General features: G+C 31.9%; 45 protein-coding genes. 18 read left to right on the top strand and 27 right to left on the bottom strand.

What is annotated here, in order from left to right:
* Positions 1–92 precede the first annotated feature (92 nt).
* On the bottom strand, positions 93–431 hold the full coding sequence (locus METFODRAFT_RS01660; RefSeq protein ID WP_007043790.1) for a P-II family nitrogen regulator: 339 nt from the start codon (positions 429–431) through the stop codon (positions 93–95).
* Between the two features lie 152 nt (positions 432–583).
* On the opposite strand from METFODRAFT_RS01660, the gene prf1 reads away from it, so the two are divergent.
* Positions 584–1,849, top strand: a complete 1,266-nt coding sequence (gene prf1 / locus METFODRAFT_RS01655; protein WP_007043789.1) for a peptide chain release factor aRF-1 — start codon at positions 584–586, stop codon at positions 1,847–1,849.
* An 82-nt stretch (positions 1,850–1,931) separates the two neighbouring features.
* The gene (locus METFODRAFT_RS01650; RefSeq protein ID WP_007043788.1) at positions 1,932–2,252 is read left to right on the top strand and encodes an MjaI family restriction endonuclease; all 321 of its coding nucleotides are present in this window, start codon (positions 1,932–1,934) and stop codon (positions 2,250–2,252) included.
* A 16-nt stretch (positions 2,253–2,268) separates the two neighbouring features.
* Here METFODRAFT_RS01650 and larE read toward each other — a convergent pair whose 3' ends face one another.
* From larE to METFODRAFT_RS01605, 9 genes are all read right to left on the bottom strand, one after another.
* Positions 2,269–3,090, bottom strand: coding sequence for an ATP-dependent sacrificial sulfur transferase LarE (gene larE, locus METFODRAFT_RS01645; protein ID WP_007043787.1), 822 nt, complete (start codon positions 3,088–3,090; stop codon positions 2,269–2,271).
* Between the two features lie 17 nt (positions 3,091–3,107).
* Positions 3,108–4,073 (bottom strand): biotin synthase BioB, encoded by a 966-nt coding sequence (gene bioB, locus METFODRAFT_RS01640; RefSeq protein WP_007043786.1) that lies wholly within the window; start codon positions 4,071–4,073, stop codon positions 3,108–3,110.
* A gap of 68 nt (positions 4,074–4,141) precedes the next feature.
* Positions 4,142–4,885 (bottom strand): UPF0280 family protein, encoded by a 744-nt coding sequence (locus METFODRAFT_RS01635; protein WP_007043785.1) that lies wholly within the window; start codon positions 4,883–4,885, stop codon positions 4,142–4,144.
* Between the two features lie 150 nt (positions 4,886–5,035).
* Positions 5,036–5,455, bottom strand: coding sequence for a molybdenum cofactor biosynthesis protein MoaE (locus METFODRAFT_RS01630; RefSeq protein WP_007043784.1), 420 nt, complete (start codon positions 5,453–5,455; stop codon positions 5,036–5,038).
* A gap of 1 nt (position 5,456) precedes the next feature.
* Entirely contained in the window at positions 5,457–6,161 is a 705-nt protein-coding gene (locus METFODRAFT_RS01625; protein WP_007043783.1) for a HesA/MoeB/ThiF family protein, read from the bottom strand.
* 60 nt (positions 6,162–6,221) lie between these two features.
* On the bottom strand, positions 6,222–7,742 hold the full coding sequence (locus METFODRAFT_RS01620) for a carbamoyltransferase C-terminal domain-containing protein (protein WP_007043782.1): 1,521 nt from the start codon (positions 7,740–7,742) through the stop codon (positions 6,222–6,224).
* Positions 7,743–7,756: 14 nt separating this feature from the next.
* On the bottom strand, positions 7,757–8,041 hold the full coding sequence (locus tag METFODRAFT_RS01615; RefSeq protein WP_007043781.1) for a hypothetical protein: 285 nt from the start codon (positions 8,039–8,041) through the stop codon (positions 7,757–7,759).
* Positions 8,042–8,099: 58 nt separating this feature from the next.
* Positions 8,100–8,492, bottom strand: coding sequence for a hypothetical protein (locus METFODRAFT_RS01610; protein ID WP_007043780.1), 393 nt, complete (start codon positions 8,490–8,492; stop codon positions 8,100–8,102).
* A 68-nt stretch (positions 8,493–8,560) separates the two neighbouring features.
* A complete protein-coding gene (locus tag METFODRAFT_RS01605) occupies positions 8,561–8,848 on the bottom strand; it encodes an MTH1187 family thiamine-binding protein (protein ID WP_007043779.1) in 288 nt (95 codons plus the stop codon).
* A gap of 394 nt (positions 8,849–9,242) precedes the next feature.
* Here METFODRAFT_RS01605 and METFODRAFT_RS01600 point away from each other — a divergent pair, with 394 nt between their 5' ends.
* From METFODRAFT_RS01600 to cas2, 6 genes are all read left to right on the top strand, one after another.
* Positions 9,243–11,015, top strand: coding sequence for an acetolactate synthase large subunit (locus METFODRAFT_RS01600; protein WP_048115285.1), 1,773 nt, complete (start codon positions 9,243–9,245; stop codon positions 11,013–11,015).
* A gap of 145 nt (positions 11,016–11,160) precedes the next feature.
* A complete protein-coding gene (gene ilvN, locus METFODRAFT_RS01595) occupies positions 11,161–11,667 on the top strand; it encodes an acetolactate synthase small subunit (RefSeq protein WP_007043777.1) in 507 nt (168 codons plus the stop codon).
* Positions 11,668–11,753: 86 nt separating this feature from the next.
* Positions 11,754–12,746, top strand: a complete 993-nt coding sequence (ilvC, locus tag METFODRAFT_RS01590; RefSeq protein ID WP_007043776.1) for a ketol-acid reductoisomerase — start codon at positions 11,754–11,756, stop codon at positions 12,744–12,746.
* A 109-nt stretch (positions 12,747–12,855) separates the two neighbouring features.
* Positions 12,856–12,981, top strand: coding sequence for a hypothetical protein (locus METFODRAFT_RS11695; protein WP_281034030.1), 126 nt, complete (start codon positions 12,856–12,858; stop codon positions 12,979–12,981).
* Between the two features lie 97 nt (positions 12,982–13,078).
* A complete protein-coding gene (locus METFODRAFT_RS11125) occupies positions 13,079–13,420 on the top strand; it encodes a hypothetical protein (protein ID WP_007043775.1) in 342 nt (113 codons plus the stop codon).
* A gap of 131 nt (positions 13,421–13,551) precedes the next feature.
* The gene (gene cas2, locus METFODRAFT_RS01580) at positions 13,552–13,809 is read left to right on the top strand and encodes a CRISPR-associated endonuclease Cas2 (RefSeq protein ID WP_007043774.1); all 258 of its coding nucleotides are present in this window, start codon (positions 13,552–13,554) and stop codon (positions 13,807–13,809) included.
* Here cas2 and cas1b read toward each other — a convergent pair.
* The 11 genes from cas1b to taw3 all read right to left on the bottom strand — a co-directional run bounded on the left by cas1b (position 13,806) and on the right by taw3 (position 24,097).
* Entirely contained in the window at positions 13,806–14,774 is a 969-nt protein-coding gene (gene cas1b, locus METFODRAFT_RS01575; protein WP_007043773.1) for a type I-B CRISPR-associated endonuclease Cas1b, read from the bottom strand. The genes cas2 and cas1b overlap by 4 nt on opposite strands.
* A 12-nt stretch (positions 14,775–14,786) precedes the next feature.
* Entirely contained in the window at positions 14,787–15,302 is a 516-nt protein-coding gene (gene cas4 / locus METFODRAFT_RS01570; protein WP_141564036.1) for a CRISPR-associated protein Cas4, read from the bottom strand.
* A gap of 10 nt (positions 15,303–15,312) precedes the next feature.
* Positions 15,313–17,673: a CRISPR-associated helicase/endonuclease Cas3 gene (locus METFODRAFT_RS01565; protein ID WP_007043771.1), complete on the bottom strand. Its 2,361-nt coding sequence runs from the start codon at positions 17,671–17,673 to the stop codon at positions 15,313–15,315.
* Positions 17,673–18,449: a CRISPR-associated protein Cas5 gene (gene cas5, locus METFODRAFT_RS01560; RefSeq protein WP_007043770.1), complete on the bottom strand. Its 777-nt coding sequence runs from the start codon at positions 18,447–18,449 to the stop codon at positions 17,673–17,675. Before cas5 ends, METFODRAFT_RS01565 begins: the two co-directional genes overlap by 1 nt.
* 12 nt (positions 18,450–18,461) lie before the next feature.
* Positions 18,462–19,367: a type I-B CRISPR-associated protein Cas7/Cst2/DevR gene (gene cas7i / locus METFODRAFT_RS01555; protein ID WP_007043769.1), complete on the bottom strand. Its 906-nt coding sequence runs from the start codon at positions 19,365–19,367 to the stop codon at positions 18,462–18,464.
* On the bottom strand, positions 19,368–20,945 hold the full coding sequence (locus METFODRAFT_RS01550) for a hypothetical protein (protein WP_007043768.1): 1,578 nt from the start codon (positions 20,943–20,945) through the stop codon (positions 19,368–19,370).
* Between the two features lie 187 nt (positions 20,946–21,132).
* Positions 21,133–22,167 carry a DUF123 domain-containing protein gene (locus METFODRAFT_RS01545; protein WP_007043767.1) on the bottom strand — a complete coding sequence of 345 codons (1,035 nt, stop codon included), beginning with the start codon at positions 22,165–22,167 and terminating at the stop codon, positions 21,133–21,135.
* A 48-nt stretch (positions 22,168–22,215) separates the two neighbouring features.
* Positions 22,216–22,422, bottom strand: a complete 207-nt coding sequence (locus METFODRAFT_RS01540) for a DUF6485 family protein (RefSeq protein WP_007043766.1) — start codon at positions 22,420–22,422, stop codon at positions 22,216–22,218.
* On the bottom strand, positions 22,406–22,864 hold the full coding sequence (locus METFODRAFT_RS01535) for a methanogenesis marker 5 protein (protein WP_007043765.1): 459 nt from the start codon (positions 22,862–22,864) through the stop codon (positions 22,406–22,408). The genes METFODRAFT_RS01540 and METFODRAFT_RS01535 overlap by 17 nt, the downstream gene beginning before the upstream one ends.
* Positions 22,865–22,947: 83 nt before the next feature.
* Positions 22,948–23,337: a DUF2111 domain-containing protein gene (locus tag METFODRAFT_RS01530; RefSeq protein WP_007043764.1), complete on the bottom strand. Its 390-nt coding sequence runs from the start codon at positions 23,335–23,337 to the stop codon at positions 22,948–22,950.
* A 172-nt stretch (positions 23,338–23,509) separates the two neighbouring features.
* Positions 23,510–24,097, bottom strand: coding sequence for a tRNA(Phe) 7-((3-amino-3-carboxypropyl)-4-demethylwyosine(37)-N(4))-methyltransferase Taw3 (taw3, locus tag METFODRAFT_RS01525; RefSeq protein ID WP_007043763.1), 588 nt, complete (start codon positions 24,095–24,097; stop codon positions 23,510–23,512).
* A 257-nt stretch (positions 24,098–24,354) separates the two neighbouring features.
* Between taw3 and rgy the strand changes: the two genes are divergently transcribed.
* The 5 genes from rgy (at position 24,355) to METFODRAFT_RS01500 (ending at position 33,987) form a co-directional block, all read left to right on the top strand.
* A complete protein-coding gene (gene rgy, locus METFODRAFT_RS01520; protein WP_007043762.1) occupies positions 24,355–29,196 on the top strand; it encodes a reverse gyrase in 4,842 nt (1,613 codons plus the stop codon).
* A 295-nt stretch (positions 29,197–29,491) separates the two neighbouring features.
* The gene (locus tag METFODRAFT_RS01515; RefSeq protein ID WP_007043761.1) at positions 29,492–30,328 is read left to right on the top strand and encodes a CBS domain-containing protein; all 837 of its coding nucleotides are present in this window, start codon (positions 29,492–29,494) and stop codon (positions 30,326–30,328) included.
* Positions 30,329–30,385: 57 nt separating this feature from the next.
* The gene (locus tag METFODRAFT_RS01510) at positions 30,386–32,443 is read left to right on the top strand and encodes a hypothetical protein (RefSeq protein WP_007043760.1); all 2,058 of its coding nucleotides are present in this window, start codon (positions 30,386–30,388) and stop codon (positions 32,441–32,443) included.
* A gap of 26 nt (positions 32,444–32,469) precedes the next feature.
* On the top strand, positions 32,470–32,874 hold the full coding sequence (locus tag METFODRAFT_RS01505) for a toprim domain-containing protein (protein ID WP_007043759.1): 405 nt from the start codon (positions 32,470–32,472) through the stop codon (positions 32,872–32,874).
* Between the two features lie 114 nt (positions 32,875–32,988).
* A complete protein-coding gene (locus METFODRAFT_RS01500; RefSeq protein ID WP_141564035.1) occupies positions 32,989–33,987 on the top strand; it encodes an IS701 family transposase in 999 nt (332 codons plus the stop codon).
* A gap of 147 nt (positions 33,988–34,134) precedes the next feature.
* Here the strand turns inward: METFODRAFT_RS01500 and METFODRAFT_RS01495 are convergent, their stop codons facing one another.
* Both METFODRAFT_RS01495 and METFODRAFT_RS01490 read right to left on the bottom strand, forming a co-directional pair.
* Positions 34,135–34,698: a methanogenesis marker 17 protein gene (locus METFODRAFT_RS01495; protein WP_007043757.1), complete on the bottom strand. Its 564-nt coding sequence runs from the start codon at positions 34,696–34,698 to the stop codon at positions 34,135–34,137.
* A 239-nt stretch (positions 34,699–34,937) separates the two neighbouring features.
* The gene (locus tag METFODRAFT_RS01490; RefSeq protein ID WP_007043756.1) at positions 34,938–36,173 is read right to left on the bottom strand and encodes a methanogenesis marker 15 protein; all 1,236 of its coding nucleotides are present in this window, start codon (positions 36,171–36,173) and stop codon (positions 34,938–34,940) included.
* A gap of 552 nt (positions 36,174–36,725) precedes the next feature.
* Between METFODRAFT_RS01490 and purC the strand changes: the two genes are divergently transcribed.
* The 3 genes from purC (at position 36,726) to serB (ending at position 38,520) form a co-directional block, all read left to right on the top strand.
* A complete protein-coding gene (gene purC, locus METFODRAFT_RS01485; RefSeq protein WP_007043754.1) occupies positions 36,726–37,448 on the top strand; it encodes a phosphoribosylaminoimidazolesuccinocarboxamide synthase in 723 nt (240 codons plus the stop codon).
* Between the two features lie 16 nt (positions 37,449–37,464).
* Positions 37,465–37,716 carry a phosphoribosylformylglycinamidine synthase subunit PurS gene (gene purS, locus METFODRAFT_RS01480; RefSeq protein ID WP_007043753.1) on the top strand — a complete coding sequence of 84 codons (252 nt, stop codon included), beginning with the start codon at positions 37,465–37,467 and terminating at the stop codon, positions 37,714–37,716.
* 168 nt (positions 37,717–37,884) lie between these two features.
* The gene (gene serB, locus METFODRAFT_RS01475; RefSeq protein ID WP_007043752.1) at positions 37,885–38,520 is read left to right on the top strand and encodes a phosphoserine phosphatase SerB; all 636 of its coding nucleotides are present in this window, start codon (positions 37,885–37,887) and stop codon (positions 38,518–38,520) included.
* A gap of 2 nt (positions 38,521–38,522) precedes the next feature.
* Here serB and serS read toward each other — a convergent pair whose 3' ends face one another.
* From serS to METFODRAFT_RS01455, 4 genes are all read right to left on the bottom strand, one after another.
* Complete coding sequence (serS, locus tag METFODRAFT_RS01470) at positions 38,523–40,064, bottom strand: serine--tRNA ligase (RefSeq protein ID WP_007043751.1); 1,542 nt, start codon at positions 40,062–40,064, stop codon at positions 38,523–38,525.
* 175 nt (positions 40,065–40,239) lie between these two features.
* Positions 40,240–40,587: a transposase gene (locus METFODRAFT_RS10850; RefSeq protein ID WP_342626856.1), complete on the bottom strand. Its 348-nt coding sequence runs from the start codon at positions 40,585–40,587 to the stop codon at positions 40,240–40,242.
* Between the two features lie 289 nt (positions 40,588–40,876).
* A complete protein-coding gene (locus tag METFODRAFT_RS01460) occupies positions 40,877–42,082 on the bottom strand; it encodes an ABC transporter permease (RefSeq protein ID WP_007043750.1) in 1,206 nt (401 codons plus the stop codon).
* Positions 42,083–42,209: 127 nt separating this feature from the next.
* Complete coding sequence (locus METFODRAFT_RS01455; RefSeq protein WP_048115276.1) at positions 42,210–43,013, bottom strand: ABC transporter ATP-binding protein; 804 nt, start codon at positions 43,011–43,013, stop codon at positions 42,210–42,212.
* 327 nt (positions 43,014–43,340) lie between these two features.
* Here METFODRAFT_RS01455 and METFODRAFT_RS01450 point away from each other — a divergent pair, with 327 nt between their 5' ends.
* Together METFODRAFT_RS01450 and feoB are read left to right on the top strand one after the other, a co-directional pair.
* Entirely contained in the window at positions 43,341–43,556 is a 216-nt protein-coding gene (locus METFODRAFT_RS01450; protein WP_007043748.1) for a FeoA family protein, read from the top strand.
* 50 nt (positions 43,557–43,606) lie between these two features.
* The gene (gene feoB / locus METFODRAFT_RS01445; protein ID WP_007043747.1) at positions 43,607–45,541 is read left to right on the top strand and encodes a ferrous iron transport protein B; all 1,935 of its coding nucleotides are present in this window, start codon (positions 43,607–43,609) and stop codon (positions 45,539–45,541) included.
* The last annotated feature ends 932 nt before the right edge of the window (positions 45,542–46,473 follow it).

The raw sequence follows: 46,473 nt of genomic DNA, 5'->3' as shown, positions 1-46,473 counted from the left end.
AAAGAGTGCAGTAAAGAACTAATAAAGAAAGGATTCTCGTAATCACACTGTCAGTAAAAAAAACAAACGTAAATAAAAATAAAATAACAAAATTAAATTGCATTTTCATTTCTTTCTCCTGTTCTTACCCTTACAACTTCCTCTACTGGAATGACGAATATTTTTCCATCTCCAAACTCCCCTGTTTTGGCATTCTCGCAAATAATGTTAATGATCTTTTCCACATCATCATCTTTAACAACAATCTCAATTTTTACCTTTGGGAGTAAATCAACAATGTACTCCCTTCCTCTATACCTCTCAACAACTCCTCCTTGGACACCTCTTCCTTTAACTTCAGATATGGTTATACCCAAAAATCCTGCATCTTTGAGAGAATTCTTAACATCTTCCAACTTTGACGGTCTTATTATTGCCTCTATTTTCTTCATAAATATCACCAAAAATAATATATATAACCATAATATTTATATATTTTGTCGATTTTTATGCAATTATTTTATTGAAGTTAGTTATTTTCATTTTTCATCGTTATTAGAATCGATTTTATTTAATTGTATCATATCATGTATGGGTGATTTTAATGGAAGAGGATAAATCAAAGGAATTGTATACGTTTAAAAAGACACTTCAGGAACTTAAAAATAAAAAAGGAAAGGGAACTGAACTTATTAGTTTGTATATCCCAGCAGGAAGGAGGATATCTGACGTTGCTCAATATTTGAGAGAGGAATTATCTCAGTCATCAAACATCAAAAGTAAGAGCACAAGAAAAAACGTTCAATCAGCAATTGAGGTCATCTTGCAGAGATTAAAACTTTTAAAAGACCCACTTGAAAAAGGGGTTATCATATTTGCTGGAATGGTTCCAAGAGGAGGTCCAGGAACTGAAAAAATGGAAACCTACGTTTTAGTCCCTCCAGAACCAATAAAAACTTTCATTTACAGATGTGATTCCCAATTTTACACTGAACCAATTGAGGACTTCTTAGAAGAAAAAGATACCTTTGGGATTATCTTAATTGATAGGAGTGAGGCAACAATAGCAACAGTAAAGGGAAAAAACATTCAAATCCAGAAAAGATTAACAAGTGGAGTTCCAGGTAAATTTAAAGCAGGAGGTCAGTCCGCAAGAAGATTGGAGAGACTTATTGACGATGCTGCCCACCAGTTTATGGTTAGGGTTGGAGAGCATGCAACAGAGGTTTTCCTCCCAATATTGGAAAAGAAACAGTTAAAGGGAATCTTGGTTGGAGGTCCGGGGAATACAAAGAACGAGTTTGTGGAGGGAGATTATCTACACCATGAATTAAAAAAGATTGTTTTAGATACCTTTGACTTATGCTATACTGAGGAATTTGGAATTAGAGAATTGTTAAGTAAGGCAGAGCACTTACTGAAGGACTTAGAACTGATGAAAGAGAGGGAAGTAGTCCAGAGGTTCTTTAAGGAATTAATTAAAGATGATGGTGGATTGGCAGTATATGGTGAAAAAGAGGTTCTTGATGCATTGATAATGGGGGCAGTAGATACCCTTATTGTCTCAGAGGACATAAACATGGTTAGAGTTAGGATAAAGTGTAACAACTGCGAATACACTGAGGAGTTAAACATCAAAAAGGACGAACTACCTAAACTTGAAGAGGCACTGAAGGAAAAAACATGTCCACAATGTGAAGGAACATTGGTAATAGAAGAAGTAAAGGACTTCATTGAGTATCTGTCAGAACTCTGTGAAATGAGTGGAACAAAATTGTGCATAATTTCAAAAGACACAGAAGAAGGATCTCAAATATCAAAGGCATTTAAAGGTTTGGCAGCAATATTGAGATTCAAATTGCATCAATAAATATTTTACCTATTTTTTACCCATATTTTTATTTTTTTGAAAATTTTGGTGATAATTATGAATAAAAAAACAAAATTATCTTATGACGAAATTAGAAAATCTACTATCACTATCCAGTCCAAAATTTCCAAAATATTCATCCCAATTAATAAACCTTGCTAATATGTATTCTCATGCAACAAGATCAAAAAATGTTGGGCAAATGTCTGGATTAATGAAAGAATTTAAAGAAAATGGGGGTAGAACTTTTGAAGATAGGAAAAAATGGTATCTATCAAAATATCCAAATGCTATTGATGAAGCAACAAAAAAGATAATGAAAAAAATAAATGAATTTAAAAAAGTTTTAAATGAAATTGATGAAGAAATTATAAGAAATTGGGTATTTAGAGAATCTTATTAAAAGGAAAAAAGATAAATTATAAAATATTTTTGTGAATATTATTTTTTAATGGTCTTTTATATCCTTCCAAATCCAAACTAACTCTTTCAAACCCCAATTTTTTCAATTCATCTACGACTATTTTAATAAACTCTTCACTGAAAAATTTTTCTATCTCGTCCTTATCCACCTCAATCCTTGCAATTCCATCATCATCCCTAACCCTTAGGGTCCCTTTTATGTATTTTGATAAAAATTTCTCTGCCATCTCCACCCTTTTCAATTTCTCCCCAGTAATTTCTTGGTTAAATCTTATTCTCGTGGCAAGGCATGTTTCTTTTTTTGGAATTTCTATGTCCAAATAATTTGAAAGTTCATAAACATCCTTTTTTGAAATTTTAAATTCTGCCAGTGGAGATTTTATCCCATGTTCTCTAAACGCCTTTATTCCTGGTCTATCCTCAAATAAATCATCATATATAGTGCCATCGACAATTAAATCATAACCTAATTTTTCTTTCTCATTAACCAAGATAATTGCCATTATTTTTTTGCATAGGTAGCATCTGTTTGTTGGATTCTTTTTTAGTTGGGCGATGAGGTCATCTAATTCATGCATTTTAGCATCAAGTTTTATGACTTCATGCTTAATCCCATATTTTTTTGCCCTAATCTCTGCTTTTTTTATAGCATCATCTGAAAAGAATCCGTTGTCAATGGTTATAGCCAAAGTTTCTGTAGTATCTGAGGCAATTTTTGCAATTAATGAACTATCCACACCTCCCGAATATGCAACAATAACCTTTTTCCCTTTAAAGAATTTTTTTAGATTTTCTAATTTTTTCCTTAATTCTTCCATGAAAACACCTTTTTAACTTAATAAATAAAACCCATATCCTTTATCATCTTCAAATCATCCTCTAAAACCCTACCTTTTGTTGTTAAATAGTTCCCAACCATCAACCCATCTAATGCAAGTAAAGACAAGCATTGCAAATCATGCAAATTAAACTCTCTCCCACCACAGAGCCTTATTTCCTTATCTGGCATTATTACTCTGCAAATAGCGATGCTTTTAATAGCCTCCATTGGAGATATTGGTTTTATCTCATTTTTTTCAATCAAATTATACATCTTTGTCCCTTTAATTGGATGGAGTATGTTTAAAGCAACACTATCCACATCCAATTTTTTCAAATCCATCATCATATCTATTCTTTCTTTAAAATCCTCTCCTAATCCAAATATTCCACCGCTGCAAACCTCTAAACCCAATTTTTTTGCCTTTTTTATGGTTTTAACTCTATCTTCATAGGTGTGGGTTGTACAGATGTTTTTGAAGTGATTCCTTGATGATTCTAAGTTGTGGTGATATCTAACATCCAACTCCTTCAAAGCCTTTAATTTATCCTTATCTATAATTCCAAGAGAAGCACAAACCTTTAATTTCGTTTGCTTTTTTATCTCTTCAATAACTTCAACAACCTTCTCAAACTCATCCTCATTTATAGATTTTCCACTAACGACTATGGAGAATCTGCTGCAGAATTTTTCCATTTTTTTGGCTTTGTTTATTATCTCTTCCTTAGATTTTAATGGATAAACTTGAATGTCTGTTTTATGGTACATTGATTGGGAGCAAAATGCACAATTTTCAGAACACTTTCCACTTTTTGCATTGATTATAGAACATAGGTCAATTTTATTCTTCTTAAATGCCTTTTTTATCCTATATGCAAGGTATAAAAGGTCAAAAGCATCAAAATTCTCATATAATTTTAAAGCATCTTCAAAATCAATTTTTCCATTTATGGATTTTTCATAAAATTCAAAAAGTTCCATAATATCCCTGCTAAATTTTTTACTTATGTATTTTTAAGGTTCAAAAAATTCATAATTATAACCAACGTTTATATCATCTCAAAAAACTCGCTTAATACTGCCTTTTTATCAGTTTTAACCAATTGCGGAATCTTTCCTATTTTTCCAGTATATTTTCCAACAACCACAAGAACACCATCAATATTCTCAATTTCCTCCGCCTTCTCTAAGCATCTATTTATTGCCTCATCTTCCTTTCCTATTGCATAGTTTCCAATACTTGTTGCTGCTGCATCTGCTATACTACTTTCTTTTGCAAATACAACCACTGCATCGGCATTTCCAAAACTTACTGAATGCCCTACAGTCCCAGAGGATGTGCAGATGCCATATCCATTTTTAATTTTTTCCTTCTTCAATTTAAATCCAACTTCGCCAGATAATGGGGATGCTCCAGCAAATAACCCAACAACAATATCTTTCTCACACCTCAATGCTATATCCCCACCATTTTCAGCAATGATATTCTTTGAGTTGTATTTTAATAAGTTCTCCATTACTAATTGACTCATTGTTCCTGCAACTGCAGCCATTGGTCCAACATTTGCATTTTTACCGGATTTTGCCATGAGTTTTACAATTTTTGGGGCATCTTCCTCCACATCTATTGGCTCGTAAGTTGTCAAAAATATGGGATTTTTTAATATGTAGTTTTCAAGTTGCATCCTCTCTTTTAAGATTGTGTTTCTTGCCAATTTTATGTATTTTTTATCATCTACCTTCAAAAGCATGTTTGTTTCCTTTATTATTATTCTCTCCTCAATTAAATTCATCATATCCACCAAATAGTCGGTTTGCAAAATATATATGTTATTTATTTTACATAAAATTTCTGAAAGAATGGTAAATTGAAGATAATTTGGATAATATACAATTTATTCTTTAATTTTGATGATTGTAGCCATTTATAACGCAAACGACTATTATTCCACCCAATAAGAACCATCTTTAGCAAATTCCTTCTTCCATATTGGAACAACTTTTTTTAACTCATCAATCAAATACTCGCAAGCAAGGAATGCATCTTTTCTATGCTTTGCTCCAACAGATATTAAGACGATTTTTTCCCCGACCTCTAAAGTTCCAATTCTATGGATTATTATTGCATCAATTATATTATATCTTTTCATTGCTTCTTCCCTAATTTCTTCCAACTTCTTTATCGCCATTTTTTCATAACATTCAAACTCCAACTTCTCAACTTCCTTCTCTTCCCCATCTTTAATGCCCACATTCCTAACAATCCCAACAAATGTCACAACTCCACCTATGCTTTTATGCTTTTCAACCAATTTTTTTACTTCTTCCTCAACGTTGAAGTCCTCTTTTGTTATTTTAATCATTTTATCCCTCCAAGTTTGAACAAATAGAACATTTTGGATTCTTTTTCAAATTTAATATATTAAATTCATTGTTTGCAAGGTTTATGATGAGTAGTTTATTTTTTAGTGTCTCTCCAACTCCTGAAAGTAATTTAATAACCTCTCCCGCCTGAATAGTCCCAACAGTTCCAGCAGCAAAGCCCAATATAGGTAAAGTTTCATTTCTATCCTTTAAGTTGAATATACACCTTAAACATGGGGTTTCGTGTGGAATAATTGTTGTTATTTGCCCGTGCATATTTTCTACCGCACCATGGACAAATGGAATCCTATTTCTAACGCAAATCTCATTCAGCAAATATCTCCCCTCAAAATTATCTAAGCAATCTACAACAACATCAACATCTTTAATAAATTCCTCTTTCAACTTTTTGGGATGGATTTTTATCTCAACCTCTGGGTTTAGGCATTTTAATTTTTCTTTTGCCACCTCAACCTTTAATCTTCCAATATCCTCCTCGCAATACAGTATCTGCCTATTTAGGTTTGTTATCTCAACTGTTTGGTAATCTATTAAAATCAACTCTCCAATCCCAGCGACTGCTAAATATTGAGAAACCGCACATCCCAAACCTCCAACACCAACAATGGCAACCTTTGCATTTTTAAGTTTTTCCTGCCCTTTCTCTCCAAAATTTTTTATAAGAATCTGCCTACTGTATCTCATTTTTTCACTTTTTTATGTTGTTTTTGTGAATAATAATCATTAATTTTTAACAGTGTTAATTTATATATAAATCTTCTCCATTAAATAGTTTCCCAACAACAGAGCATCCCCAACATACCTAAATGTCCTCAAAGCATCATCTACTGTTCCAACAATTGGCTCTCCATGCATATTAAAACTTGTATTCAATACAACTGGAACTCCTTTTGACTCAAAAACATGGTTTATAATATCATAATATGTAGGATTAACCTCTCTTTTTAACGTTTGTGGCCTTGTTGTATTGTCAACATGAACAACTCCATTAATTTTTTCCCTACTTTCTTCTTTAACTTTAAACAACATCGTCATAAATGGGCTATATGTAGGGTTTTCTAAGTATTCATCAACATGTTCATACAAAATCGTTGGGGCAAATGGCATAAATTCACTTCTTTTAAGTATTTTGTTGATTTTTTCAGCATTTTCTTTTGTTGGAAGTGCAATTATACTCCTATTCCCCAACGCCCTTGGTCCAAACTCCATTTTTCCCCTACAGATGCAGACAATTTTATTATTTGCAATTAAATCTCCAACAACCTCTGGAATTTCTTCCTCTTCCAAATATCTTATTTTGTATTTGTCTTTAACACTTTCCAATTTATTGGCAATTTCATCGTTATCTATTTCAATTCCCAAATAGGTATTTTTTAAATCAATCCTGCATTTTTTCATTAAGAGGGGAGCCCCAACAGATAAACCTTCATCCCCCATAAAAGGGGGGATATAGAGGTTTGCAATCTCATTAACTTTCATATTCAACTTGACATTTTGAGCAACCCCGCCACTAAAAACAACATTCTCAATACCAGTTTCATCAACAAAACTCCTAATTAACTTCAAAACAACATCTTCCAAAGTCCTTTGAGCATATTTTGAAACCCTAACTTTAAATTCAAACGAATCATCATAACCAATGAGTTTCTTTAATGCCTTTGTTGCCTCATACCCAATAACGCCTAAATAATTTTTGAAAGATTTAGTTTTTGGGTTGTAATCGATAACCTTCAAATCAATATCGTCACTTCCGTCATAGGAGGAAAGACACATAACTTTACCTTCATCCTCCATTGGTTTAAAACCAAGAAGTTCAGTTATTGAGGCGTAGAAATCACCAACAGAATCTATCAAATCACTCTGCGCAATAATTTCTAAGCCATTTTTATTTGCAATAGAAACGGTTGCTGATAATCCATCCCCTCCTCCATCGATAGTGAGGACTATACATTCCTTAAAATTAGACAGTTGGTAGAGGGATGCATGACAAAGATGGTGGTGGAAGTAAAGCGTAGGAATTTGCATCTTTTCTTGGAATTTTTTTAATGCTCTCAATCTATTTCCCTTTCTAAAAATCCCGCCAATTGCAATAGCTTCAATATCCCCAATATTGGCATTTTTTAAAATATGCTCTATGCTGTTTTTTGGGAATCCACGTTGGTTCTTTTTTCTTGTGAATCTCTCTTCACTTATTGCATAGATGATTTTATCGTTATCTATTAATGAGGCACTTGCATTGTGTCCATCATGTATGCCAAGAATCATTTATGAACACCAATTTAATCAATTAGTGATTTTCCGTATTTTTTATACAAATTATTTAATAATAAAATTTCAGGATGATTTTCTAAATTTTTATTGTATTTATCTAAAATCTCAAAATAATATTTTAAAAACTCAATGTATTGAATTAAGTCATCAGATTTAACCATGACATCTAAATAGTCGCACAATCCAATAATTCCAACTTTCCAAGGAAAAACAGCCCCTTTGTTATTTTTACTTATTCCCCTTCTAACTTTAAATTTTTCCAATATATGTAATCCAGTATATCCATTTTTCACCTTATCGACTTAAATATCCAATTTCTCTTTAATTTTTTTAATATCTTCATCAATACACTCAAATTTTTATAGTATGAGATTTCAAAGAAACTCCGTCTTTTTCTTTTAATGTAGTGATAATTTCAATATTGTCAAATACAGGATTTATTTGAGTTAGTAACAATAAATACTTCTTCCTCAATTCATTGGAATATAATTTTTCAATCACGTATTTTTCAATATTTTCTTCGGGTTCTTTATCTTCAGTAATTTTTTTACCAAGAATATCTACTATCCTTCTAATAGCAAGTTCTATTTCACTTTTTGGAATTTCATGTTTTTCTAACTCTTCTTCCACACTTTTATGTATGCCAATACCAACTCCATTTTTACCAACCTTTATTTTAAATTTGTCAGTATCTTTATATTTTGCCAAAATATCAACAACTTTTTTAAAATTTTCATTTTCCATAATGCCCTCCATTAATAACCCTTACATAACAATATATAAATAATTAAATATATATCCTTTATTCTCTTTTATAACTCCCCAATTGCTCTCAATTTCCTTTCCATGGTATTTTCTTTATCTTTCCTTTCATCTATTTTTAAAGTGCTTAAAACTCTTTTCGAATCATTTAAAACTGTCCTATGTGCTTCTTTAAATGCCTCTAAAACCTCATCTAAATCTCCTTCTAAAACTGTTCCCATAGCATGCGTCTCTACTTTTAAGTTGTATTTTTTAAAAACCCCTATTGCTTTTTTAACATACTTTGAGACACTTGGGCCTTCTCCTATTGGAACTATTGAAACTTCTGCAACCACCATAATTCCACCAATTAAACTTTTGATTCTAAGATATAAATATATCATTAATTAATATTTAAATATAGTCGTTTGCAAAATATATATGTTGTTTATTGATAAAATTTCTAAAAAACAATAAATTGATTATTATCTTTTTTAATTTCATTGATAATTAAATTCACAATGCAAAGATTTTACCTTTCACCAACATTCATAAATATTATATATCATAAACAATAAGCAAAACACTACAAATTATTGGTTATGAAATGATTTTTAAAATTAATTTCATTCATGAATTTTAAAATAATAAAGATTAATTCCAATCCAAATAAAAATAAATTAGCAATAAATTTATATTATGCTATTATCAACCTTTAACGCACATGATATAGTTTTTATTTTTGGTGATGTCATGAAAGGAGCAGAAGGTATCATAAAAGCATTGGAGGCAGAAGGGGTTAAGATACTCTTCGGATATCCAGGAGGAGCAATGTTGCCTTTTTATGATGCATTATATGAGAGTGATTTAATCCACATCTTAACAAGGCACGAACAGGCAGCAGCACATGCAGCAGATGGTTTTGCAAGGGCGAGTGGAGAACCAGGAGTTTGCGTATCAACCTCAGGACCAGGAGCAACTAATTTGGTTACTGGAGTTGCAACAGCCTATGCAGACAGTTCTCCAGTTATAGCATTGACAGGGCAGGTTCCCACTCATTTGATTGGTAATGATGCATTTCAGGAGATAGATGCCCTTGGTTTATTTATGCCAATTACGAAACACAACTTCCAAATCCAAAGACCAGAGGATATTCCTTCAACATTTAGGGCAGCATTTGAGATAGCAACAACAGGAAGGCCGGGACCAGTCCATATTGACTTACCAAAGGACGTTCAGGAGAGAGAATTTGACATTAACAAATATCCAATCCCAACAATTGTTGATTTACCAGGATACAAACCAACAACAGTAGGACATCCACTCCAAATAAAAAGAGCGGCAAAATTAATCGCTGAGGCAGAGAGACCTGTAATTATTGCAGGTGGGGGAGTAAATATTGCAAATGCAAGTGAGGAACTTATTAAACTCTCAGAACTTGCAAGGATTCCTGTATGCACAACATTAATGGGTAAGGGAAGTTTTCCAGAGGATCATCCACTTTCCCTTGGAATGGTAGGAATGCATGGAACAAAGGCAGCAAACTATTGTGTTACTGAGAGTGATATTCTAATTGCAATTGGTTGTAGGTTCTCAGATAGAATAACAGGAGATATAAAGTCATTTGCTCCTTATGCAAAGATAATACATATTGATATTGACCCTGCAGAGATTGGGAAGAACGTTAGGGTTGATGTTCCAATAGTTGGAGATGCAAAGATTGTATTGAGGGATTTAATAGCCAATTTAATGAGATGTGAGATTAAGAATAAAGAATCATGGATGGAGAGGGTTAAAGAACTAAAAAAGGCATCAATTCCATTTATGGAGTATGATGATAAGCCATTAAAACCCCAAAGAATAGTTAAGGAGTTGATGGATGCTTTAAAGGAAATTGACCCAAATTTAAAGAAAACAATTATAACCACCGATGTTGGGCAAAATCAGATGTGGGTTGCACACTACTTTAAAGTTAAGAATCCAAGGACGTTTTTATCCTCCGGTGGTTTGGGGACTATGGGCTTTGGATTTCCATCTGCAATAGGGGCAAAAGTTGCTAAACCAAACTATAACGTTATTGCAGTAACTGGAGATGGCGGGTTTTTAATGAACTCCCAAGAACTCGCTACAATAAGAGAGTATGACATACCTATTGTAATATGTATCTTTGATAATAGAACACTTGGAATGGTTTATCAGTGGCAAAACCTATACTATGGAAAGAGGCAGTGCGAAGTTCACTTGGGAGAGAGTCCTGACTTTGTTAAGTTAGCGGAGAGTTATGGAATAAAAGGGAGAAAAATAACAAATCCTGAAGAAATAAAAGAGGCATTATTGGAGGCAATAAAAAGCAATGAACCATATTTATTGGACTTTATAATAGACCCGAGCGAAGCATTACCAATGGTTCCACCTGGAGGAAGATTAACGAATATCGTTCAGCCAGTTAGGGAGGAGCCTAAAATAAGAAGGGCATGCTTTGATGATATAAAGGATGTTAGGGAAGAAATTAAGGAACATAGTTAAATGTTTTAAGATGACAACCTTACTCATGGTGATTTTAATGGAACATAGACATGTTATCTCAGCGCAACGCCGCGTCGTTTCATCCCGCACTGATACCTCTTCGCTTCGCTCAGAGGTATAAAACATAACTTTTATGGTGATTTTAATGGAACATAGACATGTTATCTCAGCGTTGGTTTTGCATAAACCCGGAGTTTTGCAGAGGATTTCAGGATTATTTACGAGGAGAGGTTTTAATATTGCGAGTATAACTGTTGGAATAACGGAAAATCCTGAAATAGCAAGGATGACAATTGTTGTTAAAGGTGATGATAAGGTTCTTGAGCAGGTAATTAAGCAGTTGAATAAACTCATTGATGTTATAAAAGTTAGCGATATGGATGAGAAAAAGACGGTTCAAAGAGAACTTTGTTTAATAAAAGTATATGCTCCAACAGAAAGTGCAAAGTCACAAGTTATCCAATATACAAACATATTTAGGGGGAAAATCGTCGATTTGAGTGCAGAAACTTTGACAGTTGAGATTACTGGGGATGAGGATAAGATAAATGCATTTATTGATTTGATTAGACCTTTGGGTATAAAAGAAATGGCAAGAACCGGTTTAACAGCACTCATTAGGGGGCCAAAGATACTAAAGCCAAAGAAATAAATATTTGAAATATCATTCAAAATTAATTATTTTGAAATTCACAATAAATTATAAGAATCAAACAAAAACTAAAATGAGGTGGAATGATGGTAAAGATATTCTATGAAAAAGATGCTACTTACGATGCAGTAAAAGATAAAATAATAGCAGTTATTGGTTATGGAAGTCAGGGAAGAGCACAATCCTTAAACATGAAAGATAGTGGATTAAATGTTGTAGTTGGTTTAAGACCAAACGGGGCATCATGGAATAAGGCAATAAATGATGGACATGAGGTAATGACAATAGAAGAGGCTGCAGAGAAAGCAGATATAATCCATATCCTTATACCAGACGAGGTTCAACCAAAGGTCTACAATGAGCAAATAAAACCCTACCTAAAAGAAGGAAAAACATTGAGTTTTTCACATGGATACAACATTCACTTTGGGCTAATAACTCCACCAGAAGGGGTTAATGTTATCATGGTTGCTCCAAAATCACCAGGGGCAATGGTAAGAAAAACTTATGAGGAAGGATTTGGTGTTCCAGGTTTAGTTTGTGTTGAGAAAGACTATACAGGAAATGCATTGGATATGGCATTAGGAATGGCAAAAGGTATTGGTTTAACAAGAGCAGGAGTAATTTTAACAACATTTAGAGAGGAAACAGAAACAGATTTATTCGGAGAGCAAGTTGTTTTATGTGGTGGAGTTACAGAGTTAATTAAGGCAGCATTTGAAACACTTGTTGAGGCAGGATATGCTCCTGAAATGGCATACTTTGAGACATGCCATGAGTTGAAGTTGATTGTTGATTTGATATATCAAAAAGGATTACAAGGTATGTGGAACGACGTTTCAAACACCGCAGAATACGGTGGATTAACAAGAAGAGCAAGAGTTATAAATGAAGAATCAAGAAAAGCAATGAAAGAAATCTTAAAAGAAATACAAGAAGGTAAATTTGCAAAAGAATGGGGCTTAGAAAACATTGCAGGAAGACCACACTTAAATGCAATGAGAAGATTAGAGAAGGAGCATTTAATTGAGAAGGTTGGAAAAGATTTAAGAAAGATGTGTGGATTGGAGAAGGAGTAAGTTTTTAATCATTATTTTTTAATTTTATTTTATTGAAATTATTAGATTTCTGTTTCACATAGATATCGGGACGGTCGTAGGAGACACTTTTGTAACGACAAAGAAAATTATGAAGAAATCTAAAGAATTGGGAATGGAATATATTGGTAAACTTAGGAAAAACATTATAGTCGAGTATTTCGGTAAGAAGATTAAGGTAGAAGAATTGTTTAGGAAGATTTCGAGAAAGAATTAGACGAAAACCTAAAGGTTTCGTTGCTCACTTGCTACTCAAGTGAAAGCTTAAATTAAGGACTATTAATGGAATAAAGTTTAGATTATCTGCTAAAATCGTGAATATTCCCGATGTTGGTAGAGTTAAAATCGTTGCAGTGTTGATGGAAAATCAGAAAAAACCTAAGTATCTGGTCTCTACAAACCATAAAAAGAAGGCAGAGAACATAATAAGCGAGTATATGAAGAGACCAAAGATAGAAGAAAAGCATAGAAGAGATAAATCGATTTTAGAAATCGAAGGAAACTATCTAACGTCTGAAAAGAGCAATATTGGATTCGTTAGATTTATGGCGATAGTATCAAACTGCATAGAATATTTGAGATACAAATATGGACTATCGTTTTATGAAGTGGTTAAAGAGTGTAGTAAAGAACTAATAAAGAAGGGAATATCGTAATCACACTGTCAGTTAATAGTAATATTGTGTTAAAATCAGACCCTGGGGGGATGGAAACAAAGAATAACAACTCTTAAAAATAAAAAAAGACAAAAATAAATTAAGGATTTTTAAACTGAATAGATGATAGCATGTATGTTGTTATAGTTTATGATGTGAATGTTTCAAGAGTTAATAAAGTCAAAAAATTTCTCAGACAATATTTAAACTGGGTTCAAAATAGCGTATTCGAAGGGGAAATAACAAAAGCAGAATTTGAAAGGATAAAAGACGGACTTTTAAATATAATTGATGAGAATGAGGACTCAATAATAATCTACAAACTCAAATCAAAACCAAGTAGAGAAATTTATGGAATAGAGAAAAATCCCATTGATGATATTATCTAAAACCACGCCATCAATGGCATATACTTTTTCTGCCCAGTTAAATGCTTAATCAACTTGTATGCCTCTAACCTTATCAACCTCTTTTTTGTAACGTTCTTTTTTAATGTTGGGTGTTTGACGCTCTTTTCCATCTCTTCATTAAATGCCTTTAGGACAATCCTTTTTCCATCATCATTCAACAACACGCCATTCAAATCATCCCTAAAATGCTCCTTCTTAATAATCCTCTGCTTAACCAACCTATTTGCTATCCTATCGGCAATTATTGGCTTGAAAATTTCACTCAAATCCAATGCCAAAGAGAATCTTCTCTCACTTGGCTCGTGGAGATAGCTTATTGTTGGTGTTAGTTGAGTGTTGTAGAGTTCGCTTATTATTGTTGGATATAAACGGGAATTTAAAAAACTTATTAAAGCATTCATCTCATTTTGTGGTGGTCTTCTTGTTCTTTTGATAATTTTAAATTCATCTGGCAGTGTCCCATCCCATAATTTATAATACTCCTCCCTCATCCTCCCCTCAACATTCATAATCTCGGTGATTTTCTCTGCATCATTAAGTTCCTCTAAAAAATCATCAAATTTAACCTTAACCCCAAATTTTGACAGATTCTTTTCCATATTCTTTGCTCCACCAATAACAAAAAGTTTTGCAAGGTTTAATCTTTTTTCGGGATTTAAATAATGTTCCACTTGTTTTACAACCAAATCTCCAGAATGGAGAGATTCCCTTGGATAAAAACTCCCATCATAATATCCATAGTGGTTAAAGAAATGGAGGGCTATGCCTTTTTGTGTTAAATAATGTAGTGCTTGAGAGCTTATGCTTACTTTCCCATAAATGTAGATGTCATAAATTCCTTCAACTGCTAAAGGTTTCTTTTTATCTGCATTTTCAAAATAAAGTGTATTTTCTCTCCTAAAAAGATATCCATCAGAGAGAAGTGTTAATGCCTTTTTCCTCATATTTTCCCCCGATTAAATCCAGCATAACTCATAATATGCACATTTTTTGCAAATTTTGGATTTCTTTGGTTTTGGTGGATTTGGCATAGATTTTATTTTCTCAACCTCTTTTATGGCATCTTCAACCTCTTTTTCCCTCCCATCCAAGATTATTTCCTTTATTTCCCTAAGTTTTGGATAATTAAGGATGGCTTTTGCTTCAATGCCATATCTTTTTAAATAGTAGAGATAATACAACGCCTGCATTTCATGGGCTTTCTCCATGGATTTTCCCTTTTTGACTTCATGAACCTCAATGATATTTTTTCTCTTTATGAAGTCAATGTTTATAGTCCCTATTTGAACCTCCTTTTCTTCCCCAAAATAACTCTTCTCATGCAGAAATTTTCCCAAATCAACAAAATCACTCTCTTGCTCCATAGTTATGCCTTTTGCAAAATACCAGAGTTTTGTTTTGCAGATAAAGAGGTAGTTTATTTCAATGCCTCTAATGAATAAGGTTTCTTCAACGTATTCTTCTTCATCCATACTCTCTCCCTCATAAAATGTCTTCAAATTCCTCTTCCTCTTTATAATCAAATCCAATTTCATAAGTATATTTAAAAGAACAAATCCAATATTTTCTGGATTTTCTTCCTATTCTCTTTTCAAATTGTTGAAAATGAGATAATTCCCCTGTTTTTAGTTCATTCATAATTAAATACAAAGGAATTTTTGCTAAGTATTCTGTTTTTAATGCATCTTCTCCTAATCTATCAAAATAAACTTGAGGAACTACATCAATCTTTATAAATTTCTCATCCCTTACTCTAAAGAACTTTCCTTCTTCATCCTCTGTTGCTATATCTGTCCAATGTCTTCCAAATAATATTGCCTCATCAAAAGATAGTTTTAAATCGCTTGGAGTGTCAAGATTATAGTCTTTATAAACATCATCAACAAAATTTTTAATATCTCTATAGGTTAATGGCTTCCCATAAGATTTTATGTAGTTGATTGTTTTTTCAATTAATTCTTTGTTATATGGTAAGTGTTTATAAGGGAAAAATATCTTCAATTTGTATTCTTTTCCATTCTCTTTCCAATTTTTTCCTTTTCTATGCAATCTTCCAGCCCTCTGCCCAAGTGCATCTGGTGGAGATAACTCAGAATACATAATATCAACGGATATATCAAGAGAGATTTCAATAACTTGTGTGGCAACAATAACATAAGGTTTATTTAGGATTTTTCTCATCTCTTCCAAATTAAAAATTTCAGCTTCCTTTTTAACTCTATCCTTATAGGCAAATTGGGAATGATAGAGAATTGCTGGAACTTTATCCCTTATTGCCTTATAAAATTCCTTTGCCCTTTCAACGGTATTTAAGATAATCGCCTGAGAAAGCCCTTTTTTATAATTCTCTATTATTTCATTGATTATGTCTTCATTAACTTTCCATTCACCATCTTCTTTCCAAATTAAATGATTTTCTGAACATTCAAGTTTAAAAGGTTTATAATTTAATCCATCTTCATCAACTACAATCTCATAACCTTCAAGACAGTTAATTAAAAAGCTTGGCAGTGTTCCACTCATAAGTAAATGAGGAATATCCATTTTCCTTAAAATATCAAAAAGAGTTAATAAATGCTCTAATGTGTATTTTTCATAGTAGTGGACTTCATCAAAGATTATAACTGAACTCTGGATATTCCCTAAAGCAAAATCTGCCTGAGAAAATCCATGAACAAAAGAACATATAACGTGGTCAATGGTTGTTATCGTTATTGGTTTGAAAAACACATTCCCTTTAAAGTTTTCATCCATAATTTCCTCTAAGTCCTCCTCATCCCCTACTTCTTTTGAGTCCTTCAATTTTATAAAGCTCTTTCCATGGAATAGTCCAACATTCTCTTCTCCAAAAATCTTTATTAATCTGTCATACATTGCATTGCTTGTTACTTGTGTGGGCATTGCTAAGATGATTTTGTTTCTTTTGAAGTTTTTTAATGCATTCAATGCCCAAAGTAATGCTCCTTCAGTTTTTCCTCTCCCACAAGGGGCAAATAACATAACAAACTTATTTTTTGAGTTGTAAAGTTCTTTTTGGAATTTGTATGGCTCATAATCTTTTAATATAAATGATATTGGATTTTCAATATTCAATGTTGGAACATAAATCTTTGAATTTTCCAAAACATCATCAAAAGTTCCTTCTTTATCCTTTGCATATTCACTAAAGTTTAAACTTGCAAAATCATCACACAATTGAAGGATAGAAAACATAAATGAAAATATTGATTTTATTTTTATTTTTTCATCAAAACTTAGTGATTTAATATAGTTATTTGTCTCTATCCAATATTTCCTTCTCAGTTTGTGTAGTTCTAAAGGTTTTGCATCTTTTGGAATCTTATTTATTTCTAATTCCTCAAATTCAAAAAACTTTGAAAATCCAAGAGAATAATAAGCATCTTTGGAATTTTTTATGAAATTTTTAATCTCTTCTATTAAAAAAGTCCCTTTTTTATATTGTTGATAATCAGCATATAAGTTATCATAAAGTTGTGTATGATGAGATAATATAGCAAAAACTTCAATTGGGATATCGAGTAGATAATCAAACTCAATATTGTTTATAATTGGGAGTACATAAAGTGGATGAGGATGTTTATTGCTTCTCTTTCCTATTTTTATGTTGTTTTGGAATTCCTCCGTTATTTTTCCAATATCATGCAAATAAATGGTGAAAAAAGTATTTCTTATAAATTTTTCAGTGGGGATTTGCCATCTATTACAGAAATCATCAACTACATCAAAATTTCTTTCCAGATATTCTTTATAGATTTTTAATGCATCGTAGGTATGTCCCTTCAATGTCTGAAAAACCTTTCCTTCTCTTTTGGCAAGAATCATCAGAACACCCTAATAAACTCATCTCCAAAGTCCCAAACTTTTAAAGATTTTTCAGACAAATATGGAAACTTTGTTGGAATAGAGACAAGTTTATATTCAGAATAAACCTCTTTTAAGTTACCTTTCTTGTCTTTTATTGGAATAAACTTGTATGGCAGTTTTTCAAGTATGCAATTTTCATGAATTCCGTCTAAGATACTATTTATCTGATTTTCTTCAACTTCTCTTACTCTAACTGGCTCAAATACCTCAACATCTACCAAATCATCAGAAGTTCCAAGATATAAAGGTCTCTCTGGATTTTTTAAGGCATTATAAATCTTTTTTATTTTCTTCTCTTCCCCCACAAGATAAATCCAATACTTTGGCATTATTAGAAACTCTCTATGCATTGGTGAGGAAGGAAAGCTTCTTTCATAAATCACCTTCTCTACTTTTATAATATTCTCTTTTCCACAGTTTGGACATTTTTTTGGCTTTGAGTCAGATATTTTCTCAAATCCGCAACTCTCACATCTATAACATGATTTTCTTGAAATCATCTTTAAGAATTTAGCCATTTCTCTACCAATCTCTATTTTGCCTTCAACTCTCATCCCAATCTTAAACCAATTTTGAATCTCAAATGAATCTCTTGGCATTCCTAAGGTGTTGCCTATCATTCCCCTAATTGCTGTAAATGGGGGAAGTTTGTAGGTTAAAGATAAAGAGGTTGTAACTGGCTTCCTAAAACTTACAAAGTATATTCCCTCACATCTAAACTTCAACCCCCACATAGAAACACCAATTTATAAGTTAATTTCCCCTAAATAGCTCAATGCATCTTTTATTGCCTCATGAGGAGCTTTAACTTCTATATTTAAATCTTCAAATAGCTTTTTAACATCTTCCTCATTCTCAAAGAAGTTTGGAACAAGCCCAACAAATATTTTTGGTGAATATTCTGAAACATCTTCAAGAATTACTTTTAATAAATCAACATTTATCGTATTACCTTTCAAATCTATTGTCTTTTGCAATCTATGGGAATATATGTCTTGAAATGCAATTATTATGAAATCTGGTGTGAAATCAGTCAATAATCTTGCCTGCTTTGAGTAATCTGACAAGTATCTTAATGATTCAATAACCTTTGAAATCCTATTTTTGCGTTCCTCATTATTTACGCAGTAATCAACTTTAATAGTTCCATTTTCAATCTTTTCCTCTCCTCCAACCCTTTTAACATCGATTGCTACCCCTACCTTGTAGATATTAACTCCAATCTCAACATTTACTATATCCCCCTCTGCTTTTTCTCCCCCTCTATATCTTCTTGTTAAAAAATCAACTGTTGAATTTTCATCAAATGGCAATAACCCTATTGCTGGTGATACCTTTACTGGTGAGACTCTTGTTCTTGCTCCAACATCTTTCTCTGGCTTCATGAATCCAAAGAGGTCACATCCTATACAGTTTTTTATATTTCTACAAGTTTCTCCTTTATCATCTGGAATGCACATAAATTCATTCTCATCTAAATTCCTTCTAATGGCCTCTTTTATATAATACCTCATGGCCTGCCCTGAGACGTAAGGATATTCTACTCCATTTTTCTTAAATTTCTTGACATCAATAAAATTACTCTCCCCTTCGCCAGAGTTTAGGTTTGTTAAATCAGTTTTTGATAGCCAAACTATCTCTATACCTCTCATCTAATCCCCCTCCTTTTTCAATTTTTTGATGGCAAGATACATGGATGAGTATATAACTAACAAATCTCTAATTTCCTTCCAGATTTTTTCATGTTCTTTAACCATAACTATAAGTTCATCTATTGCAGTTGGTTTTATTTCTCTAAGCTCATCTTTTTCCATTCCAGCCATTTTTCTTGATATTTCCCTTAAAACACTCCAAAATTCTTCAATAGTCCTAACTTTATCAAGTTTATACAATAGAGAGGAATTTCCAAGAGATATTTTTGCAATAATGTTCCCAACACTTTTTATCGTGTCTAATTTCTCCTTAGGAATTCCCATATTTATCAACCTCCATAGATAGATAAGTTCATCTAAAATTTGATAAGCATCTGATGATAAGATAACAAAACCCCCCTTTCTTGGCATTAACTGCTTTGAAAAAGTTCTAAAATCATTTATCAATAGAGATTTTGATAAATTCTCTCTAATTTCGTGAGTAAAGTCCCAGTCAGTTGTGAATTTTTTGTTATTATACTTTTTAAAGAATGTTCCTTTAACAAATCCGTCATAAATTAAGTAATTTTCCTCTACTAACTTTCCTATCACCTCCAACATTCCCTTATCAACATTTATTGTCTCAAACTTGACGTTTTTGACTTTGCTTTTTATTGGAATATGCAACACTCCCCACTTATTGCATAATATCTCACTCTCTTTCACATTAACAATAAACTTTTCATAGAATGCTAATAAAGTGGTGTATTCTCCAGAAGTTTTTTCAATTTCATTATAATTTGGTTTTTTAAGTAGATTTCCATACCTTCCTGAAATATTTAGGATTCCTGCATTTAATGTTTCTTCTTTAAACTTGTTAAGTTCGATTAAGTCCTCAAATATTGGAAGAAATAAGAATGTCTTCTCATTTCCCAATGTATGATATAAGAGTCCCTCATCAGTCCATTCTAAAACTCCCAACAAATAGCACATTAAACATAAGTTTTTATGATACTCTGGAAGTGATTTAATAGTTCTAATCCCACTTAAGCTTTTATTCTTTGTTACAAATGGATAAATTGCCTGTTTTAATGTATAACTTTTTTTATACCTGCCTCCACACATTATACAGATTTTATCTCCTTTTTTATTTTCTTTTAACTCATCTAATATCTTAGGCAATTTATTCCAGTCAAATACTTCCTCTTTTAATTTTACAGTTCCACCTTCCTTTTTACCTTCTTGAAGTAAAATAAAGTCCTTTTTAATCTCCTTTGCACCTCTTGTTTTTTTATCTTCCCCCATTACAATCATATTTTTATATTTATGCTTTATCTGTTGAATTAATACATTTTTAAACCCTTCAAAATTATCAAATTCAAAGATTAGTTTATCACTGGTTAGTGAGACATTAAAGTCTTCATTACCTATCTTTTTTAAAATTCGATAAAAGTTTTCCAATGCATTGTCCATCCAAACATCATGGTAAATTGGAACCTCAAATACAAAACTTTTAGATTTTTTTGTATGATTTCTTTCACTTTTACCACCAATATTTTGACTTAAATATTCATCAAGAGTTTTTATTTCTCCTTTCATTAGCCCACCATCCCCAAACAAATTAACAATATCATATCCCCCAAATCTTCCAATTGTAAAATGTTACTAATTGTCCAAAAAGTGTTATTTAGTTAAATTGTATATTGATAAGATATATATAAATTTATCGTTTTGCAAGGTATTTAAACAATAATTAGCTAAACTCTTTACATAAGTAAAAAAAGCATCACAATGGCAAATAAAACAAATGACTCCTACACTTACAATCAGAACATCCAAAGCCTTCAACACACTTAAATATCTCAGCTAAATCCTTTGCAACGTCACACTCACAACTTTTATTTGAGACATATATGCCTTTAACATCCCCAAACTCCAAAAGGTAATCAACATGCCAGAACTTTTTCTTTTCCTTTTTTAAATGCCTGCCTATCCTATTCTTCAAATTTATACTTTTTCCAAGGGCGGAACCAACATAGAAGTAATAACCTTTCCTAAAAAACCCCTCTTTATTTCCAAATTTTATTTTCCGCCCCCTATTGAGTTTGATTTTTAAAATATAGGTACCCTTTTCAGGTGGAATGTTGTTTTTTGATACCTTCTCAAATCCATATTTTTTCAAAACCTCATCAAAATATACAATCTTTTTATAATATGGACATCTCTCCCTAATCTCCTCAAAACACTTCCTACACTTTGGAGTTGGAGAGCAAACTTCCCTTCCAAAAACAACGAGCAAATTATTTATTATCTTCCAATATTTTTTTGGCAGTTTTTTCCTCAACTCCATTTCCGTCTCTTCTGGGGTTTCTGTCTCAACGTATTCCCATCTATTGCATATCCTATGTACGTGGGTATCTACACAAATCCCATAATCATCAAAAGCCAAAGTTATAACCAAATTCGCCGTCTTCCTCCCAACACCAGGGAGTTTTAAAATTTCATCCAATTCATTTGGAACTTCCCCATTATAGTTCTCCTTCAAAACCTTAGCCAATTTCTTCAAGTTTTTTGCTTTTGTTTTGTAAAATCCAACAGGATAAATGAGTTTTTCCAATTTCTCCAAATCAATCTTTAGCAAATCATCAACATCCCTAACCTTCCCAAACAATCTCTTTGAAATCTCCTCTGTTACCTCGTCCTTTGTCCTCGCACTCAAAATTGTTGAAATCAAAACCTTAAATGGACTTTTTTCTTTCGCTATTTCCGTAACAACTGCATTTTTATTTAACCTTTCCTTTAAAATTTCTATCTTCTCCATACCCATCCCTTAGAATTAAAAAATAACAAAAAAGGAAAATAAATTGAATTAAATCTTACCTTCTAAAACAAGCTTTGCAAACTTCTCAAAACTTCTGTCGTAGGTTTTTTCAACATCATCTGGGAAACAGCAGGCAGGTAGTTGCCTATTTCTTAAATGGTAATGCAAACACTCACAACACAAACCTTTTTTTGAGCATGATGGATAGGAGCAGTTGCATCTGTTTAGGTTTTTCTCTTTATTCGGACACTCCATTATTCCCCTCCAATTCTTTTAAAAATGCTGCAATTTTTTTAACTACGATTTTTGCCTCTTCCTCTGTTTTAGGATATTCCACATTTAAAACTGGAATACCCTTTCTCCTAATTAAATATTTTGTTAATTCATTTGTTCTCTCACATCCAACACATCCAAAGCCAATTGGGGCATTTTTCATTATAATTGCTGCTTCTGCCTCTTCTATCAACGGCCCTATTAATGATAATCTTCCTCTAACTCCAGAAGGGACTTCAATTGCAGCATATTTTAATCCTTTCTTTGGATCCTCATCAGTTATGTTTAATGGAGGACTGTCTATCTCAGCACTCCTAACCTTTTCTCCAATTACATTGTTTAGCATTAGTGGCTTATGACCAAACCTCTCAACCAAATCTCCCAGTATTAAACTGTTTGGGGGAAATATAAACACCTTTTTCACACTATCACCTAAAAAATTAATTATAAAGCAAATGAAACGTTCGTATTTTTAAATTTTTCGTATGGTCTTTCAACCACAATAAATTATTTTGGGAATGCATCTTCAGGTAAAAACTTGGACAACTCTGCTCTTCTTGCCAATAATAAAACGTCCTCAAATATTCCAGCGGTGACATCAACTGCACCAATTGCCCCCAAAACCTCGTCCCCATCCTTTATAGGCACAATAATTACTGGAAGTCCTTTATATGGTCCTACAACTGGAGTAACTCTCAAAATTTCCCCAGTTTCAATTGCCAACTTTAACACATACCCCTCATAGTTGTCATCAATAACATCTCCCTTCTCCAACCTAATACCAGGTTTTTCTTTGCTCCTTACCGTTACTGGAAGTTTATTTACTAAAATGTGGATAGCCATTGCAAATGGTAACAAATCTTTTGGATCCGCATTTTTTAATAATTCTTTAAGCATCTTCTACACCTCAAAAATAATCTACATTAATATTTAGAAATGTGAGGATATATATAGTTGTTTGCGTTGGATTCTAATTCACAACTTCAACAAATTTAATGGAGAAATTACCTATTTTAAAATTAGACATGACAACAACATTTAAAATTGAAGCATATAAATTTTTGTTATTTTATTTTTTATTTAATTCTTCAAGTTTCTCATACCACCTCATTAAAATCTCTCGAGATTTTTTTAATTTAAAATTTCCCATATCCAATAAAAACTTCAAGTAATCTTCATTAACAAGGATTTTTCCATCTTTTCCAATTGGAGCATCTATCTTATATGTGCCAAGTATCTCCACAATAACCCTCTTATCGCTAACTGATTTTATGGATGATGCCTTTAATCCATTGTGTATGGCAAGTTCTACCATTTTCTTTGCTGAATTTATGTCTTTTGCTGCTATGTGCAATATTGGAGAGTTCATAACAAAAACCATCAATTCAAAATCATCGGATTTTTTGCTTAATGCCTCAAATAGTTCATCATAAGTTGCATAATGATGCCACTTTCCAAGCCACCTCGAATGGATTTTTGCATTTTTCCCCTTTGGGAATTCCATTATCCCGCATCTTCCAATGCAACTACTCGTTGTGTAATAATCATCCAATTCATTAATCTTATTTACTATTGGAATTATCTCTTCATCCACAAGATTGCTTTTTATGGCAAGTTCAAGTTTCATTAAGGTTCTTCTTTTGTCATCCTCAAACATACTCCCACCTAAACAGAAAAGGTTATAAATAAAAGGGCATATAGGAGGATTTTAAAAATTTAATTTAAAAATCTAATATTAAAAGTATAGTTGTTTGCGTTATATGTGACCATAATCATTAATAAAATAGAGGGATGAACTAAGACCTATTTGAAATTCTACGCTTAATTTATCGTTCTTTCAGAAATTTTATTATGCCTAATACGTAACATAAATTTCGCAAACAACTATATATTTGCCAATTTTGGTGGGGGAACATGATACCAATAATATTCAAAAATATATGTCCAAATTGCCACAGTGATATAGAAAGTTTAAGGTTAGATAAAGGATTGACATGCAAAAATTGTATGGAAGATGATTCAGTTAGCAATATCTGCAAATATTTGGCAGAGAAAAACACATTGAAAGCACTAGAGGACTATTGCAAATTAAAAAATGAATTAAAGGAATTGGAGAATGTTGCAGAGCGTTGTGGATTTAAATTGTTGAGTATACAAAGGATGTGGGCAAAGAGGGTATTAAAGAACAAGAGTTTTTCAATAGTTGCACCAACTGGTGTGGGAAAGAGCGTATTTGGGATGATTACGGCAATTTACTTTGCAACAAAAAACAAAAAGTCATACATCATTTTGCCAACGACTTTGTTAGTTAGGCAAACATACGAAAAAATCATAAACATGGCAAATAAAGCGGGGATAGAGGTTAACGTTGTTGCCTACCATTCTGAACTTTCATCTGAAGAGAAGAGATTAGCAAAGGAAAAGATTGAGAAAAAGGACTATAACATATTAATCACAACATCAAATTATCTATCAAAAAATCCAATAGATGATAAGTTTGATTTTGTTTTTATTGATGACGTTGATGCGTTTTTAAAGGCATCTAAGAATATAGATAAGAGTTTAAAACTTTTAGGGTTTAGTGATGAGATTATTAAGAAGGCATACAACATCCTTTATTTAATAAGAAAAAAGAAGATAGAAGATGCGTTAAAAGAAAGGGAAAAATTAAAGGAAATGATTAGCAAAATAGACCACGGATGTATGATTGTTGCATCTGCCACTGGAAAATCCTACGGAGATAAGGTAAAGTTGTATAGGGAACTTTTGGATTTTGAAATTGGGTATGGAATGAGTAAGTTGAGGGATGTTGAAGATATTTATGATGAAAACCTCAGTTTGGAGAAAATTTTGGAATACATAAAGATATTTGGCGATGGGGGCATTGTGTTTGTTCCTATTGATTATGGGTTAAAAAAGGCAGAGGAGATTGAGGAATTTTTAATTAAAAATGGTGTAAAGGCAAAATTAATCCATTCAAAAGATAAGAAAGGGTTTGAGGAGTTTAAAAATGGAGAGATTGATGTTTTAATTGGAGTGGCATCATATTATGGTGTTTTGGTTAGAGGGTTGGATATTCCAGAGAGGATAAGATACTGCATCTTCTACGGGGTTCCAAAGTTTAAGACTGATTTGGAAGAGACACTTAAAAAGGAAGATGAAAATATAAGCATTGAAGGATTGAATAAAGAAGAATTAATGGAATTAGTAAAAAACACACTAAAAATAAAAAACTTCTCATTGAGGAAAGAAGAAGATAAATACTATCTACTAATCCCCGATGTAAAGACCTACATTCAAACATCTGGAAGAACATCAAGGATGACTGAAAATGGGTTAATTAAGGGGGCTTCAATTGTTTTAGTTGATGATGCAGAGGTGTTTGAGGGTTTAAAGAAGTATATGCTATTCATGTATGAGAGTGAATTTAAGAGGATTGATGAGATTGATGTTGAAAAATTGATAGAGAAGATTGATGAAGATAGGAGAAAGTTGAAAGAGACCAAAGAGAAAAATAAAGTGCCAGATTTATTAAAATCAGCGTTGATGGTTGTGGAAAGCCCTAACAAAGCAAGGACGATTGCAAATTTCTTTGGAAAGCCATCTGTTAGGAGAATAAACAATAAGAAGGTTTATGAGGTCTGTATTGGGGATTGGAATTTGATTATAACTGCAAGCGGTGGGCATATATTTGATTTGGTAACAAAAGAGGGTTATCATGGGGTATTAGTAGGCAATAATTCATACATTCCAATTTATGGAACAATTAAGAGGATAAATGGGGAGCAATTTGTTGATGAAAAGAATATTGAGGAGTTAATTAAAAGAATTAAGGAGAGAACCAATGGAGATATAGTTATTCACGATGCAAAGGAGAACATTGAGATATTGAGGGATTTGGCAAGTGAAGTTGATGCTGTATTTATAGCAACGGATATTGATGTTGAGGGGGAGAAGATTGGGTATGATATATATCTAAACCTAAAACCATTCAACAAAAATATCTTTAGAATTGGGTTTAATGAGATAACAAAGAGAGCAATAACGAACGCAATAAAAATGGTTAAAGAAGGCAAAAGCGAAGAGTTATTATTGGATGAGAATAAAGTAAGGGCGCAAGTTGTTAGGAGGATTGAGGATAGGTGGATTGGGTTTGAGTTGAGTAAAAAGTTATGGGATGCATTTAATAACACCTACTTATCTGCTGGAAGGGTTCAAACGCCAGTTTTGGGGTGGATTATTGATAGATACAATGAGTATCAAATAAAAGTTCCATATCTCTACCTAAAATTGGAAAATGATATCTCATTTGGAACAATTGTTGATGAAGAAATTGCCAAGAGATTTAAGGATAAAGATTATGTTGATGTTGAGGTAAATGTTTATGAGAAGGGCATTTATCCAAATCCACCATTTACAACAGACACACTTTTAGAGGAGGCAACAAAGAGGTTTGGACTTAGTAGTGATGAAGTCATGAAAATTGCTCAAGAGTTGTTTGAATTAGGGCTATGTTTGACCCCAGATACCTATGTTGTGTTAGGGGATGGAAGAATTGAGACAATTGAGGATATTATCAATGCTAAAGAGAAAGATATTTTATCATTAAATTTAGATAATTTATCAATAAAAAGAGATACAGCCATTAAATTCTGGAAATTGAAATACATTGGAAATCTAAGAAAAATTACCTTATCAAATAATTATGAGTTAAAAGCAACTCCAGACCATTGCTTATTAGTTCTAAGAGACTCTCAACTAAGGTGGATTCCTGCAAAAGATATTAAAGAAAATGATTACATTGCAATGCCATTTAACTATAAAGTTGAAAGGAAGCCAATTTCCCTATTAAATCTTCTGAAATATTTGGGTATTACAGATGTGTTAATAGAGTTTGATGAAAACTCTACCATATTTGAAAAAATAGCAGAATTTATCCGAAATGATATTAAAACAAGCACAAAATATAAATATTTGAGAAACAGAAGAGTTCCATTAAAATATTTAATTGAATGGGATTTTGATTTGGATGATGTTGAGAAAGAGGCAAAATACATATATAAAAGTGTTGCAGGAACTAAGAAAATTCCATTATTTAAGTTAGATGAAAAGTTTTGGTATTTTGCTGGTTTGGTGTTAGGAGATGGAAGTATTCAGGATAGCAAAATTAAGATTGCACAAACACCATTAAAGGATGTTAAAAGAATATTAGATGATACATTCCCATTCTTACATAATTGGATTTCTGGTAGCCAAGTAATTATTTCAAATCCAATTATTGCTGAAATTTTGAAAAAATTAGGTATGAGGAATGGAAAACTAAATGGAATTATTTTCTCTCTTCCAGAGAGTTGTATAAATGCATTAATTGCCGGATATTTCGATACAGATGGATGCTTCTCCCTACTTTATGATAAAAAGGCAAAAAAACATAACTTAAGAATGATTTTAACATCAAAAAGAAAAGATGTTTTAGAGAAGATAGGGATTTACCTAAACTCAATTGGTATCTTAAATACTATACACAAAAATAAAGAAATTTATTCCTTAATAATAAGCAATAAGTCATTAGAGACCTTTAAGGAGAAAATTGCAGGATATTTGGGGATTAGAAAAGAGACTTTCGTGAATTGTTATAGAATATATAGGAAGGAACATGGAGAAAGATTTGAATGTGATTTATTGCCAGTAAAAGAAATATTTGGGAAATTAACATTTGAAAAAGGAAGAAAAAAAATCCTAAAAGATACCAAAATACACATTGAAAATTGGTATAAAGAGAAAACAAATAATATCCCAAGAGAAAAATTAAAGACAGTGCTAAGATATGCAAATAATTCAGAATATAAGAAATTTTTAGAAAAGATTGTCTATGGGGATATATCATTTGTTAGAGTTAAAAAAGTGGAAGATATTCCTTATAATGGGTATGTCTATGATTTAAGCATTAAAAATAACCAAAATTTTATATCCAATGGAGTTATCTCACACAACTGCACATATCACAGAACATCATCAACAAGGGTTTCTTTGGATGGGATGAGAATAGCGAGGGAGTATTTAGAACTCAACAATATGAAGGATTACCTAAAAAATAGAGAATACTACATGGAAGGGGCACACGAGTGTATAAGACCAACAAAACCAATGGATACATCTGAATTGATTGAATTTATAAAAAATAACAGCATCTACCTAACAAAAAACCACATAAAAATTTATGATTTGATATTTAGGAGATTTATTGCATCTCAAATGAAGGAATGCAAAGTTGAGTATGAAGAGATAAATATAAAGGATTTGGATGCAAAGGTTGAGGGATATATAAGTATAATATACGATGGATGGACAAAAATCTACAACTTAAAACTTAGAAAATTACCAAAAATAGAAAAGAATACCTTAAAAATCATTGAAAAATCCATCAGAAAGGTTCCAAAAGTATCTTTGTATGATGAAGGAGAGGTTATTAAATTGATGAAAGAGAGGAGTATTGGAAGACCTTCAACCTATGCCCAAATCGTCAAAAAACTATTTGATAGGAAGTATGTTTTAAAAAGCAAGGATAAGGGGAAAATAATTCCAACAAAATTGGGTATTGAGGTCTATAATTACCTAAAAAATAACTACTACAACCTAATTTGTGAAGAGAGGACAAAGGAGTTGGAAGAAATCATGGACAAAATAGAGAAGGGAGGGATTGAATACATAAAAGTTTTGGATGAGTTGTTGAACGAGATAAAGTTAATTGCATAAATCTTTATTTTTTTGAGTTTATGGTCGTTTGCAGAATTTGTTGTTATATGGATATAAAATTTCCTAAATGGCAATAAATTGAAGTTAAAATTTCAAATAAAGCATAATTTATGCTTTTAATTCATAAGAATACAATCATTTATAACGCAAACGACCATTTACAAAATTCAAAATAAATATTCGTATATTTAAATAATAATATTAAACAATTCTTAAATGGAAAATTATAAATTTATTGAAATTCCTTATAATATTATGTAGTTAAGTTATATTATTTTGCAACTGGAGGGATATTTTGAAAATAAATAAAATAATCAATAAAAAAGAAATTATAACTGTATATCCAACAACGACAATAAGAAAAACTCTGGTAACTATGAACGAGGAGGGCTTTAGAAGAATTCCAATTGTCGATGCTGGGACAAATAGGGTTGAAGGGATTGTTACGAGTATAGATATTGTGGATTTCATGGGGGGAGGTAGTAAATACAATTTAATAAGGGAAAAGCATAACAGAAACTTTATTGCTGCCATTAACGAACCTGTGAGAGAAATTATGGAAGAGAATGTTGTAACCATTAAGGAGAATGCCGATATTGATGATGCCATAGAAACATTTTTGGAGAAGAATGTTGGTGGAGTACCAATAATAAATAACAATAACCAACTTATCTCACTTATTACTGAGAGGGATGTAATTAGGGCATTAAAGGATAAAATAAGTGAAGAAGAGAAAGTTGAAGACTATATGACAAAAAAGGTCATTGCAGCCACTGCGGGGGAAAGATTGAAGGATGTTGCGAGAACAATGTTGAGAAATGGATTTAGAAGACTGTCAGTAGTTAGTGAGGGTAAATTGGTGGGTATTATAACATCAACTGACTTCATAAAACTACTTGGTAGTGATTGGGCATTTAATCACATGCAAACAGGTAATGTTAGGGAGATAACAAACGTCAGAATGCAAGATATTATGATTAAGGATGTTATTACAGTGAGAGAGGAAAATAGTCTAAAAGATGTTGCTGAAATAATGACGACCAAAAATATTGGGGCATTGCCAGTTGTTGAAGATGGGGAATTGGTTGGAATTATAACTGAAAAAGATATTATAAGGTATTTTAGCAATTAAAATTTTATTTTTTAATTTTTTAGTTTGTTTATGTTATTTTTTGTTTTTGGTGGTATCATGCTTATTACCTACCTTAGAAATTCTGAATATGCAAAGATAAAAAAACTCATTGAAAATAATGAAAATTACATCTCAAATTTAAAGGAAATTATTGATAAAAGTAGTTGTTGGGATGATAAAAGGAGGGCATTTGTAGTTTTGAAGAAGTTAAATTTGGATATAGTTGAAAGATATTTTTTATATGAAGTTATTTCCAACATCGATGAGAAAAAATCCATATCAAAAATTTGCATTGAGATGATAAAAAAAATAGGTGGTAGGGAAGATTTATTTGAGAGTTTGTTGGAGATTTCTAAGAGAGAACTTGATGAGGATACTATATGCCATATACTCAAAAACATGGAGGAAGACAATATTTGGTATGAGATGATAAAAATCCATACGAACACCAAAGATATAGGGAGGGCTATAAAAAATCTCGCAGAGAAACATAACACATCAAAAATCCTAAATGTATTGTTGGAAAAACTAAAGAGTAAGGATTGGAAAGAGAGATATTTGGCATTGAAATGCCTCTATGCTTTGGTGGATTATTTAAATGATGATGATAGGGAAAAACTAAGGAAATCTTTAAATATTGAACTTTTGGGGGATAAAAAGAAGGTACAAAAAAACGCTATGAGATTATTCAAAAAACTTGGTGTAAAAATAGAATTCAACGAAGAGGAATTAAAAAAGGAACTTATAACTTCAAAAGATAAAAAAAGAGTTTTAAACTACATAATGTCTAACAACATAAAGTTATCAAACAACTTCTTCAATAAAGAGTTTTTTAAGCATTTTTTGTATATGGGGGATGAGGAACTCCAATTTATTGGTGTTAAGTTAATATCCCTCAAAAATGATTCAAAGACAAAAGTGGATTATCTCATAAGGTTCTTAAATGCCAAGGGCAAGGCAAAATCTGCGGCAGTGAGGGAGTTGAGGAAGTTTTCCAATAGTGAATATAAAAACTACATAAAAGAAAAACTCCTCAAATCTTTATCAACAAAAGACCTGAGTAAAAAGACATCTGTTATAAATTTGTTAAAGGATTTTGGAGATTCCTCTATTTTTGATAGGTTATTAGAGGAATATAGAAAATTAGAGGTACTGTTTATGGAGTTGGATGAGAAGTGGTATCTTGGCGGTTATCACTACATGCTTATGATAGAGAATGAAATGAGAAAATGCCTAACTGCAATGGAAGCAATCGAGAAAACCATTGGGTCTATTGCCATAAGGGAGAATCTACATTATGATGATTTAAAGATTAATAAAAAATTGGGAAAACATCTCTACAAAACCATCGAAGTTATGGGTTCAAGTGATACAAATAGCATAGATTTTGATGAACTCTTAGATATTGTTAAGAAGAATGAATACGTGGTAAAGTACCTCTCAAACATAATCAATGCAAATAACAATATAGGGTTAAATTTGAGGGACAAAATCCTTAAAACAGTTGAAAATATAAAAACTGAAAATGCCATGTATTACAAAATAAGAATATATGCCGATTTATATGTCTTTGAAAAGTTCTTTGAAATACTTGATTGCTTAGATAAGTATCCAAATAGATACATCCACTTTGCATTCTTATATGCAGTCAATAAATTCATCGAAAAAGATAATCCACTAAAAAACCACATATTGACACTTTCCTTGCCCAAGATAATCCTGATGGTAAATGACTATGGATTAAGGAGAGAGGCATTAAAGTTTTTAAAGAAGTACCCTTCTGAATTGGCATTGCCAGTTTTGATTAACAATTTAGGTGGTAGGGATAGCGGTGAGATTATTGAGGTTATAAGGGAGATATGTGTTAAATATCCACAAAATCTATCAAAAATCAAAGATTTACTCTACCAAAAAGAAAATGTAAAATATGCCATTGAAATAATAAAACTAATTGGAAAGGAAAATAAAGATTTGGTTGAAGATTTTATTTTCATACTAATTGATGTTTATAATAACTCCTCATCTGAAATCAAGCATAAGATAAAAAATACCTTAACTGTCATTGTTAAGGATGAATACAAAGAAATCATAGACAAATTTTTTAATGCAAATTAATCATAATTTAATTCCGAGGTCACAAAATGCACAGCCGAATGGAATATTTGATGAAGTTGATGGAGGTTATTGAGGAATTGAAAGAGGAGGCTAAAAGAGACATTCCCATAATAGTTGAAGGAAAAAAGGATATAGAATCTTTAAAAAATCTTGGTATTGATGGGACTTTTATCACAGTCTCAAGAACACCTATTTTTGAAATTGCGGATGAGTTGATAGCAAACAACATTAAAGAGGTTATTCTTTTGACAGATTTTGATAAAAAAGGACGTCAATTTGCAAAGGCCATATTAGATGAACTACGGAGTAGGGGGATAAAGGTAAATACTGAAATAAGAAAAAAGATTATAAAATACAGCCATGGGGATTTAAAGGACGTAGAAAGTTTATACATCTACATCTCAAGGAGAATTGAGGGAATTAAGTTTTAATTAAAATAGGACTTTCGCAAGCATATTCGAATATAATGATATAGCATTTATGATAAGATATTTCTACCACAACATTTTACTATTTTTCGAATAAAAATTGTTTATGGTGAGAATATTCTCAAAAAAGCGAATGCAATTGTTTATATGCTCTTTCTTCTATTGTCAGAGTTTAATTCGTGTATAGAACTATCTAAAACATTACGCATTTTCGGAATAAACGTATCTCACGATACCATAAATCGAATTCTTTGGAATGAGGGTCTTAACCCACAAGAGAATCTATTTAACTTCATGAAAAACTTTATAACTCCCGAATATAACATTTTCGTTATAGATGATTTTGTTATAGATAAGTTTTATTCGAAATCAACAGAATTTACTTATTATTGTTGGAGTAATCTACATAAACGAGTAGTTATGGGCATGCATGTTGTTGATTGTATTGCTACGAATGGAAAGAACATCATTCCAATCGATTTTAGAGTTTATGATAGACCAAGGGATGGAAAGACGAAGAATGATTTATGTAGGGAAATAATACTCTCTTTAGTTGAAAGGGGATTTAATATTCGATATATCTGCTTCGATAGTTGGTATTCGAGCAAAGAAAACTTAAAACTTATCGATAAGTTAGGTTTATTTTACCTCTGCAGAATTAAAAGGAACAGGAAGATAAACCTCTCCAAAAACGGTGAGTGGATTTCGATTAAAGAACTTGGAGAAATTCCTGAAAGTGGATTAATCGTTTATCTAAGGAAAGTAGGATATGTCAAACTCTTCTGCCTTTCCAAAAACGGAAAGGCAGTATATTATATAACGAATAACCTATTTATGAGTTTCGGAGAATTTCAAGAGGTCAAAAACGCCTCTTGGAGAATCGAAGAGTTCCACAGAGGAGTTAAACAGTGCTGCAATATTGGAAATTTCTTCGTTAGAAAAAGATTTCCAGTATTAGGACATATTTCGTTAGCTATGAGGGCTTTCTTTATTTTAGAGAAAATTAGAATCGATAAAAAGATTACTTGGTATGAGTTTAGAAGAGAACTAAATCGAATAGCCGTTGGGAATGCCATAATCTCTTTATGTAAAGAAACTGGTTTATTGTTAATCTAAGTATTTAAATGTATTTGCGAAAGTCCTATAAAAATAAAAAGTGGTGTCAGTTCGCCCATCTATCATCATACATCAGTAGCTACTCCGATCATCATCCACCGTATTACATTAATGAAACATCATATATAAATAGTTTTTAGTCATGTATTAAAACCCAATTATTTTTGTATTTTCTAACTCTTCTTTTAATTTTAAAGCCTCATTTAGCCACTCTTCTTCAAATGGTTTTTCTGATGCAATAGATACAATTGCCTTTCCATAAAACGTTTTCCTAATCCTCATACCTTCTGGGAAAACCCTATTCATAAAATCAAGAACCTTTGCTACAAAATCCTTTTTTGAGTCATAAACCACCATATCCAAATCTATTGGAGAATCTGTCACAACCTCAAACCTTGAAGGTTGTTCAATGATATTTATCTTTTCAAGGAGATAAGGCAAATATGTTTCATCCTCTATTTTTATTTTGTATATTGTTATCCCATCAACCTTCTTTGTTCCCTCAATATTTGCAAAGTCCCTCAATCTAATTAATTTTGTTGTCTTCTTTGGTAATACACCTATTATAAAATATGGCTCATCTTCCCTTATAACCATCCTTACCTCCAAAATAGATTTCCCAAGCACTAAATCCTCAAGTGATGTTTGGATGATTTTTGTATAAATCTCTTTTCCTGCTTTATCTTTACAATCTACAATAATTTCTGCCATATATATCCCTCCAAAAACTAAGGGGCATTGCGAACGAAGTGGGCAATGCATCCTTTTGCTCAACTTTTTTAAAAGTTTCGTTAGGGTTTTAGTTTTTAAGAGAGGATGCTGAAGACATCCTATCCTTTTGATGAAACTTTTTTAAAAGTTTCGTGTAGATCTATTTTTCCTACTTTATCTTTACAATCTACAATAATTTCTACAATACCCCAAATATAATTTTTAAAAATAAAATAAAATTAATCCTTCTTCATGTATCTAAATCCTGATGCCAATAATGCAGCACCAACAGCACCTATATGCTGTGAATACTTAGGAACAATAATTTTCCTACCTAAGATTTCCTCCAATGCCAAAACCATCCCCTTCAACAAACTACTTCCTCCAACCAATATAACAGGATCCCTAACATCAACCTCTTGCAACTGTTGCTCGTAAATCTGTTCTGCAACTGAATGTGCCGCTGCTGCAGCAACATCCTCTGCCTTTGCCCCCTCTGCCAATGCAGTGACTAAATCCTGAATACCAAAGACAATACAATAACTGTTCATGTTTATTTTTCTCCAATCTCCTTCTGCTGCTAAGTCCCCAAGTTCTTGGATTGAAACGCCTAACCTTCTTGCAGTAATTTCAAAGAACCTACCACTTGCCCCAGCACAGATACCCCCCATTGTGAAACTGTCTGGAATTGCATTGTTTAATGATATTGCCTTGTTATCCATTCCCCCAATGTCAATAACTGTTGCTTCTCCTTCCTGCTTATCTGCTAAAAATGCAGCCCCTTTTGAGTTTACAGTTAACTCTTCTTGAATTAAATCAGCCTTAAAGTATTCTCCAATGGTATGCCTACCATATCCAGTAGTTCCAATGGTCTCAATATCTTCCATTTTTAATCCTGCCTCTTTCAATGCATTTTCAACTGCCTCTTTTGCAGATTCTATAACATCCTTTGTATAGACCCATCCTGTTCCCACAACCTCATTATCTTGCATAATTACTGCCTTTGTTGTTGTTGAACCACTATCAATACCTAAACTTATTCCCTCCTGCTTTTTCCTTGCCAACAATGATTTTCTCTCTACAATTGTTGCTAATGCTTCCATTCTTGTTAAAAGTTCAGATGCCTTTGTTCTTTCAGTGAATGAATACATAACCACAGGCAAATCCGTATGTTGCTGAATCAACCTCCTAACCTCATTCCTAACCAAAGCCCCTTCTGCACATCTAAAGCATGTTGCTATAAACACTGCTTCTGCATCTGTATTACCCTCAATTATAGACATTGCCCTTGCAAACATCAATTTTAAATTTGCCGATGCAACCTCAAATCCCAAATACTCCTCAACCTTATCAATATAATCCAAATCAACCTCAGGAAAGATAATTTCTCCACCAACAACTTCTGCTGCCTTTTCAATTTCTTTCTGAACTCCACTGTATTCTGCTCCACAAGTTAACTCTGCAATTTTTACCATTAATTACCACCAAATATTTGTTCTCTAAATTATCAATGACATAAAATATTATTTAAACTTTAGGTTTAAAAAGAAAGGTTTATATGGAAATACAAAGTTAAAAATATAAAGAACTTGAATATATCGCAACTTTGGTGAAATTAAAGGTAAATTATACTTTATTATACAAATAGGTGAATATATGGAAAATTCCAATCCCATTATCGATTTTATGAAAATTGCTATAGAAGAGGAAAAAAGGTTTATTATGGATGCGATAGGAATGATGCAAGTTCTATAGGATTTGATGATAAAAGACATACATGATTTCATTGCATCTCGACAGATGAGAATGGAATCTAATTAAAAAAGAATGCATGAAAACATTTAAATTATGGGAAGAAAAAGAAGATAAGATAATGTATTAAATACCCTCTCTCTTTTATCAACAATAATGAACTTAAATTATTTATTTAAATACACTATAACGTCTCATTTCAAAAGGTCGTTTTTCCACAAAATTTATTAACAACAACATCAAATATAAACGCAAACAATCCAATTGGTGAAAGTATGGATGTGAATGAAATAATAAAGAACCCACCAATACACAAAGGGAAGGCAAAGTCCATCTACAAAATTGATGATGATAATGTTTTAATTGAGTTTAGAGATGATATTACTGCTGGAAATGGAGCAAAACACGATGTTAAAGAAGGGAAGGGTTATTTAAACGCTCTAATATCTTCAAAGTTATTCAAACTTTTAGAGGAGAATGGAGTGAAAACCCATTTTGTGGAGTATGTAGAACCGAAATACATAGTTGCTAAGAAAGTTGAGATTATTCCAATTGAGGTTATAGTTAGAAACATTGCAGCAGGAAGTTTATGCAGAAGATATCCTTTTGAAGAGGGTAAAGAACTGCCATTCCCAATTGTTCAATTTGATTACAAGAATGATGAATATAAAGATCCAATGCTAAATGATGATATTGCTATTGCCTTAGGTTTGGCAACAAAAGAAGAACTTGAGGAGATTAAAAAACTCGCTTTGAAGGTAAATGAGGTTTTGAAGAAGTTCTTTGATGAGAAGGGAATAATTTTGGTAGATTTCAAAATAGAAGTTGGGAAAACAAATGATGGAGAGATTGTTGTTGCAGATGAGATAAGTCCTGATACGATGAGGTTGTGGGATAAGAAAACGATGGATGTCTTAGATAAAGATGTATTTAGGAAAGATTTAGGTGATGTTATAGCAAAATACAAGATTGTTGCTGAAAAAATTGGCTTATTATAAAAAATAAGGTGATTTTATGTATAAAGCAACGATTATCATCAAATTAAAAAAAGGTGTTTTGAATCCAGAAGGTAGGACAATATTAAGGGCTTTGAACTTTTTGGGATATAATGAGGTTAAAGATGCAAAAACCTTTAAAAGTATGGAGTTGTTGATTGAAGGGGATGATGAAGAGAAGATTAAGGAGAGGGTTGATGAGATGTGTAGAAAGTTGTTGGCAAACCCTGTAATTCATGATTATGAGATTAAGTTGGAAAAGATTGAATAATGTTTTTTCTTTTTTTATAATATTTATTTAATGCGATTTTATTAAAAATTAAAAACCTATGAAATTTTACACCCTAATTGAAAAGAAGATTATTAAGGCAATATCATATCTAACGTAAAAAACTACAACTTTAAAATTTAGATGTATGAGTAGTTACTTGGTGATTAAATGGAAAGAAAGAAGAAAATAGTGTTATTTGATTTCGATAGTACTTTGGTAGATTGTGAAACCATAGATGAAATTGCAAAAGAGGCAGGTGTTGAAGAAGAAGTTAAAAAAATAACCAAAGAGGCTATGGAAGGAAAATTGAATTTTGAGCAGTCATTGAGAAAAAGGGTATCTCTTTTAAAAGGTCTTCCAGTTGAGAAGGTAGAGAAAGCAGTATCAAACATAAAGTTGATGAATGGTGCAGAAGAGACAATTAAAGAACTAAAAAAGAAAGGTTATGTTGTTGGTGTTGTTAGTGGTGGTTTTGATATAGCGGTTAAAAGAATAAAGGAAAAACTTGAACTTGATTATGCCTATGCAAATGAACTCATAGAAAATGATGGAATATTAACTGGAGAAGTCAGAGGTCCAGTAATGTCTGAAACTGCGAAAGGAGATATATTGGAAGAGATCGCAAGAAAAGAAGGTGTAGATTTAAAGGATACTATTGCTGTTGGTGATGGTGCAAATGACATCAGTATGTTCAATAAAGCAGGTTTAAAGATAGCATTTTGTGCAAAAGAAATTTTAAAAGAAAAGGCAGACATTTGCATTGAAAAAAAGGATTTAAGGGAAATTTTAAAACATGTAGATTAAAATTACGGCCAAGTTATTAATTTTGGTACTTCTGGGAGTTTTTTAATCTTCTTTTTTATCAACTCTGGCCAATCGTCAAACTCAAATCCATATTGACTTAAGAATCCAACAACCCATCTCGTTACCCCATATCCGGTACATCCTGTCCAGACTTTTCTTCCTTTATAATCCTTAATTCCAAAGCCCTCGACGAAATGCGTTCCATGCACGTTTGCTGATGTCACGGCAACCCCTTTTCTTTCATCTTTTACATGAGGTAAGAGTAATCTCATCTCATACTTTGGAACATCTGGGAACTCTATACCCCTATCTTCTTTTTTCCTTCCTTCCAAGTAGAATGGGTCATCCCCAACCTCAACCCAATACTCCAAATCTAATTTCTCCGCCAATTTTTCAGCATATTTTAAGGTATCATCTCTTGTTTTTTCAACAAACTCAGGAGAACCAATCCAAACACACTCAACCCTTAAGAATTCATTAACCCTATCCAATCCTTTCGCTCCTCCACCTTCCCATCTGTATGTCCATCCACTTCTATCAAAGAACTTTATTGGCTTATCAACATCAATAAGTTCATGGTCAAAGAACTGATAGAAAGGTTCACATTGCGCTGGTGCTAAGACATAGGATGGATCTCTCAACAAGTTCTTTAATTTTTCAATAGGAATTTCTTTTTTAATCATCATCTCGCTAACAAATTCCTCAAACAACTCTGGCTCCCTTTTTGGTGGGCAAACGTAATACATCCCTTCTGGGAGTCCTTCCAAATACCTCATCTTATACATAACTTCCAATGGAATTAACTTTGGAAAGAGACACTCCTCAAAGTTAAGTTTTTTAACAATCTCTTCAACAATTAAACTTTCCATAACTCTAAACAACACAGTTATTGGTGGAGCATAGAACCACTGCCCCCTCCCAGGGAATTTCTTAACCCATCCCAATTTTTCAGCAACTTCTGTTGGATCTTTGTCAAAGGTAATTTTCCTCTTTGCCTTGTATTCGCTAACTATTGTTCCAGGTGGGATTTTGCAAACCTCAAAGGTTAAATCCTTCTCCTCTTTTTCTAATTCATTTTTTACAAATTTTATTGCCCTATCGATAATGTTTCTCTTCAACTCACTATCTCCGACTTCTTTGAATATCAGTTTTATCTCGTTCTCCCTCACTTCAACTTCACATTCTGGGACTTTCTTACCTTTTAAATTCTCTGCCCTCTCTGATGGGATTGTTATAACATAATTATCAATAATTATATCCCTGACTCCTATTCTATGCCCTTTTCCAAGTTTTTGTGCAAGAGGCTTCCTCAACCTTATCAATCCCTCATGTGCTCTCGTATAGGTTCCTGAGACGATTTTTAATTTTAACTGGTTATCTTCAAATTTGTAATCAACTATCTTTGATGCTTCATCTTCCTTCCCCTTAGGCACTCCTTTTAAAAATATCTCTCTACTATTCTTTATAATCTCTTCTGCACTTTTTACTGCTTCTTCAGTTAGTTCTTTGCTAAATATAATCCTCCCGTCAAGTTCAAATCTCATGATTTCACCACTATAACAAATTTCAAGTTTTGCAGATTTAAATGTTTTAGAATAATAGAGGTTGTCGAATAATTGAATTGGTAGATTTATTCGGTATTATATGTTTTAATATTAATACTTTAATTAGTGTTAATATATTATGCACTATTTGTTAAACAGATTTTTAATGGTTTTTCTAACTTTTACTGACTTTGTAATTCCATTTAAACTCTTTTGTTTTGACTATTGGGGTGATATTGTGTTGTAGTAAGTATTCAAACAATTCACAGCAATCATATCCTCTATCAGCCAATAGATATTCATTATCTAAAAAATCCACCTGTTTAACCATTTCTAACAGGTTGGTACTATCAGAACTATGACCTTCACCCCAACGAGCAGAAACTATTGGGATATAACCTTGTTTTGGATAGTAGTAGGCTAAAATGTGTAATTTATCATACACCAATCGGTTAGTTCGCTTTCCTCCGTGAATACATTCACAGTATAATCTATTTATGGAAACACCCGTAGAGTCTGCTATATATAGTTTGTTGGAGGGTTGATTTAGTAAATTATCTATAATAATATACGTGAAAGTAAGCAGTGATGATAAAAACGCATTATCTATTCAATATCCGTTCCGTTTCTTAGAACTTTTATTTTTTATCTCTATTTTGTCATTTTTATCTTGCTTCATATTTCCTATTATTTATTATCGATTATTTAATATTTTTCGACAACCTGAATAATAAATCATCTTTTTAATTTTTGTTAGGCAGTTATAACGCAAACTATCATTCTATTTTATATTTAAGTTTTAAGTTAAGGAATTAAGATTTACTATTCCTCAAAATTTTAAGAACCTTTTTTAATGACATGTTCTCCTCATAGATAAGAGTTCCTATTTTGAAGAGTTTTATTGAAATGATAAACGACAATATTGTCGATAAAATCATGATTAGTAGGGATAATGCCAATTCCCAAACCTCTAAGTTGGTTATAGATAACCTCATTAACATAACTTGTGGTGCTGTAAATGGAATATAAGAAAGGATTTTTACTATATAATGATTTGGATTGGTTATGATGAGATTTAACATCATAAATGGGATTGTTTGGATGATTACTATTGGTGCAATTATCTGACTTGCGTCTTTTGGATTTGTATATAGTGAGGCAATTCCACAAAGTAAAGAAGTATAGAATAAGTAAGCCAATATAAAGAACACAATTGCCATAACAACCAAAAACATGGATATCTTAAGGGCATAGGCAACAACTACTGGTAATGCAAACATGAGCCATATTGATATTTGAACTAAACCAACAACAGAAATACCCAAAATCTTCCCAATCATAATGTTTTCTGCATTTGTGAATGAGAGGAGAACTTCCATTATACGGTGTTCTTTTTCTTCAATTGTATTGCCCACAATCAACCCAGAAACCGTTGTAATGGCAATGTACAAAATCACAACGAACCCTATGGGCAATATTTGGGAAAATACACTTTCTTTTTCTTCACCATTTTCACTTATGCTGTATATTTCAAGGCTTAATGGAGATTTTACACGGTTGTAAGTTTTATTATCTACTTTATCTTTTAAAAGTGTTTCAACCAACAAGTTCCTAAGGGTTTCTGTTATTGTTGGGTTTATGGATTTTGTTGTGGAATATATTGTAATCTTTCCAGTGTCCAAATAATCCTTTGGAATTATTGCCAAAACATCTACCTTCCCCATCATTACATCATTTTTTCCCTTTTTAGTATCATTATACTTAATAAAATATATGGTAATGTTCTTCTGTTGGACTGGATTGTATTTTGTGATTTTATTTGGTATATCTGTCCCAAAGTAATCAATATATCCAATTTTTAAATTTCCAATATCGGAAGAGAAATAAAACCCAATAACGGCAATAATTATCATAACTAACGGAACTCCAACAGTACCAATAAGAAACTGCTTTCTTTTTATTGTAGATAATATCTCATGCTTAGCGATGGTTTTTATTTTAGATGTGTTTATCTTCATCCTCTCACCAATGGATCAATAAACATTATGAAACCTACGAGGGCATCAGAGTGAAACGAGGTGATGCATCTCTTTGATGAAATTTTTAAAAGTTTCTTTTAATTCTCTCCCAATAAACATTAATTCTTCAAATACTACCTCCCTCCAAAAATAAATCCTCTAAGGAATTTCTCACTTCAAACTTTACGAGGTTTTTTAAGATTTCTTCATTTTTTATTAAAGATATTGCCTCTTTATATGGCAAGTTCTGTTTTATCAACTTTCCATCTTTGACATACTCTATGTATGCAACTTTTTTATGACATATTTCATCTATCCTCCCATAATGAACAACCTTTCCTTCCTTTAATATCAAAACTCTATAACAAAACTTCTCTATCTTTTCAAGTTGATGTGTAGATAAGATAATACTCTTCCCATCGTCTTTTAATTCGAAGAGGATTTTCTTTAGAAGGTTGATATTAAATACATCGAGTCCAGAAAATGGCTCATCCAATATAACTATATCTGGATTATGTAAAACAGATACTATAAATTGTATCTTTTGTTGGTTTCCTTTGGAGAGTGTTTTTATCTTTTGATTTTTGTATTTATATACATTCAGTTTTTTTAGCCAATATTCTATTTGATTTTTAAGTTCTTCTTTTCTCATTCCTGCTAATCCACCAAAAAATGCTAAAACATCTTTCACCTTCTCATCCTTATAAAGCCCCCTCTCTTCTGGAAGGTAGCCAATTCTTCCATTAACCTCAACTTTTCCATCATAGTCGTTAATAATACCCGCTATAGTTCTTAGTGTTGTTGTTTTTCCTGCTCCATTATGTCCTAAGAGTCCAAATATTTCCCCCTCATAAACCTCAAAAGAAATGCCATCAACTGCCTTTTTATCCCCAAAATGCTTAATCAAATTCTTTACATTTACCTTTATCATCTTTTCCCCCACAATCATGCAAATTGTGTAATAATTTATTAAAATTAATTTATTAAAATTTTTATTGTATATCTCTATGTTTTGAATTAAAAACATATGGTTGTGCAGATTGTAGTCGTTTGTTTTGCAGCGCTATGTTATAATTTCAAATTATTTAAAAATATTAATGTACGATACCAAAAATTATATATATTTAAACCATCAAGTTAATTTAAGCGAATTTAAATTTTGAGAATGATTTTTGACAACATTATAATTTTTTAAAAAATATTTTAATGCACTTAAATTATTTAAGTGACGTTAATATTTATATATTTGGTGAGATTCATGGAAAACCTATTGAACAAAAAACCTGGGGTTTATGTGGTTAAAGATATCTTAGGAGGACATGGACGTAAGATGAAATTCTACGAGTTGGGTATATATCCAGGAAAGAAAATAAAATCTATAAATTTTGGAAATAAAGGTCCCATCTTAGTTAAAGTTGGAAACACAAAAATAGCACTTGGTAGGGGCATGGTTAGCAAGATATTTGTGGAGTAGTTTTTTGAAAACATTAATCCATATAACTTTTCTAAATAGGAGGGAACATAATGGGTAATAATGTAGTGGCATTAGTTGGACAACCAAACGTTGGAAAAAGTACAATATTTAACGAATTAACTGGGAGTAATCAATACATTGGAAATTGGCCAGGAGTTACTGTTGAAAAAAAAGAGGGAATTTTAAGATATAAAGATAAAGAATTTACAGTTGTTGATTTACCGGGAATTTACTCGTTAATGTCAAATTCAATAGATCAAAAAATTGCAAGGGATTTTTTAATAGAAAATGATGATGCAATTATTTTAAACATAATTGACACCCCAAATATAAATAGGAATTTATATCTAACTTTGCAGTTACTTGAAATGGGAAAGAGCCCAATCCTATGTTTAAATTTAATCGATGAAGTGGAAAAATTTGGCATGCATGTGGATGAAAAAAAATTAAGTGAAAAATTAAACCTACCTGTTATAAAAACATCTGGAAGGCATAAGATAGGCATAGATGATTTAAAAAAAGCAATATACAATTACAAACCAAGAAAACCAAAAGTAATAAAATACTCTCCAATATTGGAAGAGTGTGTAGAGGGGATTATTGAAAAGTTAGATGGTATTCTGAAATCAGAGAAGTTTGCCAAACTTCCAAAGAGGTGGATTGCCCTATCCCTACTCGAAGGAGATCCAGAGGTTTTGGAGATATTCAAAAACAATGAAGAATTCATGGATTATGTGGCAAAATTAAAGGAAAAAGTTGAGAGAGAAATAAAGCACGATATTGAAAGTTATATTGTTGAAGAAAGGTATAGGGTTTGTGATGAGTTATTAAAGGACATCCTTGTTTTTACTGAGATTCATGATGATATTGATGTCATTATGGTACATCCAATCTATGGGACAGTGATATTTGCATGTGTTATGTATCTGATGTATAATTTTGTTTTTGGTATTGGAGGGATTTTTTCTGAGGTTATAGGTGAATTTTTTGAGTTTATTGGGGGTGTTTTATCTAACGCCTTACCTCCATTATATAAGGGATTTATTGTTGATGGGTTGTTGCAAGGTGTTGGGGGGGTTTTGGAGTTCTATCCACAAATAGTTTTAATTATGCTATCTTTATCAATTTTAGAGGATTGTGGATATTTAGCAAGGGTTGCAGCGTTGATGCATTCAATAATGTCAAAATTTGGTTTGAGTGGAAAATCATTTATCCCAATAATTCTAAGTTTTGGATGCAACGTTCCGGGCATAATGGCAACGAGAATAATTGAAAGTCCAAGAGATAGGCTATTAACCATATTGGTGAATCCATTGATACCATGTTCAGCGAGGTTTGTAGTGATTGGATTTTTGGCAGGGGCATTCTTTGCATCATACAAGGCGTTATTTACTTTATCCATAATATTAACAACAATAGGTTTGATGCTCTTTGTGTCCCTTTTATTTGGAAAAATATTGTTTAAAGGAGAAACTGAGCAATTTATATTTGAACTTCCACCATATAGGACACCAGATTGGAGAAATGTTTTAAAGATGACATGGGAAAGAAGCAAAGAATTCCTGATAAAAGCAGGGACCATAATTGCACTTGGTTCATTAATATTCTACTATGTAACCAACTATCCGAATATAGAGAATAGTTATGCAATGGTCGTTGGGAAGGTTCTTGAGCACATAACTCTTTTAATGGGATTGGATTGGAGGGGAGCAATAGCGTTGGTATTTGGGATATTTGCAAAGGAGTTGGTGGTTTCCACATTGAGTATTGTGTATGGGGACGTGACAAAATACCTAACACCACTGCAGGCATTCGTTCTATGCTTAGTTTCAGTTATCTACATCCCATGTTTGGCAACAATTGCAGCAATCTATACAGAAACAAGAAGTCTGAAGTGGACGTTATTTGGGACATCATACAACCTAATACTTGCAACAGTGATAGGAATTATTGTCTATCAAATTGGAAGATTGCTTGGATTTTAATTTCTTCTTTTTTATTCTTTATCAATTCATCAATTAATTTAAATATTTAAGGTATTATCCATTAACCAGTATCTCGAACATCATACTATAAAACAGAAAAGTTAATATTTAATAATACGCAATAAATCTATTAAAAAAATAAAAGGAGGAGATTTCATGAACTAAAAATTTATGCACTGAGAGTTATTAACTATTTAAACGATTTTATTAGTAGAATACTAACCAATCCGAAAATATATAGAACTGAGGACTACACAAAGGGATTAATTAAAGCCATGGAAAGCACATACTTAGAAACGATTGGCAAGTTAAATTACCCTTCGGTAGATTCCTACTATCGATACATAAAGAACGCAGATATATCTATGATAAAAGAGGCATATAAATCTTATGTTAAATCATAAGGGACGATATAAAAAAACATTAAAAAGAAACGTTTATTTATCGATAGATACCCACTTTGAAGGATATTATGGAAAATATTCAGAGACCTGCAATATAATTCATAAATTTAAGAAAGAAAGGGGAAGTTCTGGTTCGTATAAATATATCGTAGGTGTTTTACATACAAATTCGTTTAGTAGTTTATTGCGATATTATTGAAGTTGATAAAAAGCCCCTATCTAAGTATGTAGAGGAGATTTTAGATTTTGTTATTAACGAAATTAAAAATAAACCCAAAGAAACTTATAGCTTTAATCGATAGGGAGTTTAAGGACTTTAACATCATAAAGATTTTTGAGATACAACTGTAATTACATAAGTTTTATCCCAAAGAACGGTAGAGTAAAATACTACACTCGAAAAAGAGTATAAAAAAGGCGATAAATGGAAGTTCGATTATTTCATAAGTAAATATTTACCGTAGTTCCCATCAAAACATTAAATATATAACTCAATAGATATATAGTATCAAAAAAATAGTTGAAGGT

Source organism: Methanotorris formicicus Mc-S-70, from assembly GCF_000243455.1.
Lineage (GTDB): Archaea > AGJL01 > Methanococci > Methanococcales > Methanococcaceae > Methanotorris > Methanotorris formicicus.
This window is presented reverse-complemented; position numbering and strand designations above follow the sequence as displayed.

Bases quoted from the DNA above. Each gene is read 5' to 3' on its own strand.
- METFODRAFT_RS01660 (WP_007043790.1), bottom strand. From the start codon at position 431: ATGAAGAAAATAGAGGCAATAATAAGACCGTCAAAGTTGGAAGATGTT.
- prf1 (WP_007043789.1), top strand. From the start codon at position 584: ATGGAAGAGGATAAATCAAAGGAATTGTATACGTTTAAAAAGACACTT.
- METFODRAFT_RS01650 (WP_007043788.1), top strand. From the start codon at position 1,932: ATGACGAAATTAGAAAATCTACTATCACTATCCAGTCCAAAATTTCCA.
- larE (WP_007043787.1), bottom strand. From the start codon at position 3,090: ATGGAAGAATTAAGGAAAAAATTAGAAAATCTAAAAAAATTCTTTAAA.
- bioB (WP_007043786.1), bottom strand. From the start codon at position 4,073: ATGGAACTTTTTGAATTTTATGAAAAATCCATAAATGGAAAAATTGAT.
- METFODRAFT_RS01635 (WP_007043785.1), bottom strand. From the start codon at position 4,885: ATGAATTTAATTGAGGAGAGAATAATAATAAAGGAAACAAACATGCTT.
- METFODRAFT_RS01630 (WP_007043784.1), bottom strand. From the start codon at position 5,455: ATGATTAAAATAACAAAAGAGGACTTCAACGTTGAGGAAGAAGTAAAA.
- METFODRAFT_RS01625 (WP_007043783.1), bottom strand. From the start codon at position 6,161: ATGAGATACAGTAGGCAGATTCTTATAAAAAATTTTGGAGAGAAAGGG.
- METFODRAFT_RS01620 (WP_007043782.1), bottom strand. From the start codon at position 7,742: ATGATTCTTGGCATACATGATGGACACAATGCAAGTGCCTCATTAATA.
- METFODRAFT_RS01610 (WP_007043780.1), bottom strand. From the start codon at position 8,492: ATGGAAAATGAAAATTTTAAAAAAGTTGTTGATATTTTGGCAAAATAT.
- METFODRAFT_RS01605 (WP_007043779.1), bottom strand. From the start codon at position 8,848: ATGGTGGTTGCAGAAGTTTCAATAGTTCCAATAGGAGAAGGCCCAAGT.
- METFODRAFT_RS01600 (WP_048115285.1), top strand. From the start codon at position 9,243: ATGAAAGGAGCAGAAGGTATCATAAAAGCATTGGAGGCAGAAGGGGTT.
- ilvN (WP_007043777.1), top strand. From the start codon at position 11,161: ATGGAACATAGACATGTTATCTCAGCGTTGGTTTTGCATAAACCCGGA.
- ilvC (WP_007043776.1), top strand. From the start codon at position 11,754: ATGGTAAAGATATTCTATGAAAAAGATGCTACTTACGATGCAGTAAAA.
- METFODRAFT_RS11695 (WP_281034030.1), top strand. From the start codon at position 12,856: ATGAAGAAATCTAAAGAATTGGGAATGGAATATATTGGTAAACTTAGG.
- cas2 (WP_007043774.1), top strand. From the start codon at position 13,552: ATGTATGTTGTTATAGTTTATGATGTGAATGTTTCAAGAGTTAATAAA.
- cas1b (WP_007043773.1), bottom strand. From the start codon at position 14,774: ATGAGGAAAAAGGCATTAACACTTCTCTCTGATGGATATCTTTTTAGG.
- cas4 (WP_141564036.1), bottom strand. From the start codon at position 15,302: ATGGATGAAGAAGAATACGTTGAAGAAACCTTATTCATTAGAGGCATT.
- METFODRAFT_RS01565 (WP_007043771.1), bottom strand. From the start codon at position 17,673: ATGATTCTTGCCAAAAGAGAAGGAAAGGTTTTTCAGACATTGAAGGGA.
- cas5 (WP_007043770.1), bottom strand. From the start codon at position 18,449: ATGTGGGGGTTGAAGTTTAGATGTGAGGGAATATACTTTGTAAGTTTT.
- cas7i (WP_007043769.1), bottom strand. From the start codon at position 19,367: ATGAGAGGTATAGAGATAGTTTGGCTATCAAAAACTGATTTAACAAAC.
- METFODRAFT_RS01550 (WP_007043768.1), bottom strand. From the start codon at position 20,945: ATGAAAGGAGAAATAAAAACTCTTGATGAATATTTAAGTCAAAATATT.
- METFODRAFT_RS01545 (WP_007043767.1), bottom strand. From the start codon at position 22,167: ATGGAGAAGATAGAAATTTTAAAGGAAAGGTTAAATAAAAATGCAGTT.
- METFODRAFT_RS01540 (WP_007043766.1), bottom strand. From the start codon at position 22,422: ATGGAGTGTCCGAATAAAGAGAAAAACCTAAACAGATGCAACTGCTCC.
- METFODRAFT_RS01530 (WP_007043764.1), bottom strand. From the start codon at position 23,337: ATGCTTAAAGAATTATTAAAAAATGCGGATCCAAAAGATTTGTTACCA.
- taw3 (WP_007043763.1), bottom strand. From the start codon at position 24,097: ATGTTTGAGGATGACAAAAGAAGAACCTTAATGAAACTTGAACTTGCC.
- rgy (WP_007043762.1), top strand. From the start codon at position 24,355: ATGATACCAATAATATTCAAAAATATATGTCCAAATTGCCACAGTGAT.
- METFODRAFT_RS01510 (WP_007043760.1), top strand. From the start codon at position 30,386: ATGCTTATTACCTACCTTAGAAATTCTGAATATGCAAAGATAAAAAAA.
- METFODRAFT_RS01505 (WP_007043759.1), top strand. From the start codon at position 32,470: ATGCACAGCCGAATGGAATATTTGATGAAGTTGATGGAGGTTATTGAG.
- METFODRAFT_RS01495 (WP_007043757.1), bottom strand. From the start codon at position 34,698: ATGGCAGAAATTATTGTAGATTGTAAAGATAAAGCAGGAAAAGAGATT.
- METFODRAFT_RS01490 (WP_007043756.1), bottom strand. From the start codon at position 36,173: ATGGTAAAAATTGCAGAGTTAACTTGTGGAGCAGAATACAGTGGAGTT.
- purC (WP_007043754.1), top strand. From the start codon at position 36,726: ATGGATGTGAATGAAATAATAAAGAACCCACCAATACACAAAGGGAAG.
- purS (WP_007043753.1), top strand. From the start codon at position 37,465: ATGTATAAAGCAACGATTATCATCAAATTAAAAAAAGGTGTTTTGAAT.
- serB (WP_007043752.1), top strand. From the start codon at position 37,885: ATGGAAAGAAAGAAGAAAATAGTGTTATTTGATTTCGATAGTACTTTG.
- serS (WP_007043751.1), bottom strand. From the start codon at position 40,064: ATGAGATTTGAACTTGACGGGAGGATTATATTTAGCAAAGAACTAACT.
- METFODRAFT_RS01460 (WP_007043750.1), bottom strand. From the start codon at position 42,082: ATGAAGATAAACACATCTAAAATAAAAACCATCGCTAAGCATGAGATA.
- METFODRAFT_RS01455 (WP_048115276.1), bottom strand. From the start codon at position 43,013: ATGATAAAGGTAAATGTAAAGAATTTGATTAAGCATTTTGGGGATAAA.
- METFODRAFT_RS01450 (WP_007043748.1), top strand. From the start codon at position 43,341: ATGGAAAACCTATTGAACAAAAAACCTGGGGTTTATGTGGTTAAAGAT.
- feoB (WP_007043747.1), top strand. From the start codon at position 43,607: ATGGGTAATAATGTAGTGGCATTAGTTGGACAACCAAACGTTGGAAAA.